Source organism: Solidesulfovibrio fructosivorans JJ], from assembly GCF_000179555.1.
In the GTDB taxonomy this organism is placed as follows: domain Bacteria; phylum Desulfobacterota; class Desulfovibrionia; order Desulfovibrionales; family Desulfovibrionaceae; genus Solidesulfovibrio; species Solidesulfovibrio fructosivorans.
On record NZ_AECZ01000017.1, the window covers coordinates 57,288 to 103,809 of the forward strand.

Sequence of the window (46,522 nt, forward strand, 5' to 3'; positions counted from 1 at the left end):
GCCGCCGCACGCCGCAAAGGCGCAAGCGCGCGGCGGCGGGCCTTGTGCGCCGCCCTGGCCAAGGCGACCCGGCCGCCCAAGGAGTGCCGGGAGTGGCCACGGCTTCGCGACGGGACGGATACCGAAGCCGGCGCCGCCTTTCTGGCGCGGGCCATGGACGACGCGGCCCATGGGTCTTACTGGCGCGGCAAGGCCTTCGATTTCGCCCTGGCCCGGGGGCTGCCGGATCTGGCCCGGCGCGTGGCCGACGCCCTGGCCGCCGATCCGGCCTTGGCCCCGGTCGGCGCGCGCCTGGCCGTGGAGGCCGCCTTTGCCTGGGACGGCCCGGCGGCGGGGCTTGCCGCCTTGTCCGCCTGCGACCGGGGGCTTTTCCCCCGCTTTTACGCCCTGGCCCTGGCCCAGGGACTGGCCGAGACCGGCCGGACCGGCGAGGCGACGGCCGTGCTGGCCGATTTGTGGCGGGCCGAAAACTGGCATCCCGGGCTGACGCTTCGCCTGCACACCCTGCTTTTTCCCCCGGCCCCGGCCGATCTCGACGCCATGCCCGGCCGGCTGTTCGTCTTCCTCTACACCTGGAACCGGGCCGGCCTGCTCGCGCGAACGCTTGAAAGCCTGGCCGCGAGCCACCTCGGCCCGGCCCGGGTGGTGGTTCTCGACAACGGCGGCACGGACGATACCCAAAGCGTCTGCCGGGCGGCGGCGGTGAAATTCGCCCCGGACCGGTTCGCCGCCATCCGCCTGCCCGTCAACATCGGCGCGCCGGCCGCCCGCAACTGGCTGGCCGCCACGGCCCGGCTGGAGCGGGACGATCTGGCCGCCTACGTGGACGACGACGTGAGCCTGCCCGCCGACTGGCTGGCGCGCCTCGCCGGGGCGCTCCGCGACGATGCGCAAGCCGACGTGGCCGGCGCGCGCGTGGTCGCGGCCGCGCCCGGGGCGGCGGCGGGCGTGCAGGCGGCCGACGTGCGCCTTTTGCCGCCGGATGCCGCCAACACGGTGCGGCCCCTGGTCAATTACGGCCCGGGCCCGGATTTCGGGCTTTGCGCCGCGCACCGGCCCTGCCCGTCCGTTTCCGGCTGCTGCCATCTGCTGCGGGGCTCGGCCCTCGGCGACGGCGCGCCCTTCGACATCCGTTTTTCCCCGAGCCAGTTCGACGACCTGGCCCGCGACCTGGGCGGGTTTCTGGCCGGCCGCCGGGCCGTGTACGCCGGCGACCTGGCCGTGGCCCACCACCAGCATGCCGGGCCGGGGCAGGCCCGCACCCGGGCCGCCGTGGGCCAGCTTCGCGGGGCGCGCACCAAGCTCGACGGCCTGTTCGCCGCTTCGGACATGGCGGTCGCCGCCGCCCGCGACGCGAATACGGCCTGGGCGGAACTCGAAACGAAATGGCGGGAAGCGCGGGAGGCGACGGGATGCGCGCTCAGTCGAGCAGGTAGCGGCGCGGATTGACCGGCGTGTCGTCCACGCGCACCTCGTAGTGCAGGTGCGCCCCGGTGGTGCGGCCGGAATTGCCGGAGAGCCCGATGCGCTGGCCGCGCTTGACCTGCTCCCCGGGCTTGACCTCGGCTTTCTGCATATGGGCGTAGATCGTCTCCAGGCCGAAGTCGTGGCTGATGACGATGCGCAGGCCGTAGCCGTGCATATAGCCGGCCTCGGTGACGCGCCCCGCCCCGGCGGCGTAGACGGGGCTGCCGATGGGCACCTTGATGTCCACCCCGTTGTGGAAATCCCCGCCCCGACCGAAGGGCGACTGCCGGCGGCCGAAGCCCGAGGTGATGTAGCCCCGGGCCGGCCACAGGGACGGCTTGGCCAGAAATTCCAGCTTGCGCTCGCCAAGCAGCCGGGCCAGATCCTGCTGCAACGCCTCCTCCACGGCCATGCGGTTGCCGAGCGCCGCCAGAAAATCGAACAGCCGCCGTCCCAGGTCGTCGCCAAGGGCCGAGCCCGGCAACCGCGCCGGCGTGTCCGGCGCGCCCATGCCGAGCCCCTCCGGGACCTCGACCATGACGCCGAGCTTGGCGTCAAACGAGCGTATCCGCGCCGCCTCGTCGCCCAACCGGCGCACCCGGTCACGCAGCCGCAAGGCCTCGGCCTTCTGGCCGGCCAGCCGTTCCAGGGCGGCCCGGCGTCTGGCGGCCAGGTCGGCATAGTCCGCCTGATAGCGCCACAACACGACCATCCCGGCCGCCAGGACCGCCACGGCGGACACGGAGACGAGGAACATCCAGCGCCGGTAGGTGAAAAGCCGCCTTACGCCGTTGTGGTCGTGGACGAAAATATCGAGTTTGCGTTCCAGCATGAGCCGTGACGCAGCCGCCCCGCCCGCCCCGGCACAGCGGGCGGGGCATGGTGTTCCGGTCAACCGGAAGCCGGGGGCTGGCTGCAACTGCTAAAAGAAAAGCAGGCTGAAAAGATCGCTGAAGTCGAAGGTTCCGGAATAGGTCTGCCCGCCGACGAGGGCCGAGCCCGAACCCGAGAGGGCTCCGCCGGTCCCGAAGGTGAGGTCCCAGTTGACCGTGGTCGTGTCCGCGGTCAGCGTGCCGGAGGTGGTGGCGCTGGTCGAGCCGTCCGAAGAATAAGACCCGGAAGTCCCCGGAAAGTCCCATGTGAACGACGTGGCCATGGCCGGCGCGGGAAGCAGGCACAAGGCCGCCAAAAGGATCACAACCGCCAGGCGTTTCATGACGCCCTCCTTGTTGTTTCGTCCCGGTCCGCCCGGGAACGCCCCAAGACCGCCCCCGCCTCCATCGCGCACGACTGTATACGACGGGTCGTATGGGCTTTTCCTCTCTTCTTGGCTATAAGAAGCCGTGCGGCACTGTCAACCGCTCCCCGGCATTTGGCGGCGCGGGCGCGGATGCGATTTACACGACGCCATGCCTGGGCTATCGTTGCGTAATTGTCCCCTTGACGGCTCTTCGCTGCTTGACGGAAACATCCCACCCCGGGAGCGCCCCATGGCCCAATCCGAGATCCTGCTCGAAGCCGGCACCAATGAGCTCGAGATCATCGAGTTTTTCATCGACGAGGGGGCCGAACGCGGGTTGTCATCGTTCGGCATCAACGTGGCCAAGGTGCTGGAGGTCATCGAAAGCCCGGGACTTTCCCCCCTGCCCGGCGCGCCCCATCCCTGCTTCATGGGCACCATCGCCCTGCGGGAGATGGCCCTGCCGGTCCTCGACCTGGCCGTGTGGCTGGACATCCCGCGCGCGCCCCGCAAAAACGAAATCATCCTGGTCACGCGCTTCAACGAACGCACGACAGGATTTCTGGCTTCGGGCGTCACCCACATCCACCGGGTCCACTGGCGCGACGTGGAACCGCCCCATCCGGCCCTGGCCAAGCTCGCCGGCAACTGCATCACCGGGCTCACCCGCCTGGAGGATCGCTTCATCCAGTTGCTGGACCTGGAAAAAATCATCCTCGAACTCGACGACAGCCTGGGCGACGGCGCGGACATGCCGGCCCCATCCGAAAAACGGCTGCGGGCCCTGGTGGTGGAAGACTCGGGCATGATGCGCCACATGATAAAGGGCCGGCTGGAAGCGGCCAATTTCGAGGTGGTTCAGGCCGGCGACGGCCAGCAGGCCCTGGACCTTTTGCGCGGAGAGGACGGCGGACGCTTCGACATCGTCGTTTCCGACATCGAAATGCCGCGGATGGACGGGTATACGCTCACCCGAAACATCAAGGAAGATTCGGGACTTCGCGCGACGCCGGTGGTGCTTTTCTCTTCGCTTATCACCGAGGAACTGCGCCACAAGGGCGCTTCCGTCGGCGCCGACGGCCAGATCGCCAAGCCGCAGTTCGGCGAACTGGCCGGGCTGGCCCTGTCCCTGATCGCGGCCCGGTCCGGACGCTCTCCAAACTGACGCGCGCCGTGCAACCGGCGCGCCCGCGACACTGCAGCCACAAAAGGCGGATCGCTCCATGAAGCTTCGTCCCGAAATCCCGGAAGTCCTCTACAAACGCTCGCTCATCTCCTGGGTCTGGACCAGCAATCTCAAGCTCCAGTCCGTGCTGCTCGCCATCATCATGGTCACCGTGGCCGTGCGTGTGCTGCCCCTCGAGATGCAAAAGAAGATCATCAACCAGGCCATCGGGCTCAAGCGCCTGGATCTGCTGCTCATGTACTGCGGCTACTATCTCGCCTGCGTGGTGGCCGCTTCGGGGCTCAAATACGCCATCAACGCCCTGCAGACCTATATCGGCCAGCAGTCCCTGCTCGACCTGCGCAAAAAGCTCTACGCCCACATCCTGACCCTGCCCATGTCCTTTTTCCGCAAGGCCTCGCCGGGCATGGTCGTGTCCTCGCTCATCTCCGAAGTGGCCAATACCGGCGAGTTCGTGGGCCAGGCCATCGCCGTGCCCGTGACCAACCTGCTGACCCTGCTCGCCTTCGCCGGCTACCTCTTCTACCTGAACCCGCTTATGGCCATCATCAGCATGGCCCTTTACCCCATCGCCATCCTGGTCATCCCGGCCCTGCAACGCCGGGCCAATGCCGCCAACAAAGAGCGCGTGGACACCGGCCGCAAGCTGTCCACGCTCATAAGCGAAACCATCTCCGGCATCCACGAAATCCACGCCAACGCCAGCTTCAAGCTGGAAAGCGCCCGCTTCGGGGGCTGGGCCGAAAAGCTGTGCCGCATCCGCGTGGTCTGGAACCTCTACAAGTTCTCCATCAAGGTCTCCAACAACTTCTTCCAGAACCTCGGGCCCTTCGTGCTCTTTCTGGTCGGCGGCTACCTGGCCATAAACGGCCGCTTCGACCTCGGCGCCCTGGTGGCCTTCCTTTCGGCCAACGAAAAGCTCTACGATCCCTGGAAGGAGCTCATGGACTTCTACCAGACCTGGCAGGACGCCTCGGTCAGCTACGGCCGGATCATGGAATATTTCGAGGGCGACCCGGAATTTCTGGCCGAGCCCGACGAACCCCGTGAACCGCTGCCCCTGGACGGGTCCGTCGTGGCCAAGGACCTGGTGTTCGAGGTGCCGGGCGGCATCCAGCTCTTAAAGGGCGTGTCCCTGGACGTGAAACCCGGCGAACAGGTGGCCCTGGTCGGCTTCTCCGGCTCGGGCAAGTCCACCCTGGCCCTTTGCCTGTGCCAGATTCTCAAATACACCGCCGGCACGGCCCAGCTTTCCGGCCTGGACATCGACGCCCTGCCCAAGTCCGACATCGCCGACAACATGGGCATCGTCTCCCAACACCCGTTCATTTTCGAAGGTTCCATCAAGGACAACCTGCTCTATTCCATAAACGCCCGGCGCGAGGCCCACGGCGTCACGGGCGAGGCCGGGGTGCCCAGCCTGGACGAGATCATCGCCGTGGTGCAGCAGGTGGGGCTTTTCACCGACATCCTGCGCTTCGCCCTCAATTCGGTGTTCAAGGAAGGCAAGAAGGAGCATCTGGTCAAAAAAGTGGTCCGGATACGCGAGGCCTACCATGAAGGACACGGCGAATCCCTGGCCGATTCGGTGGAATTCTTCGATCCCACCCGCTACCTGTACTACAGCTCCGTGGCCGAGAACCTGATCTTCGGCACCCCGGCCCGCGACGACCTGGACCCGGAGCGGCTGACCACCAACCCGTTCTTCGTGAGTTTCCTGCACGACGCGGGCCTCAAGATGCTGCTCGTGCAAACCGGCGCGGAACTGGCCACCAAGACAGTGGACATCTTGAAAGACGTGCCCTCCCCGGACGCCACCTTCTTCGAGCAGACCCCGATCACGGCCGACGAATTCGACACCTATCGCGACCTGAGCGGCCGCTTGGCCCGCCTGCGGCTGCACAAGCTGCCCCCCGATGACGAGCGCCTGCTTTTGACCCTGGCGTTGCGCTTCACCCCGGGCGTCCACTCCATCGTCGACCTTTCCCCGATCCTGGAGGGCCTGCTCCTTTCCGGCCGGGCCATGTTCGCGGAGCGCATCGAAACCGACCTGCCCGGCGCGGTGACGTTCTTCAGGCGCGAACACTACCTCTATTCCATGACGGTCATGGACAATATCCTTTTCGGCCGCATCAAGACCACCAGTCCCAAGATCCTGGACCAGATCCAGAAAACCATCGTCAGCTTGCTCATCGAAGAGGACATGCTGGAACGCGTCCTGGAAATCGGGCTGGATTTCCAGGTCGGCTCCATGGGCGACCGCCTCTCGGGCGGGCAGCGCCAAAAAGTGGCCCTGGCCCGGGCGTTTCTCAAGGAACCGCCCATGCTCATCCTGGACGAGGCCACCTCCGCGCTGGACAACGCCTCACAGACCCGCATCCAGAACCTGCTCGAAACCAAATGGAAAGGAGATTCCACGGTCATCTCCGTGGTGCACCGGCTGGATACCATCAAAAATTTCGACAAAGTGGCCGTCATGAAGGCCGGACGCATCGTCGAAACCGGCTCGTATGCGGCGCTTATGGAAAAAAAGGGGATGCTGTATGAACTCGTCCACGGAGCGTCTGGAAGGGGCTAAGGGCTGCGGCTTCAACGACTGCCTGGACATCCTGCGGGAGCTGCCCGTTTTCAACGGCGTTCCCCTTGATGTCATCAAAGTGCTGGCCTACCTTTCCGGCCGGGAGGAATTCGGCGCGGGCGACGCCCTGTGCGAACAGGGCGAACCGCTGGACCGCTGCTATTACCTGTTGTGCGGCGAAGTGGAGATGACCCGGCAAACCGAGGATTGCGAGGTGTCCTTTTCCAAACGCGGCAAGGAATTTTTCTTCGGCGGGCTAGGCCTTATGGGCTCGGTCAAGGCGCTCTACACGGTGCGGGCCGCGGCCGACACCCAATGCCTGGTGCTCACCCGGGAAAAATTCCTCAAAACCGCCGAACGCTTCCCGGATATCCTGCCAAAAATCCTCGGCAACGTGGTGGACCACGTGTTCCGCTGGGAAGAAGCCTTCCTGAAAGCCCACGCCGCGGAATGCGCCCAAAAAGGCGAGATGGGACTGAGTCTATTTTAGGAAGCGAAAAGACGAACCGGGGGGAAACTTTTTTAAAAAAAGTTTCCCCCCGGCCCCCCCTTCAAAAAATTTTAATGGTTACTCCATGGCATCCTTAGCCTGCCTGTAATCGTTAAAAGTTTTGGGGAGGGGAGAGCGCGAGAGGGGGACCCTTTTTCCAAAAAGGGTCCCCCTCTCGCACTGTCTTCCGCCCTTCCTACGCAATCGGATGCAGGCAGTCGTGGCCGTGGGCCTGGCAGAGTTCGTCCTTGTCCTTGAGCGTGCCGGCCAGGAAGGCCGTCGCGGCGTCGCGCACCGGCCCGGAGGCCCCGCGCACCACGGTCAGGCCGGCGTGGCGCAGCTTGTCCGCCGCGCCCTGACCCATGTTGCCGGCGATAAGCGCGCCGACGCCCATGGCAACCAGCATTTCCACCAGATTGGACCGACAGCCGCACTGTGCCGGCGGCTCGAAGGTCTCTTCGGACAATATGCCGTTGACGTCGCCCACGGTCAGCACCGTGAAATAGCCGCAATGGCCGAAATGCTCGTCCACCTGCCCGTCGCGGGAAGGAATGGCGATTTTCCGCATAGGCTGGGTACTCCTTGTGCCGGCGGACCGGCCAAAGGCGAAGGGACGGCCGCCGGATTATCGCGCGAGGTACTTGGATAAGTCTTTTTCCCGGGGAGGCAAGCTCAGCCCAGGTCCGGGCCGGCCGGGCAGTAGGCGGCGAACGGTCCCATTTCCTTGAGGGCGGCAAGGGTCTCGGCGGCGCTTTTGTGCACCACGCCCCGGATGCCGAGCGTCCCGGCCACTTCCACGAAAAGCGCCCGGTCGTCGATATAGACCGCCTCCTCGGGCGCTGTCTGGGCGATGTCCAGGGCGATGCGGAAGATGTCCGCGTCGGGCTTGCGAAAATGCACGAAGCACGAGGACACGAAGGCGTCGATGAAGCAGCCGAGGCCGAAAGTCCGGATGCGGTGTTCGTTCAATTCCCGGCCTTCGTTGTTGACCGTGACGATCTTGATGCCGTGGGCGGCCTTGAGTTCCCGCAACGCGTCCAGCATGTCGGGCAGGGGCTCGGAACGGCTGAACATGAAGTCCTTGAAGGCTTCCCGACGAAACGGCCGGGGCGCGTAGAAGACCGTGCGGTCGAGATACTCGTCGAGGCTGAGCTTGCCTTCCTCGAAGGCGTCGAAAGTCAGGTGGTGGCGCTCGTCGACCTCGTCGCAATCCAGATCGAAGGTCCGGCAGGCGAGCTTTCGTGCGGCCCGGTCCCAGCCGTTGGTGAGCATCACGCCGCCGACATCGCAAAAAAGCGTGGTGATGGGGTGCGTCACGGCAATGCCTCCTGCCGGCGCGGCCGGCGGTTGGGGATACTGTGTTTATAGACCCGCTTTCCGGGGTCGGCGTCAAGCCGGGTTGCGGGCCTGTCGCCGGCGGCGGGGGATAAGCCCGGTCGAACGCACCGGGGCGGTGCGCCAGTCGCAGGTGATGGCCAGCATGCGCAGGCTAAACGTGATGGCGATGGTGCACAGGGCGGCGACAAGCGGCGGCAGGCCCAGGCTCCGGAGCAGAAACGGGTAGCTCAGACAGCCGATCAGGGCGGCCAGGGCATAGAACTGGCCGGGCCTGAAGACCAGCGGTTCCTTGCGGGTCAGGACGTCGCGCAACAGTCCCCCGCCGCAGGCGTTGATGGTGCCGACCAGCACGGCCGGGGCAAAGGCCAGACCGAAGGCCAGGGACTTGTCCATGCCGACCACGGCGTAGGCCCCCAGCGCGGCGGCGTCGACCACGGCCACCAGCCGCTCCGACAGCACGGCGCGGCGGCCGAAAATCAGGCAGGCGGCGGCGCCGCCGGCCACGGCGAAAAGATAGGACTGGTTGCTGATGACGGCCGGGGCCCCGGACTGGAGGAAAATCCCGTCGCGCATGAGCGCTCCGCCAAGGCCGGTGGCCAGGGACAGGCCGAGCAGGCCGACCAGGTCGAATCTGCGGCGGATGGCCTCGATGGCCCCGGTTGCGGACATGAGAAAAACGGCGAAAAGGTCCAAGGCGAGAGGCAGTTCAAAGCCATGTTGCATGACGACCGACCTCGTGTGCGATGTCCCCGCCCCGGGCGGTTCCCCGAGGCGAGGGGCGGTACATAGGGCCGGGCCTTTGCCGCGTCAAGAGGTTTCGCGACGCCCGGGCCGGACCAGGACCAGCAGATGCGGTCCAATACGCGGCAAAAGCACGACAAACACGCCAAAATATAAAAACGTGAACAGATAATGCACCTGGCCGCCGGTCAGGTGGCCGGGCAAAAACGCCCAGACCGCGTCCGGCACGGCCGGGGCCAGAAACTGGCCGATGAAAAGCCCGAAGAGCAAAAGCGCGCCCCGCACGTCCAGGCGCAACCCGGAAAGCAGGCCCACGGCCAGAAGCGACTGGGCGGCGGTGAGCATGATTTCATGCAATTGCAAGGCGTCGAGGGGAATGGGCGCGGCGAACGAGCCCGCCGACACGCCGTAGACGCCCGGGATCATGCCCACAAGCAGGGTCCACTGGTTGAGCTTGGAGGAAACAAGGCTCCCAAGCGCCAAGGAGGCCCGGCCGCGCATGGCGAACATGATGGCGACGATGAATTCCGGCGCTTCCGAGGCGATGGGGGCCAGCCACTGCACCAGCAGGAATTCGCTGACGCCGAGGATGCGCCCCGTGGCCACCAACCCTTCGCTGAAGCGCTCGGCATTGGCCACGATGATCCCGGCGGCGAAAAGAAAAAGCAGCGCCGTGACGAACCGCCGCTTGCCGGACGGCAGCCGCGCGATGTGGGCGGCCACGCCTTCGAGATCGGGCTCCTCGGCCTCCCGGCGGCCGGCCAGCAGGATGTAGACGACGTAGAGCCCGACCAGGACCGCGCCGTCGACCCAGGTCAGGCTGCCGGAAAGGGGAATGGTGATGGCATAGGCCGTGGCCAGGCCCAGAAACACCACCTCCAGGCGGCGGTCGGACTCGAGCACCACGGGCTTTCTCGTGCGCCACCAGACGATGCCGGCCACGGCCGTCCAGGCCACGCCGATAAGCAGCCGGTTGGCCCCGGTCATGTTGGCGATGGCGAAATGGGCGTAGTCGGACTCCGGATGCTGCCCGGCCATCCAGGTGAAATACATGTCCACGGCGTATTCCGGCAAAACGGCGATAAGGGCCACCACCGCCAGGGCCAGGGCCTGGGGGATGTCGTGCTGGGCCACGTCGCAGGCCCACAGGAGCAGGAAGGACGCGCCGAGGATGGCCGCGCCGGCCACAAGGGCAGCGGTCTGGGGCGAAAGATGCACCCCGGCGAGCGAGGCGGCCAGTCCGGGCAGGCAGGCGATCAGGGCGAGATACAAGGGGATCAGCGCTTTCATGACGTCTCCTCGGGTTGGCGCGGCCGAAAAAAAAAGACCTTGGCACGCGCATGCATGCCAAAGGTCTCGCCGATCGGCACCGAGGGACCGACGACAGGGCCAGGCGGCGCGAACGCCGCAGTGATGTTGACCCTGCCCGAAACAGCTACTCCCCTTTGGGTTTTCCCAAGATAAAGGCGTTACGCCTGGCTGTCAATCGCGGGGGAATCCTCTTCATCTATATCTTTAAGCATTTCAATCATCTGTTCGGAAAAAAGATACAGCGCGTCCACGGCAAAGGCGTATTCGGGCACTTCCTCGCGCCACAGCACCATGAGATCCTTGACCTTGTCCCGGGCGGCCAGCACCTCGCCTTCGGTTTCGGCGTTGTTGATCTCGGCCAAAACCTCCAAATATTCGTCGCTCATAAAAGCCGTCACCAGCCCACGGCCCACGCGTTCCTTGTCGATGCCGTCCCAGACTCCCGCCGCCATTTCCTTTCTCCTTGCCAAATCGCTTGCACAATTTTTCTTTGGTCGGCCGGCCGTGGGGTCTGGCGGCCGCGCGCGGCGCATATTCGAAGAATACGCCTTCGCGTCCGCCAGACCCCACGGCCGGCCCAGGACACACATGCCATACGCGGGAACAATTCCCCCGCCTCGAAACAAAATTATGGATTCCGCCGGCTGCGCATCGGGTTTGAAAGGTGTCCCCGTTTCCGACCGTAGTATGCGACATCCTCTGTCGCAACGCCCCCCGTTAAGAGTTTTTTTGGAGGGTGGGGGTCCGGGGGCGGGGACCTTTTTTTGCAAAAAAAGGTCCCCGCCCCCGGCTCCTTGCTCCCCGCTCCCCTTACATCCTATCCAGGGGGACGTTGGCGTACACTTCGTCGAAGTCGTCGTCGAGCTGGTCCACGAGGCCGGCCGGGTCGAATTCCTTGCCGCAGGCGTGGCAGGTCAGCATGATGCGCAGGCAGCTGCGTTCGTAGGTGAGATGTTTGCCGCAGTTGGGGCAGGTCACCTTGGCCTCGGTGGGGGAAAAGCGGACGCGGGAAAAAGCCATGGGTACAACTCCTTTAGACCATGTTGGCGCCGCTTAGGATCACGACCAGACGTTTGAAGACGTCGAGGTCGAAGGCGCCGCCCATCTCATCGCGCATGAGGCGCAGAGCCTGGAACGGCTGCATGGCGTCGGCATAGGGCCGTTTGGTGGTCAGCGCGTCGTAGACGTCGGCCACGGCCAGGGCCCGCACGTAGGGCGGGATCAGCTCGCCGGACAGGCCGCCGGGGTAGCCGGCGCCGTCCATGCGCTCGTGGTGCATGAGGATGCAGTGGGCGGCCGTCTGGGTCAGCGGCACGTCCTGGCACAGGGCCAGGCCCTTGGCCGGGTGGGTATTGATGACGGCGCGTTCCTCGGGGGTCAGGGGGCCGGGCTTGGACAGGATTTCCCCGGGGATGTGGGTCTTGCCGATATCGTGCAGAAGCGCCCCGATGCCGGCCTGGACCTGGGTGTATTCGTCGGCCTTCATGCTTTGCAGGATGGCGGTGGAGAAAACGAACACCTGCACGTTGTGGGTATGCACGGTGTAGTCGTGGGAGGCCAGATCGGCGATGCGCTTGAGCGATTCGTCGATGGCGAGAAATTTCAGGCTCTTCTCGACCAGATTGGCGATGCGGGAGAACTCGCGCTTGCCGATTCCCTTGGGCAGGCGCGTCTCGAAGACCTCGCGCACCACGGCCTCGGCGGCGGTATAGAGGACCTTGGCCCGCTCCTCCACGGGGATGACGGCATCGGCCAGGATCTGGGGCAGGTGCTTTTCGACGTAGCGCTCGTAATCGGGCTTCTGCTCGGCCCGGACATAGACTTCCGTCACGCCCGCGTCGTGGAGCTTCTGGCGATGGCGCGGGGTGAACTGCTCGTTTTCCGCCGCGTACAGGACGTAGTTGCCGGCCTGCTTGATGTAGACGCGAAATCTTCCCAGGGCCTTGGGAAAGATCATCAGGGGAGAAACGGAAAAGTAGAAGTCTTCCCGCGAGTTCATTATGGCCTTGCCTTGCATGCTCCCGCCTCCTGTGATGCGACGCCCGGCCGTTTGGCCGGTTGGATTCCCGCTGTGGCCGGCGGCGGATCAGGCCGCCGGCGCGTCGGCCGTGGTGACGGGATGCTCGGGATAGCGCCGGGTCAGGGCCGGCCGCCGGTCCGGGAGACGCATGGCTTCCAGGTAGAAGTCAAAGGCGTCGAGAGCCAGGCACAGGCCGAAATCTTCCTCGGGCACAATGGCTGTTTCGCCGAAAAAAATGGCCGCGCTCGGCGAGGTGCGCAGGAATTTGGGGATGGCGGCGAAGGCGTTGGGCACTCCCTGGAGCAGGTTGGCCAAATACATGGCGCACAGCTTGTCCTCGGGGGCGTGGTTCATGCCGGCCTTGCCCATGGCCACGATGGAGACGACTTCCGGGTCGGCCTCCAGGATGGCCTGGGCCGTGGCGGCGATGTTGGGAAACGAGCAGGTCAGGACCCGGTCGGCGCTTTCCATGGCCGCGAAAAGTCCCCGGGTGCCGGCGGACGTGGCGTGGACCAGGGTCTTGCCGGCCAGGGGCGCGTCCTTGACCTCGCTTGGCGAGTTGCCGAAATCGAAGCCCTCGAGCTTGAGGCAATTGCGTTCGCCGGCGAGCAGGTAATCCGGATGGGCGGCACGCAAGGCCCGGGCGTCCTCCACCGTATCCACGGGCAACATCCGTTCGACTCCGGCGGCAAAGGCATAACAGGCCACGGAACAGGCGCGGAAAACATCGATGACCACGGCCGTCCCCGTGGCTTGCTGCGCGCCCGAAAGCAACTCCAACATCTTGATGCGCACGACAATACCCTCCCGGCAGAGGGGAATAACAGTGCGGCGCGCGTTTGAAAAGCGCATGACGCGCCGTCTTGCCACCCGGATACCGAACCCGTATATTCATTCAAACGCCACTACGACCCGGAGCCGCCAGCCATGGCCGCAGATCCTGACTTTTCGCCGCCCCTTTTGCCCGTCATCCCGGAGTACACCTCCTGGACAGGCAACGTCCGGGAATCGGCGACGCGGGACGCGGCGGCGGCCGACGCCTCCTTTGCCGGCCGTCACGGCCCCATCAGCGCGGCCGAGCCCCCGGCCGAGGCCGGTCCTTCTTCCCCGGAGGAATCCCGGGGAGGACTCGCCGACGAAACGGCCTGATCCCGGCTTCCCGCACAACCGCCTTACAAGGAGGGCCCCTGGCATGGCCCACTGCGACTGGAACGAAAGCCGCCGGCACGTGCTGTCCCAAGCCCGGCGGATTGTCATCAAGGTGGGCAGCGCGGTGCTGGCCCGCCCCGGCGGCGGCCTGGACGCGGCCGTGGTCGCCTCCCTGGCCGCCCAGATCGCCGCCCTGGCCAACGCCGGCCGCAAGGTGCTGCTGGTCTCCAGCGGCGCGGTGGCCGCCGGCCGCGAGGTCCTCGGCCGGCACTACGACCCCGCCTCCCTGGCCCACCGGCAGGCCGCTTCGGCCATCGGCCAAAGCCGGCTCATGCACGCCTACGACCAGGAGTTCGCCCGCCACGGCCGCATCGCCGCCCAGGTGCTGCTGACCCGAGACGACCTGGACAACCGCGAACGCTACCTCAACCTGCGCAACACCCTGGCCACGCTTTTCGATCTCGAGGCCGTGCCCGTGGTCAACGAAAACGACCCGGTGGCCATCTCGGAACTGGTCTACGGCGACAACGACTGCCTGGGCGGACTGCTCGTCGGCACCATCGGGGCGGAACTGTTCGTCAACCTGACCTCGGCCCGGGGCGTGTACGCCCAAAACCCCGACGAGCACCCCGAGGCCAGGCCCATGTCCGTCATCGAGGACATCGCCGGGCTCGACCTGGACGCCCTGTGCGGGGCCAAGACCGCGCTCGGCACCGGAGGCATGCATTCCAAGCTGTTGGCCGCCCGTCGCGTGGCCCAGCTCGGCGTGCCGACCATGATCCTGGCCGGGCGCGAGCCCGATGCCCTCACCCGGGCCTTTGCCGGCGAGGAAAACGGCACCTACGTGCCGGCCGGCTGCAAGCCCATCCCCAGGCGCAAGTTCTGGTTGGCCTACCACCACGAGCCCCAAGGCACCCTCATCGTGGACGACGGCGCGGTGCGGGCGCTTCGCGACAAGGGCAAAAGCCTGCTGCCGGCCGGCATCGTGGATGTGGTCGGCGACTTCACCGTGGGGTCCATGGTGCGCATCGCCAGCGTCGAGGACGAATCCATCGGCGTCGGGCTCACCAACTACGGCGCGGCCGACCTGCGCAAAATCATGGGGCTCAAAAGCTCGCGCCTGGAGCAGGTGCTCGGCGAGGCCTCCTACACCGAGGCCGTGCACCGCGACAACATGCTCATCGACGCGGCTATTTAAAGAATCGGGAGGGGCGTCGCCCCTCCCGACCCCTCACCGGCAGGGGCGCTGCCCCTGCACCCTGCCGGGGGGAATAATTCCCCCCGGGCCCCCTTTGAAGGGGGTGAGGAATGACGCAGAAGGCACGGCAAGAGCCGGAAGGAAAGGTGGCAAGATGGACAAGGAAGCCAAGTGCCGGAACTGGGACGTGTTCGAGGACGACGGGATGTGCTGCGTGTGCGGCCAGAAAGCCGTTTTCGCGCCGATAAAACCCGGGCACAGCCTGCGCGAGACGCGCTGCTCCTCCTGCCGGTCCAGCCGGCGCACCCGCGATCTGGTCCGGGTGCTGGCGCGGCTCTCCGCCGGTCCGAAGGCCAGGCTCCTGCCCGAAGCCCTTGACGCCATGCGGGACTGGCGCGTGTTCGAGGCCCAGGCCGCCGGCCCCCTGCACGAACGCCTGCGTTGCCTGCCGGGATACGTCTGCTCGGAATACGTGCCCGAACTGACCGCGCCCGGCTCCCGCACCCAGGAGGGGCTGCGCTGCGAAGACCTGGAACGCCTGAGCTTTCCCGACGCGTCCTTCGACCTGGTCGTCACCCAGGACATCTTCGAACACGTGACCGATCCCTGGCGCGCCTTCGACGAAGTCTGGCGCGTGCTGGCCCCGGGCGGACGGCACGTCTTCACCGTGCCCATACACGAAGGCCACTGTACGACGCCGCGCGTACGTTTCGAAAACGGAACGCGCCACGACCTGCTGCCTCCGGTGCATCACGGCGATCCCGTGCGCCACGGCGGTTCGCTGGTCATCACCGATTACGGCGACGACCTGCCCGCCCTGCTCGACAAACGCGGCCAGCCCACCGACGTCGCGGTGCACGTGGCCTTCTACAAGCCGTCCGAGATGCCGGGCATCATCGAAGGCGACATCCACGCCCTCTACGAGGCTGCCTACAAGGCCGGCGAAAAAGCCGGCTTCCTGCGCTACAACTCCGTCGTCTTCGTCACGCACAAGCCGGGGGGAAAAAAGCAGACCGGGGGGAAACCTTTCTGAAGAAAGGTTTCCCCCCGGACCCCCTTTCCAAAGACTTTCAACGGTGACAGGCTGCTAGCGATAACATACTATTACCGTTAAAAGTTTTGGGAAAGGGAGAGCGCGAGAGGGGGACCCTTTTTTCAAAAAGGGTCCCCCTCTCGCATCCTCTTCCCAGCTCCGTCTTCAATTTTGGCCAAGATGTCGCTTATGCCCCCGGCCGGCGTTTCCGTACTCCACAGCCATCAGGCAAAGCCCGCCGGCCGGCGCCGTTCGCGGCGCGTGCCTTCTTTGCCCCAACGTCAATACGGAGCGGATATCCTCGGGCGCAGCTTTCCCGCGCCCGACCTCGACCAGCGCGCCCATAAGGTTGCGCACCATCTGCTTGAGGAACCCTTCGGCATGAAACCGCCAGACCATCTCGTCGGAATTCGCTTGCGGCAGCCTGCTGACGCCGTGCACCAGCCGGGTCGAGGTCTTGACCGAGGAGCCGGCATTCTGGAAGGCGGCGAAATCGTGATACCCGGCGAAAAGCGCGGCGCAGGCATCCATGGCCGCGACGTCGAGTGGCGAAAAGCGGCCCACGTCCCAGACGTACGGCCGTCGCCAGGGTAGAATCGAGCCCGGCCGGGTCCAGAGCGTATATTGGTAGATTTTGCCCGAAGCGTCGAACCGGGCATGGAAATCGGGCGGAACCACGGCCGCGTCCACCACCGAGACGTCGTCCGGCAGCAAGGCGTTGAGCGCCCGTTGCCAGGGCAGCCCGGCCCGCGCCTCCGGCACGTCGACATGGGCCACCTGGGCCACGGCATGCACCCCGGCGTCGGTGCGCCCCGCCCCGTGCACCCGCGCCGCTTCGCCGCAAAGCCGCGCCAGCGCCTCCTCGAGACAGCCCTGGACCGTGCGCCCCATGCCCGGAGCCTGCAACTGCCACCCGGCGAATCGCGTGCCGTCGTAGGCGACCGTCAACCGCACTCGCGTCATCAGACAAACTTTATGAGAAGAGGGTGCGAGAGGGGAAACCCTTTAAAAAGGGCAGTAGCCCCTCTCGCGCTCTCCCCCTCCTAAATTTTTTATGGTGATGGGTGGTACGCAATTACACACTATCATTATTAAAAATCTTTGGGAGGGGGGTCCGGGGGGAACCCTTTCGTAAGACAAGGGTTCCCCCCGACTTCTTTACGATGCGTTGTCGCTCGGGGGCAGTTGCAGCCGGGTCAGCATTTCCGTCAGGCCGGCCGCCTTCTTGGCTTCCATGTTGTTGAGGATGTCGCCGGCCTGCCGCCCGCGCATGCCCGCCAAAATTCTGACTGCGATGTTGTTGTCCAGGGTCTCCAGCACCTTGGCCGCCTGCTTGGCGTTCATGTTGGAATAGACATCGATGAGGTGCTTGAGCTTCTGGTCTTTGACGCCCTTGGCCTCCTGCAACATCTTCTTGATGTTGTTCTCCATATTCTTGAGCTTGGCCACCCGGGCGTCGAGGTCGGCCTGCAACTGGTTGAGCGCCTGCTCACGCTGGTCCAGTTCGTCCTGGCGTTTGAGCAACGCCTGGGCATCGGGGGTCGTGGCGGCGGGTTTGGCCGGCGCGGCGGCCGGCTGCTGGGCCGGAGCCTGCTGGGCCAGGGCGACGCCCGGTCCGGGCAGGGCAAAGCGCACGGCCGATGTGTCGGCGGACGGCGCGGCCACGCTGGCGACACGCGCCGGCGGATCGGGCAGCATCAGGTCGAGGCCCATGAAGACCAGCACGCCGAGCTTGACGGCCGCGATCATGAGGAAAACGCTCAGCACCTTGGTGGCCCGGGGCGCGATGCGGCCGCTTATGCGCTCGCAAAAAAGCAGCAGGCGTGACGAGGCGTCAGAGCGTCGGCGGCTGGTAGCGAACCGAAGCCATTTCGTCGTTTTCCTTTTGCTCGGCGATGTTTTCTTCGATGGCATGGCGTGTGGCCTTATTCGTTTTAAGTTTGTCCAGCAGTTTTCGATCCTTGGAACAGTCGACGGCTTTTTGGCGGGCCTGTTCCCTGGCTTCGGCAAGCTCGGCCAACCGCGCCCTGGCCATGGCGATATCGGCCATGAGACGTTTGCGATAGGCCTGCCACAGCCAGATATCCCCGGCCGACGGGTTCTGCTTCTGGGCCATGGAGGCTTCGCGGGCGGCCAGCTCGTTTATGAGCCGGTTCACTTCGCGCTCCCCCGCCTGATGGGCGGCAATGGCCTTGCCAAGCTCCATCCTGGCCCGCTCCTCGAACTGGGTGCGGATGTCCAGGATGCGTTCGAGATTGAATCGAAAGGGCTTGGCCATGGGTTCCCGTCAATACGGCGCGAACGCCGGTTTTCCGTCACTTCTTTTGGCCAGCAAGCAATTCCCGGGCCACGCGAAACCGGCCTTACAGGGAGAGCGACAGGCCGAGAAGCAGGCCGTAAAGCAGCTCGATCTTACCGGTATCGCGTAAAACCTGCAGCAACTCCTTGCCCGCCTTGCCGGAAAGCACCGCGCGCACCGGCCGCGCGAGCAGCGGCAGGATGAAAAAAACCAGCCCGGTCCAGGGGTGGCGCGGCAGCATGCACGCCACCATGAGTAAAGCGATGCCGACGAGCGTCATGTAAAAGGCCCGGCTTTTGGCGTCGCCCAGGCGAACGGTCAGGGTGTACTTCCCGCTTTTGGCGTCGCTTTCGATATCGCGCAGGTTGTTGGTGACCAAAAGCGCGCAGGCCAGCGCGCCGATGCCGATGGCCGCCCACAACGCCGTAAAAGAGAGGCGGTCCGCCTGGGTGTAGGTCGTGCCCAACACGGCCACGAGCCCGAAGAAAATAAAGACGAACACCTCGCCATAGCCGCGATACCCGTAGGGACGCTTTCCGCCGGTATAGAACCAGGCCGCCGGGATGCAGGCCGCCCCAACGACAAGGAGCCACCAATGGCCGCAAAGCGCCAAAAGCCAGACGCCGGCCGCAAGCGCCACGGCAAAGGACAGGCACGTCGCGGCCAACACCGCCCCGGGACTCGCCGCCTTGGAACCGGTCAAGCGAAACGGCCCGATGCGCTCGTCATCGGTGCCGCGAACCCCGTCGGAATAGTCGTTGGCATAGTTGACCCCGACCTGCAACGCCAAGGCCACGACCAGAGCCAGAAGCGCCCGAAACGCATGCGCCCCATCCAAGGCCGCCGCCGCGCCCGTCCCGGCCGCAACCGGAGCCAGGGCCGCGGGCAACGTCTGCGGCCGCGCGCCGGTCAGCCACTGCGAGAATGTCGCCATTGATGAAACCCTTTAGGAGAGGGAAGAGGATGCGAGAGGGGAAACCCTTTAAAAAGGGCAGTAGCCCCTCTCGCGCTCTCCCCTTCCTAAATTTTTTATGGTGATGGGTGGCACGCAATTACACACTATCATTATTAAAAGTCTTTGGGAGGGGGGTCCGGGGGGAACCCTTTCGTAAGACAAGGGTTCCCCCCGGCTACACCACCCCACCCAGAAACGCCGCCAGTTCGCAGCCGACGATGGCCGCGCCCAGAAAATCGCCGTTGACGCCGCCCTGTTTGCGGGCCAGCCGGGCCAGCCGCCAGAGGACAAGGCCGCACAGCGCGCATATGGCCGCCAGGGGCAGCGGCCCGGCCCAGATAAGGCCGAGCAGGAGCGTCATGGCCAGGGCAAAGGCGGTATTGCGCGCCGTGGCCCCGGGCAGACACAAGGCCCCGAGTCCCGGCCGCGCCAGATCGCGGCAGACGCGCATGAGCGCCACCGCTCCGGCCCGACCGACGGTCGGGGCCAGGGCCAGCACCCAGACGCGCCCGGAAGAGAGCAGTTCCGCGCCGAGGCAGGTCTGGCCGAGGATGGCCACCACCAGCGCCATGCCGCCGAACGCGCCGATGCGGCTGTCTTTCATGATGGTGAAAAAACGGTCTCCAGTGGCCAGCGAGCCCCAGGCGTCGGCCACGTCGGCGAATCCGTCCAGATGCAGCCCGCGCGTGAGCATCAGATTGGCCACGGCATAGGCAAAGCCTCCGGCCAGCGGATGGCCGCCGAAAAGCCCGAGCCATAGCGGCACGGCCATGACTAGCCCGAGCGTGGCCCCGACCAACGGAAAAAGCGGCACGCAGGCCGCCATGTCGGGATTGGAAATCGCCGGGCCAAGCCGGGTGAGAAAACCGAGTGCCGCCAGATAATTGCGAAAAAAAGCCAATTACGTCTCCATCGGCCAGTCGAGGATTACGGGATCGCCGCCCCTAAGCTCCAGCCGCGCCGCCGCCGAAGCCCCGGCCATGGCCAGCTCCAGGTAGCCCTGGCTGCCGGCCAGGATGCCGACCGCGCCCGGGGCGATGTCATTGTAGGTCCTGACCGGCGCAAGCGGCGCGGCCACCGGCGCGACAACCGCCGCCTTAGCCGGCGGCGGGTCGAACCGGGCGACGGGCAGGCCCAGCACGACATTGCCGAACCGATCCACGGACAGCGCCCGGCAGCGTAGCGTCGCGCCCTCGCGCACCGGGGCCAGCCCCTCCAGCCGGACCGGATCGGGGCCCGACCAGACGGCGGCCACGTCCCGCGCCTCCTCGCCCATGGCCAGCCTCGCGGCCAGGGGCGCGAACACGTCGCGGCCGTGAAAGGTGGCGCTTCGCGGCGCATGGCGCGGCGTGGCGTCAAAGAAACGGCAACCGGTTTCGGACTCGAACGCCAGCGTGAGGAGGCCATTGTCCGGCGCAAGCAGGAAGTGGCTGCCCGCCTGGACCAAAAGCACCCGCCGATCCGTGCCCACGCCCGGGTCCACCACGGCGCACACTACCGCGCCCGGCGGCAGCCAGGGCAGGGTCGCGGCCAGAAAAAATCCGGCCTGCAACACATCCTGGGGCGCGACGTCATGGCTCACGTCCAGAAGCGGCACTCCCGGCGCGGCCGACATGAGCACCGACCGCATTTGCCCCACATACGGGTCCACCAGACCGAAATCCGTCAGCAAGGCGATCAACGGCGCTTGGTGCATGGCTGTGTCCGTGCCTCCGGCGGCCAGGGGGAAACTTTTTGGAAAAAGTTTCCCCCTGGACCCCTTTCAAAAACTTTCAAAGGGGCTGCGTTTGGACAGCGTTCTTCCAGCCATCCGACCAACCGCTAGCCAATGCCCTCCGGCCCGGCCAAAGCCGGATCGGAGGTCCGGGGAGCGGGGGCTCCGCCCCCGCCCGTTACGCGTCGTCCTCGTCGGTGGAGTCGACGCCGGGGCGGTCCTGCTTGCGGTCGAGGGTAATGGAGAAAGCGACGGAATAGAAGTGGTGAAAGAAGTCGACGTATTCGACGTAGACGTCGCTTGGCACGGTGAGCATGGCCGGAGAGTAGTTGATGATGCCTTTGACGCCGGCTTCGATGAGGAAGTTGGCGGCGCGCTGGGCCCGGTTGACGGGCGTGGTGATCAGGCCGATTTCGATGCCCAGTTCCTTGACGGCGTCCTTGAGGCGTCTGGTGCACACGACTTCGAGGCCCGAGACTTCCTCGCCGATCTTGAAGGGGTCGCAGTCGAAGGCGCCGACGATATCGAAACCGCGAAATTTGAAGTCCTGGTGGCGCAGCAGCGCCTTGCCCAGGTTGCCCACGCCGACGAGCGCGCATTTCCAGACGCGGTCGACGCCGAGGGAGTGCTTGATGGAGTAGATAAGGTCCTGGACGTGGTAGCCGACGCCCCGGACGCCAAACTCGCCAAAGTAGGCGAGGTCCTTGCGAATCTGGGAAGGATTGACGCTGCACGCGCGAGCGAGCAGTTCGGAAGAGACGACCTGGGAGCCTTCGCGCTTGAGTGTTTCCAGCACTTGCACGTACATGGCCAGGCGCTTGATAGTGGCCTTTGGGATGTGTTCGCTTTTCAAGGCGGCATCCTTCGGTGCGTGCCGTGGCTGAGAGACTTGGTTGGAAAAAAAAAGGAGGCCGGGGCTCCCGGCCTCCCTTTCAAGACATTCTACTTAGCCGGTGATGACCTGCGCAAACGGGTGAGCGAAGAGCAGGATCAGGCAGACGACCAGGGCGTAAATGGCCAGGGATTCGATGAAGGCCAGGCCGAGGATCAGGGTAACGGTGATCTTACCACCGGCCTCGGGGTTGCGGGCGGTGCCTTCGCAAGCGGCCTTGAGGCCCAGGCCCTGACCAAGACCGCAGCCGGCGGCGGCGATGCCCATGCCGATGGCGGTGGCCCAGGAGATGGTGCCGATGGCGCCCATGGCGGCGGCGTCAGCGGCGAAAGCGGCGGTGGCCACGGTCAACAGGGCGGCGGTCGAGAAGATGGTCATGAAAGCCTTACGCATGTCGATCCTCCTGAGAACAGGTGTTAATGTTACGGTCCTAAGGACCATTTCCCCCGATTCTAGTGAGCGTGTTCCAGCGAGCCCTTGAGGTAGATCATGGCCAGCATGAAGAACACGAAAGCCTGGATGCAGTCGGCCAGCGAGAACAGGAAGTACATGGGGAAGGTGCCGACCACGGGCGCCAGGGCGAAAAGCAGCACCAGGACGATTTCCTCACCGCGGATGTTGCCGAAAAGACGGAGCGTGAGCGAGAGCGGCCGGGCCAGGTGCGAGATGATTTCGATGGGCAGCATCAGCGGCACCAGCCACCAGAACGGGCCCATGAAGTGCTTGATGTAGCCGGCGCCCCACATGCGGATGCCCCAGAAGTTGTAGTAGATGAACACCGTGATGGCCATGGCGGCGTTGGTGTTGACGTTGTTGGTCGGGGAGTCGAAGCCCGGGACCAGGCCGATCAGGTTGCAGGTGATGATGAAGATGAAAAGGGCGCACAGGAACGGGAAAATCTTGCGGCCTTTCTCGCCGATGTTTTCGACGACAAAGGATTCGAGGCCGCCGACCACGACTTCGAAAAAGTTCTGGATGCCGCTCGGCACCATGTTGAGCTTACGGGTGGCCAGCATGCCCAGGGCGATGAGCAGGACCATGACAAACCAGGCGTAGATGACGTTCGAATCGATAACCTGGGCGTGGAAGACATCGTTGAGCTTATAGAGCCCAACACCCTTCGCGGCCTCTTCGACGAGCAGAACCGGATGCGGCAACCCACCAGCCATGTCCTATGCCTCCTTTCCCGTAAGCGTTTGGCGCGTCCTGGAGCCGGCGTAGCGCCAAGCGCCCCAGACGAGGAAGTTAACCACCACCGTGGTTATGCCGGCCAGAAGCGGCAGCGGCATAGCCCCGAACCAGACAATGCAGGCGAAAAGCGCCGCGCCGGAGATGGCCAGTCGCAGATAAAACCGGACCAGCACGGCCAACACGGCTTCGCGCTTGTTCCCATATCCCGTGATCCGCTGGCCGAACCGGGCCAGGGAACAGAAATTGAGCGAAATGATGACGGTCCCGGCGGCCAGGGACCATGCGGCGACGGAAATGCCGGACAGCGGCAGGCAGACGAGAAGAACCAGGGCGGTGAGAACGATCTGGTTGCGGACAAGCTCGCGCACCTCGGGATGCACGTACCCCCGGCGCAGCAGCCACCGATCCAGCCGGTCCCTAAGATTTTTTACCATCACCTTCTTGCCCCCGCCCTTTCCCGCCGTCTTGCTCTTCCTGGCCGTCCGCGACGTTCTGCGCGTCGGCCTTCTGGATCTTTCTCACTTCCTGCATGACGTTCCTGAAACCGGCGATGATGCCGAAGATCAAGAATGCCAGCAGGAGCCACGGCTTGGTGCCCAGCCATTTATCCAGCCACCAGCCGATGAATAGCCCGACAAAGGTCGCGGAGACCAGATTGAGTCCGACCACCGACGCCGACGCGATGGACTCGCGAACACCCTTGTCTTTGATCAATCTGCCGAACACCAAAAACCCTCCCGGTAAGCCAGCCAGGACGAGCGGGCGCTCGTGCACAAGTTCACAAGTCGAGAGGACCTAGCATGGCCCCCCGGGAAAAGTCAACGGGGGCACCCCACTTTCACCCTCCCCGAAACGCGTTGTCCCGCGCCAATCGACGGGGCACCGTATCCCCACCGCCGGGCGCGGGCAAGACCGTTTTACGCTCCGCCCCGATTTCGCGGCGTTTTGTTCATGACACCGGCATGGTTTTTCGCTATCAATAGGGATAGTCGGAATCTCGTTTCCGCCAAGGAGGAAAACCATGAAGCGTTTTCTGTTCGTATCGCTTGTCCTGGCCCTGACGCTGGCCGCCGCCAGCATGGCCATGGCCCAGTCCACGCTGTATTGCGTCAAACCCAACGGCGCGGCCGTGGCCGCCATCACCATGCCCCCCGGCGACACGCACGACCCGAGCGTGGTCTGCAACGCGGTGGTGCCCCAGTGCTACCTGACCTGCACCGCCGTGCTCCAGACCCAGATGGGCGGCGCGGCGGCGAATGTGCCGACCATTCCCGTCACCCGGCAGATGCTCCAGAACCTCGGCAACCCGGCCCCCGAAACCCCGGCCATGTGCGCCCAGCAGTACCAGCGGTGCGTGGCCAAGTGTCGCGGCGACCGGGCCTGCATCAGCTACTGCCAGTCCGTGCGTTCCGGCTGCGGCACCGGCAACCGCCGGGGCTGGTAGCGCCGGCGCGTTCTTTTTTCCGCTTTCCCGCCGGAGGGCCAGGCCCTCCGGCGGTTTTTTTGCGCCTTGCGCGCCGTTTCGCTCCCTGCCCTACGCCTTCTCCCGCGCCTCCAGCGCGTCCAGCACCTCGCGCAGGTGGTCGATGTGAAATTGCAGATGGTAGCTCCCAAGGCCCGCGATCAGCGCGCCGAGGGTCGGGTATTCGCCCAGGGGCGACTGCTTGAGCTGGGGGATGCGCGCCTTGCGGCCGAGCTCCTCCTCGGACAGGCCTTCCACGAAAGCGGCCATGGCCTCGTATTCCTGCTGGATGGCGTCGCAAAGCGCCCCGGCGTCCATGGCCTCGCGCTCTTCGGACAGATAGGTCTTTTCCACGCCGATATTGAGGGTGGGCGTGTCCGCGTCCAAAAATGCCTGGAAAAGCGGCAGGTAGCCCCCGTCCGCGCCCAGGATGTGAGACAGAATCTCCCGGGGGCACCAACGCCCCTCGGGCGCGCGCGAAAGCGTCCCCGCGTCGATGCCCCGGCCGATCGCGGCCAGGGCGTCGAGCTTTTGCCGGATCTCCCCGGCCACCGTGCTTCCCGTTGTCGTCGCCATACGCATGACCTCCTTTCCGTAACGATGGAACAGGATGGAATCTCGACCACGATACGCCACCTTGCGCGTTTCGGGCAAGCCGCCCCGCGTCGCGCCGGCCGAGGCTTATTTGCGAAACATCCGGGGCCGCCCGCCCGCGCCGCCGAGCTGGGTGGTCAGGCGGACATCCTTGCTGCGCCGGTCGGCGGGCTGGTCGCGGCGGGTGACAAGCCCCATGCGCTCCAGGCCGTCGAGCACGCGCACCACGGTCGGGCCCTCGACGCCGATGCATTCGGCGATGTCCTTTTGGGCATGACCCCGCCGTTATTGGAAAGGTAACAACCGCCGCCAGCCAAAATCGGTTGACGTATGGAAAACCTTAAAATATAGTATTTCTGAATAAAAAAAGAATCAGACGGTTAGACGGGGAAAGCAGCGGGAGCGTGCGCAATGAACAATAAGGACGAGATGCACAAACTGCTCAATATCGAGATTCTGGAAACCGCGAAACAGCATTACTCCGAACTCAGGCAAACATGGTCGCTCCTGGATAAAAAAGCCGAGAGTTCCATCACCGTGGCTGGTATTTTTCTGGCAGCCATTTTTGCATTCATGAAGGAATTCAGCCACGAGATCGGTTGGTTTGAAAAACTCACCATAGTCTGGATAGTGATCTTTTTAATGTCTACGATTGCACTCGCTCTCGCGGCTTTATGGGGGAGAAGATCCTACATATCACCCCCTTCGGAAAGCATTAGAAAGCATGTCAATAGCCTATTGAAAACAAAAGATGCAAGCCAAGACAATGATTTTATATCACTATCCATATCTTCACTGAACTACTTCTCTACAGATTGGGACAAAGTCAGCGACGATCTTTTCAAAAAAATCAATATCAAAGGAAGATATGTCTTAATATCACAAATAGCGCTATTGACATCCCTAATTCTTGTATCATTTACAATGATTATTAAAATTTGTATTTCATAGAAACCTTACCCATAGAGGTCCCCATGCCACAGTGTATCTATGAAGAAGACGGCATACGCTGCCCCTTCAAGACATCGGCTAACGGCATCTATTGCAACGCCCACCTGCTATTGATGGATAAACATAGGGAGCAAGAGATGGCGCAAGAGACAGGAATCTTCCGTCATCCGGTAACTGTCGCCGTATGGGGCACAAAACCAAATCTGGGCAATGCGGTTGGACGGAATCTGACCGTACGCATCCAGACCAATACGTATGACGCGGTGATTGCCCGGGAAACCGGCTCCGCGAAATTGGTCAGCCGGTCAAGCTGCATGCCCGCCCCAGGGAAAAAGTAGCCCGCCCGCGTCCCACATCGACGCCGCGCCGTAAGCCGAGCTTCAGGCGCGCATGTGCGCTTTCGTCCCATGCGGCGACGCGAACAGCCGCCCTACCCCGCCGCGCGGGCCGGGGTGCGGATGCACTGGGTCAGCGCCAGCGACAGCACGCCGAGGCCAATGCCGATGAAAAACGGGATCCGATAGTCGAACATCCACAGCAGCCCGCCGAGCACCGGCATGAGCACGGCCGCGATGTGGTTGATGGTGAAGCCCATGGCCATGCCCGAGGCGATGTCCTCGGGGGCGGCGATCTTCTGGTAGTAGGTGCGCACGCCGACGTTGAAGTTGAAGAGCAGAAAATCGAGCACGTACATGCAGCCGGCAACGAGTGGGGACTCGGTGTAGGCGTAGGTGAGAAACACCAGGATCATGCCGGCGTACTCGATGGAAAGCAGCTGGCGCTCGCCGAAACGGTTGATGGCCCGGCCGATCATGGGGTTGAGGAAATAGTTGATGACGTTGTTGACGACGAAGAGAACGGTGATGGACTGGACGGTGAAATCGAATTTCTTGACCAGCAGGAACACGGCGAACACCATGAAGATCTGCCGCCGCGAGCCTTCGAGAAAGGTGAGCATGTAGTAGAGCCAGTATTTCCGGCGCAGGTACATCTTCTTTTTCTGGGGCGGGCCGGCCGGGGTGCAGTCCTTGCGCGACAGCCCCCACAATCCGGCCAGGATGACGCAGACTCCGGCCACGGCGAAAATTTCGGTGTAGCCCATGGCGTCGGCCAGGAAATAGATGGCCACGCCGACCACGATGTTGCCGAGCGCCCCCAGGGACCGGATGCGCGAGAGCACCACCGGGGCCTCGAGGGTGTTGAAATGCTGGAGGGTGAGCGACTGGTTGAGCGGCTCGAAGGCGTGAAAGCCTGCGGACCAGATGAGCGTGGTGAGGCTCAGGCCCCAGAGGTTGGGGAAAAGGCCGGTCAGGGCGATGCCGACGCCGAGCACGACGATGGACAGGGCGGCGGCGCGCAGCTCGCAGAAAACGAGCAGCGCGTAGACGACGAGCATGGACAGAAAGCCCGGCACCTCGCGGATGGACTGGACAAGGCCGATCTGGTCGGCCCCGAGGTGGGCCGTTTCCACGGCGAAGTTGTTGATCAGCGTGCGCCAGGCCTGCAGCCCCGAGGTCGAGGCCACGGTCATGACGAGGAGAAAAAGCAGGATGTCCGCCCGCCCGCTGGCGCGAAGGGCCGTGCGGGTGAGCGCGTGTTCCGGCCGGGCCGGATCGTCGCGTGATTTCACGGGATGATGCTCGGTTTGTGGGCATCGAGCCACAGTTGCAGGACGAGCAGTGTCCAAAGTTTCTTGCGGTGGTCGGCCGCGCCGGTGGCGTGCTCGGCCACAAGGCGCGACACCTCCCTGGGGTTGAATATCCCCTGCTCGCGCAGGTGCTTTTCGCCAAGGAGCATATCCACCTGGGGCCGCAGCTGGCCGCGCAGCCAGGAGGCGACCGGGATGAGAAAACCCCGCTTGCCCCGGCCCAGGATTTCCTTGGGCAAAAGGCCGGCCACGGCTTTCTTGAGCAGGTATTTCCGCTTGGTTCCCCGCAGCTTGTAGCGCGAAGGCAGGCGGCAGACGAACTCGGCCACGTCACGGTCGAGAAAGGGCGCGCGCGCCTCCAGGGAATGCATCATGGAGCAGCGGTCCACCTTCACCAGGATGTAGTCGAGCATGTACTGGCGGGCGAAGGCGTAGCCGACCCGGGCCAGCGGGTCCTTGGCCGGATAGGCGTCGAAAAGGGCCTTGGTCGGCGCGAAAAGAGCCGCCGGGTCGAGCAGGCCGGCCGGCGGGTCGCGCCACAGGTTCGCCTGGGCCTCGGCGCTGAAGGCCGAAAGCCAGGTCTGGACGCGCAGCCACTGGGGCGCCCTGGCCCCGGCCAGAAAGGTGTCGGCCACGAAGCGCGGGTTCACGTAGCCGGCCGATTGCGGCAGCAGTCTGGTGAGCGGCTCGATGAGGCGCTTGCGGGCGAAAGACGGCAGCCGGTCGTAGGCCGCGGCCAGGTTGAAGGCCGGGAAATACTCGTAGCCGTAGAAAAGCTCGTCCGGGCCGTCGCCGCCAAGGGCGACCGTCACGTTTTCGCGGGTCACCTGGGAGAGCAAGTAGGTGGGCACGATGGACGGGTCGGCCATGGGTTCGTCGAAGCGCGCGACGATCTCGGGCAAAAGCGAACCGCAGGCGTCGGCTGACAGGATGCGTTCGTGGTGGTCGGTGGCGAAACGCGAGGCCACAAGCCGGGCGTAGCGCGACTCGTCGTAGGAAGCCTCGGTGAAGCCGATGCTGAAGGTCTTGATGCGCGAGACCATGCCGGCGGTCAGCGCCGCCACGGTGGAGGAATCCACCCCGCCGGAGAGAAACACCCCGAGCGGCACGTCGGCCACCAGCCGGCGCTTGACGGCCTGGGCCAGAAGCAGGCGCAGTTCGGCGCACAGGTCCTCTTCCGAGGCCTTGGGCTCGGGCCCGGGCAGGGGCATGTCCCAGTAGGAATCGGTCGTCAGCTTGCCGTCCCTAAAAAGCAGATAATGGCCGGGCTTCAGCTTGAAGACGTCCTTGTAGATGGTCTCCGGGGTCGGGACGTACTCGTAGGCGGCAAAGCGCAAAAGCGCCGCGACCGGCGTCTCCAGGCGCAGGAAGGGCAGTTTGGCCAGGGCGGAAAGCTCCGAGCCGAAGGCCAGGATGCCGTTTTGCAGAGTATAATAGAAGGGCTTTTTGCCGAAGCGGTCCCGAGCGGCGAAAAGCGTGCGGCTGGCCTTGTCCCAAAGGGCGAAGGCGAACATGCCCTCCAGGGCGTCCAGACCGGCCGGGCCGTCCAGCAGCCAGGCGGCCAGGATGACCTCGGTGTCGCTTTGGGTGCGAAAGTGGAAGCCGCGACCGGCGTAACGGGCTTTCAGTTCCCGGTAGTTGTAGATCTCGCCGTTGAAGGTGACCACCGCCCGGCCGTCCGCGTCCTCCATGGGCTGGGAGCCGGCGGCCAGGTCGATGATGGAAAGCCGTCTGTGCCCCAGGGCGCACGGACCTTCGAGCAAAAGCCCTTCCCCGTCCGGGCCGCGATGGGCCAGAGCCCCGGTGGCCGCGGACAGCCAGGACAGCCGTTCGGCTTCTGACGGCTCGCCGCCCCCGCCCGGCCAGACGAAACCGGCGATGCCGCACATGGCTCAGTCCCGTCCGTTTCCGGTCGTCCTGGCGAAAAAGTCCAGCACGGACCGGGTATTGGTTTCAGGGTCGAACATGGCGGCCACCCGCTTCCTGCCGGCTTCGGCCATGGCCACGGCGCGGTCGCGGTCGGCGGCCAGGGCCATTATGGCGTCGGCCAACGCCCCGGGGTCGCGCTGCCCCACGAGCCGGCCGGTCACGCCGTCCTCCACCACTTCCGGGATGCCGCACACGTCTGTCGCCACCACGGGCAGCTGGTGGGCCAGGGCCTCCATGATGACGTTGGGGATGCCGTCGCGGTCGCCCGAGGGGTGCACCACGCTCGGCATGACGAAGATATCGCTTGCGGCATAAAGCTCGCCCATGCGGTCGTGGCTGACGAAGCCGGGCAGAAAGACCCGGGCCCGCAGGCCGTGGATGCGCACCCGGCGGCGGATGACGGCCGTGGGCAAGGGCAGGCCCGCGCCGACCAGGGTCAGCTGGAAGGGAAAGCCCCGCCGGGACAGCACGGCGCAGGCGTCGATGAGGACCTCGAAGCCCTTGGTGCGGCAAAAGCGTCCCACGGCCAGCAGCCGGTACGGCGGCTCCATGTGGACCGGGGACACGGATTTCCCGCCCAGGGTCAGGCTGTTGTAAATCTGGCTGATCTTGCCGGCCGCCTCCGGGAGGATGGAGGCGAGGTAGGGGATGTTGGCCTTGTTGTTGGTGAGGATGGCGCGGGCGGCGCGCATCTTCTCGGCCAAGGCCCCGTCCTGGGGATAGATGTCCCCGGCCCGGGCGGAGAAGGAAAAGGGAATGCCGGAAAGCCTCGAGGCCACCCAGGCGGCCGTGGCCGGGCCGTTGGCCCAGCCGGCGTGGATGCGCTCGATGCCGGCCTCCAGAAACATCCGGGCCAGGCTGAAGCCGGCGCACATGGCCCAGACGTTCTCGCCGGCCACCTCCAAGCAACTCCAGCGCCGCCAGGGAATGCCGGCAAGGATGCGGGCGGTTTCAACGGGACGCCTGACGGCCCACCAGGCCATATCGGTCAGGATGCGCGGCACGGCGCGAAGGCCCAGCCGCGTGACGCTCGGGGAGACCCGGCGCATGTCGGACGACAGGTGCTTGGCCGCCTCGCCGTAAAGGGCGTAGACGGAAAACGGCATGCCGGCTGCCTTGGCGTTTTCCACCTCCCGGAAGATGAACGTCTCGGAGGGCAGCGGATACCACAGCAGGATATAGGCGGTCTTGGGAAGGCTCAATAGTATTGCTCGCCGGATGCGGGGCTTGGCGTTTCGGGATGCAGGCGGCTTTGTAGTCCAGGGAGCGGTGGCCTGTAAAGTCGGACCCTTTCTCCGGCCAAAGGCTTGCGCCGCAGCCGTGATGCGGCTAAGCATACCCTTGGGGCCTGCCGCGTATCGCGAGCCCACCGGCGGTAGGGACAAGGCAGCGTTTTTTCTCGGCATAAACGGGCAAACGGCTTTTCGAGGTCGCCATGGCGCAAACCAACATCCTCCTGGAATCGGGCACCAACGAGCTCGAGATCATCGAATTCTACATCGATGAAGCCCCCGAACCCGGGGTCAAGCCATACCGGGCCTACTACGGCGTCAACGTGGCCAAGGTACTGGAGATCATCCGCCTGCCCAAGGTCACGGGCATGCCGCAGACCCCGCATCCGTGCGTGATCGGCACGTTCAACCTGCGCTCCCGGGTCATTCCGCTCATCGACCTCAGCATGTGGCTCGGCAAGCCCATGGCCCGCGACGAGAACACCAAGGTCATCGTTTCGGAGTTCAACAAGGTCATCAACGCCTTCATGGTCTCCGGGGTCACGCGCATCCACCGCCTCAGCTGGTCCGAGGTGGAACCGCCCTCGGGCTACGTCTCCACCTTCGCGGCCAACAATTTCACCGGCGTGGTGAAATTCGACGACCATATCGTGCTGCTGCTCGACATGGAGCAGATCATCTGGGACCTAAATCCCGCCCTGGCCATGAAGACCGAACGGCAAAAGGCCGAAGCATCGATCCCGGAGCCCGAGCGCTCCGCCTACAAGACCCTGGTCGTGGACGACTCCAACTCCATCCGGCGGCTGATCGCCACCTATCTGGAGAAGGACGGTTTTGAGGTCATCCAGGACATCAACGGGCAGAACGCCTGGAACAGGCTGATGGGTTGGAAGGCCGAAGACGCCAAGGGCACGCCGCTTACCAGCAACGTCAACCTTGTCGTCACGGACATCGAGATGCCGTCCATGGACGGCCATACCCTGTGCAAGCAGATCAAGGACGACCCGGTGCTCAAGCAGCTGCCGGTGGTGCTTTTTTCGTCGCTTATCAACGACCAGCTCTACCACAAGGGGCTTTCGGTCGGGGCCGACGACCAGGTGACCAAGCCCGAGGTCGGAACCCTGGCGGAGCGGGCGCGCAAGCTCATCGAAGAGCGCCGTTAGGGCCGCCCCAGGCGGCAAAGGCGGCGCGTAGCGCCAGTTACAACCCGACGTTTCTTCGAAGCGCGCCGCCGGCCGGGCATCCGTCCGGAAACCTCCTGCGGCCGTGCGGCGTCGCCGCCGCTTTTTCAAGCAAACGCCATGGGGAAGCCGCTTCCGTTCCCCCATCATAAGAGGATTCCCGGGAACGCGTCCCGCGCCGAGGCGCCGCTGCCGCTTCGAAGCCGCCCGGGCGCAACCATGGAGAGGAAGGCGTATCCATGCGGATGTTGCTCGTTGTCCGCGAATGTCGGGCCAGGGAACGGTTTGTCGCGGCGCTGTCGGCGCTTGGAGCCGAATGCGACGTGGCGGCCAGCGCGCGGGAGCTGCTTACGGCCATGCGCCATTGCCGGTACAACGGGGTGCTCTTCGACGTGCCGACCATTGTCCGGACCAAGGATTTCGACAGAAAGCTGCTCCATGCCCTGGCCGAAGTGTATCCGTCGGTGCGCCTGCGGCACGATCCGGCCACGGATGCGATTTTCGCCCTGGGCAGCGAATGCGGCCCCGGCTCCCGGGACGGGTTGTCGGTCTTCGTCGCCGCCTGCCGGGATTTCCTACCCCGGGGACTGCGCCGGGGGGAACGCGTGGACGCGGCCCTGCCGGCGGTGCTGTGGCGCGTCCCGCCCCGCCCCGGATGCGACGGGACGGGCGGCGAAAAAACCTGCACCACCAACATTTCCTCACTGGGCTGTTTCGTATTTTCGACCGCGCCCTGGGCCGTGGGCGATTCCGTCTGGGTGGAGTTCCCGGACATCGCGCGCGAGGCTGTACGAGCGAAAGTGGCCTGGCACGAGCCTTGGGGCTGCCGCCGGGCGATCCCCGGGGTGGGGCTGACTTTTCTGGAAATACCGGCGGCGCTTGGCGAGGAGCTTGTGCGACTGGGCTGCGATCCAACGGATTTCGAGGTTGCCTCGCCGCCGAAACGGCCTTAGGAAGTTTTTCGCGGAGGGATGGCCGAGCGGTTTAAGGCGGTGGTCTTGAAAACCACTGGCGGGGTGACCCGTCCGGGGGTTCGAATCCCTCTCCCTCCGCCAAGTCAGTACCAGCCAAGCAGGTAGCTACCTCAAAAAAAGAGGTCGCACCCTGCGACCCCAAAAAAGAAACTGCGACTTTCGCTGACAGGGTGATCGGTTGGGCCTCGGCAACCGGATCATAGGCGGCCTGCTTCTTCGGAGGTGGGCCGCTTTTCCATTTTCTTCCACGGAATTTTCCGCGTTTTTCCGCCGCGAACAATAGCCGAGAATATACTACCCGTAAAAACAGTTTGTTACAAAATGAAGCGACGCCAATTTTTCCACGCGGAAACAGAAAAATAACACAAACTTATTTTATATCAGTATGTTGGCCAGTTTCCATTTTTCCACAAAAAACGCGCTTTTTGTGCCCGCGAGGAGGTGCGGGGCAGTTCTCCCGCAAGGCAGTCATTCGTTGTGTGGAGAATCGTATCTATTCTTCCGAAGGAGGGAGTCCCTTTTTTCTCTCAGACTCCAATTTCTTGATACTCTTTTCCGGTGTCGGAAGATTCTCGGGCATCGTCCCGCCAAGTTCTTCTATTGTCTGGCGGACTTTTTCTCCAACAGCCCTATGTGTTTTGTTCGCAGCAATTTTCCCTTTAACCTTATCCCTCCGTAATTTTTCTTCTGCTTGAGTTGCTCTAAAAAGGTTAGCGGCCAATTCAGTGCTTCCCATATGGTCAAGTATTTTTTGATTCTTTTTAAGGCCTTTTCGTGCATGAATGTCTTTTGCACCAAGGCCGCCATATAGGCCTCTATATCCGTGATCCTGAAAAATAGCATAATCGAGTGGTGTTTGTACCCCAGCCTTCTTTGCCTCTGCGACGAGAGCTTTATTGTGAACGGCTATGTCCCCACGAAGTACTAGCCGTCGCTCGTCTTCAGATAGGCTTTCAAAAGATTTACCATCTCCAATTTCTTGCCGTCTTGTCTGAATAGCAAAATATGTTTGTCCTAAAGCGATAACGGGCTTTGTTGGGTCACCGTTTTGCACGATCAAATAACAAGCATACCTAGACAATTTGAAGTCTTGAACTTCTCTGGTGGCTCCTGATCCAAGTTTGACCATTGTGGTGACTTCACCGAAATGGTCCCCCGAATCTTGGCCAGAATTTTCGCACGCAATCTTCGCTTTTTCAATTACTTGAAAAAAATTACGCAGATCTTGATATTGCAATACTGGTCCGAGCTCCCTTGCGAGCCAGTATTCATTTCCCCCGTTATCTGCATGCCTAATATCCTCAAATGTTTCATGATGTGTACGCTCGATCTCATCTGGGCTCATTCGTCACTCCCCCCTCGAATGTGGGTATTCGAAAAGTATGCGGTCGGTTATGCCAACCTTGCGATGGCATGGCAACGGCAATCAGACCAGCAACCGAGGCCCGTAGCGCCCCGTTTTCGCCTCCTGGCAGCATGTCAGGAAAGGGCCATGGGCCGGGCTTCCGTCGCCCCCGCGGGCGGAAACAACCTCATCGACGGGGAGCGGACAGGGAATGCCCGGCAGGAGGGAGAAGGCCTTCCCCTTGCTGTGGAGACTCCGGGGCCTCGACTGGACGGACCGCTAGCCACGATGATAGGCAAAGGGGGAACAGGGGGACAAGCGACCGGATAACTTTCCGGATAACTGAAAATTTCCGAACACAATTTTTCCCTTGGAATCAACATCTTATGACTTCAATGTAAAGTCCTCTCCCTCATCCCTTGTGGGACTTTCCTCCTACCTGCTTGCCGCCTCGATCCTGTCCGCCACATGGCGGGCAAAGGGGATGGAGCAGGTAAAGGCCGGCGACACGGCGTTTAAGACATGCAGTGAGCGGGCGTCGCCCTCGATGACGAAATCCATGACCAGCTTGCGCCTTGCCGCGTCCACGAGCTGGGCCCGGATGCCCGGCCGGCCCCATTTGCGGTAATCCGAAACCCGCACGCCCGTGGCCAGCTCCCCGGCCAGCCCGACGATATAGGGCCGGAACTGCTTGCGCAGCTCCTCGGCCGCCAACCGGCGAAAATCGAAATCCGCCCCGGCGAAAAGCGACAGCTCGCGCCCCACTATCTCCCGGCACTCGCCAAAATCGAAATTGGACAACCAGCCGTACTGCTCCCGCCAGAAACAGGGGATGGCCGTGGGGCCGATTTTCACCTTGCCGTCCACGGTCAGCGTGAAATGCACGCCCAAAAAAGGATTGGCCAGGTTGGGCACGGGGTAGATGTGGGTGGCCAGCGGCGGCGCATCCGGCGCGGCATAGAGGTAAAGCCCCTTGAAGGGCAGCAGGTGGTAGTTTCGGGAAAAGCCGAAATCCTTGGCGATGGTGTCGGCATGCAGCCCGGCGGCGTTGACGACATAGCCGGGGGCATAGGTGGCCGCGCTCGTGCGCACGTCGCAGCCGGAGCGTCCCAGGTAGCGCACGCCGGTTTCGATGGCCACCCCGGCCTCGCGCGCGGCGGCGGCCATGGCCCGAAGCACTTGCAAGGGGTCGATGGACGCCGTGGTCGGGGAAAAAAGCGCCGCCCCGCAGGTTTTGACCCGCGGCTCGATGGCCCGGGCCTCCCTGGAAGTGATGCGCGAAAGTTCCACCCCGTTTTGTTTGCCGCGCGCCAGCAGCGTGTCCAGGACCGGCACCTCGGCCTCGTTTTTGGCCACCACCAGCTTGCCGCAGGATCGTACCGGCAAGCCCCGCTCGGCGCAAAAGGCCTTGAGCGCCGCGTTGCCTTCCCGGGTGAACCGGGCCTTGAGGCTGTCGGCGGTATAATAGAAGCCGGCATGGATGACGCCGCTGTTGCGGCCGCTGGCATGGGCGCCGATGTCCGGCTCTTTTTCGAGGACCGTGACGGAAGCGCCGGGATGGCGCGCCGCCAGCTCGCGGGCGATGGAGATGCCGACGACGCCGGCGCCGATAACCAGGAAATCGGGGGTGGTGGAAGAAGGCATCATGCGAGGAACTCCGGGTGCGGAACAAAAAAAGGGCCCACGTCCTTGACCAACGGAGGCGAAAGACGGCCATGCGCCGGCGCGACGCGGCGCGACACCGCCTGCCTGTTGGCCCAAACGGGAGACCGCGTCAAGGCGCGTCCGGGCGTGCGGCCGAACGAGCGGAAACGGCGCGGCGCGGACGGTTGCCGCTAGGGGAAAAACGCACTATTGATCGCTATGATCATGCCCAAACCAAGCCAGGAATGCGAACTGCCGGGCAGAGCCCAAACCCTCTGCCCGGATGGACCGGAAGCGAAAACGGCGAACGGCGTCGCCTGGTCGGAGCACCGGGCCGCGCTGGCCGCCTGCCTCGACGGACTGGCCGTCACCGACCGCGACGGAGTTCCCTGCCCCCCGGACGAAGGCTTTCGCCGTTGGCTGGAAGCGGCGACCGCCGCGCGCCATGCCGGCGGCTGCGTTTTTCTCGTCGGCAACGGGGCCAGCGCCTCCATGGCCAGCCACTTCGCCACGGATCTGGCCAAAAACGGCTGCGTGCGCACCCAGGTCTTCACAGACCTTTCCCTGGTCACCGCCCTTGGCAACGACATCCGCTTCGAGGAGATCTACGCCGAGCCGTTGCGCTGGTACATGCGGCCCGGCGACATCCTGGTGGCCATCAGCAGTTCCGGCAATTCGCCCAATATCGTACGCGCCGTGGACGCCGCCCGGGAACTTGGCGGCTTCGTGGCCACGCTTTCGGGCTTTTCCCCGGGAAACGCCATCCGGCGGCGCGGCGACCTCAATTTCTACATCCCCGCCCCGACCTACGGCCTGGCCGAGACCGGGCACGCCTCCATCCTGCATCACTGGATGGACCTCATGGAATGCTGCCGCAAGCGTGAGGCGTCCGGGTAGCATGGCCGGCACGTTTGCGCCCGGCGCGCGAAAACGCTTTCCCAGGATGCGCCGGCGTCGTATGATGCCGCTTTCCGAATCCCCGCGCGGCGGCGATGACGCCACGCGGCGCGCTGTGTTTGGGAGGACCGGCCATGCCTGAGATATCGCTCGATTCCCGCATGGACCTCTTAAACGAATGCATCAATATAGGCCTTGGCCGCGCCGCCGAGGCATTAAACCGCATGTGCGACAGCCACGTGAAGCTCTCGGCCCCGGAAATCCGCATCATGAGCCGGCCAAGCCTCACCGCCGCCACCGCCGACCGTTGCCCGGCCATCTGCGAAGGCGTGTTCCTGCCGTTTTTCGGGTCCATGCGCGGCATGACCGCCCTGGCCTTCGCCCATGCCGACGCCGCCGCCCTGGTGACCGGGCTGACCGAAGCCATGGGCATCCCCGACCCTTCGCCGCAAATGCGCGAGGACACGCTCCGCGAAGTGGGCAACGTGGTGCTCGTCGGCGTGCTCGGGGCCATGGGCGCCATGCTCGGGCTGCACGTGAGCTACCAGCCCCTGTCCACGGCCAACAACCTGGGGCCGCTTCTGGCCGTGGCCGACGCGCTGTGCTCCGTGACCCTCTATGTGCGCGCCCATTTCGCCCTGGCCCGCTACCTGGCCACGGGCGACATCCTGGTGGTCATGGCCCAGGACGGCTTCGACGCCCTGACCACCGCCCTGGACGCAAAGATCCGGGAACAACTCGGGTAGGAGCGCCCTGTCATGCGCGTCGTCCTCATCTCCCCTTATCCCGACATCACCGCCTTCGGCGTGCGGGCCATCTCGTCGTTTTTGCGCCAAAACGGCGTGGCCACCCGGCTGGTGTTTCTGCCCGATCCCCTGGGCGACGCCCTGACCGACCAACCCGAGCGCTACCCGGCCCGCATCCTCGACGCCCTGGCCGATTTGTGCCGCGACGCCGACCTCGTCGGCATCTCCCTGATGACCAATTACATGGACAACGCCGTCCAGATCACCCGGTCCCTGCGCGCCCGCCTGATGGTCCCCGTCCTTTGGGGCGGGGTGCATCCCACCATCCGGCCCAGGGAATGCCTGGACACGGCGGACATGGTGTGCGTGGGCGACGGCGAGGAAGCCATTCTCGACGTCTGCCTAGCCCTTGAAACCGGCGGCCCGGTGACCGGCATCGCCAACATCTGGTCCAAGGGCCCGGACGGCGTCGTGGCCGAAAACCCGGTGCGGCCGCTGACCACCGATCTCGACGCCCTGCCCCCGCCGGACTGGTCCCACGAGGAGCATTATATCTGGGACGACCGGGCCGGCGGCATCGTGGCGCTCACCCCGGCCATCACCGAACGGTTCCTGGCCGGCGGCACGGTCTCGAAGATGCTCGGCCGGGTGGGCTACCAGACCATGACCGGCCGGGGCTGTCCCCACCGCTGCGCCTACTGCGTCAACGACGCCATCAAGTCCCTTTACGGAGCCAAGGGCTACCTGCGCTGGCGAAGCGTTTCCCACGTCATGGACGAGCTGGCCGAAGCCCGGCGCATCATGCCCTTCATCGGCTACGTCTGGATTTCCGACGACGCCTTTTTCGCCCGGCCCCTCGAGGAGATCCGGGATTTTTGCAAAGCCTGGAAGGAACGCGTCGCCCTGCCGTTCACCTGCCTCGGCAGCCCGGCCACCATCACCCGGGAAAAGATGGACGCCCTGGTCGACGCCGGCATGATCTACCTGCAAATGGGCGTGCAGACGGGTTCGCCGCGCATCCAGGAGCTTTTCAACCGCAAGGCCATGGGCAACGACAAGATGCTCGCCGCCATGCGCATCATCAACAGCTACAAGGACAGGCTCCTTCCCCCGAGCTACGACTTCATCCTGGACACGCCCTACGAGACCGTAAAGGACCGGCTGGATTCCATCCGGTTCATCGCCCGCATCCCCAAGCCCTTCCGGCTCCAGCCCTTTTCCCTGGTGCTCTACCCCGGCACCAAGCTCGCCGCCATGGCCGTGGCCGACGGCTACCTCACCGACGAGCGCAGTCAGGTCTACACCAAGAGCTACACCATGCGCCGGCCGGACTACGGCAATTTCCTGATCCTTCTGGCCAAGGGCGGCCGGTTTCCCTCCGGGCTGCTGGCCTTTTGCGCCCGGGACGGCGTGGCAAAAGTGTTCGGGTCCAAGCTTTTCAGGCCTTTTTGGGAGCTGGCCTTTGCCGTGGCCGGACCGGCCAAGCGGCTGGTCAAAAGACTGCTGGGGCGGCGGTGAGGGTCCTGCTCGTCCAGTCCTGGCTCGGCGGCGACGGCCCGCCGGTCTATCCGGTGGGGCTGGCCTGTCTGGCGGCGAGCCTGCCCGGCCATGCCGTGGCATGCTTCGACCCCAACGTGGCCGCCGAGCCCATGGCCGAACTGGCCGCGAAGGTGCGCGCATTCGCGCCGGACGTGGTCGGGGTATCGCTTCGCAACATCGACTCCACCAACACCCGGGTCAACGTCTCCTACCTGCCGCCCTTCGGGGCGGTGCTGGAGACGGTGCGCCGCGATTTCTCCGGCCCCCTCGTGGTCGGCGGCTCGGGCTTTTCCATGTTCGCCGCGCGCATCATGGAAACCCACCCGGCCATCGACTACGGCGTGTACCTGGAGGGCGAGCTTTCCTTCGCCGCCCTCATCGACGCCCTGGCCGCCGGGGAGCAAGGCGATCCCGCCGCCGTGCCCTCGGTCTATGTCCGCGATGCGGACGGCGCGGCGCGACTGACCTCCCCGGCGGCCCCGGGCGGGAAAGTCGACCTGGCCGGCCTGCCGGAGCCGGATTTTTCCGTGCTGCCGCTTGCCCCCTACGCCGCCGTGCCCTGGGGGGTGGGCGTCGAGACCAAGCGGGGCTGCGCCCTGTCCTGCCTCTACTGCCCCTACGGTTTTTTAAACGGCCGGGCCTACCGCAAGAAAGACCCCAAGCGCGTGGCCGAGTCGCTCTACCGCCTGGAGCACGAGCAGGGGCTTTCGCGCTTCACCTTTCTCGACTCGGTCTTCAACGTGCCGGCCGAGCACGCCAAAAATGTGATGCGGGCCATGATCGCGCGCGGAGTGGGGCTTTCCTGGTCGGCCTGGTTCACCGAGCGAGGGCTTGACCGCGAGTTTCTGGAACTGGCCCGCGACGCCGGCTGCGACACGGTCATCTTCTCCCCCGACGCCTACGGCGAGAGCGCGCTCAAAAAACTGGGCAAGGCCGTGACCGTGGCCGAGATCAACGCCGCCTACGGGCTCGTGCGCGACATGGGCTGCTTCGAGGTGAGCTACAACTTCTTCAAGAACCCGCCCGGCCAGACGCTTTTCGCGGCGGCCGGCATGCTGGCCTTCCTGTTTCGGGCCAAACGGCAAATGGGCCGGCGGGCGCACTTCGAGATCAACACCCTGCGCGTGGAGCCCCACACCGCCCTGGCCGAGTTGGCCGCGCGCGAAGGGCTCATCGAGCCCGGAGCCGACCTGCTGGCCCCGGTCACCTACAGCCAGCAAAAAACGCTCTACCTGGACAAATTCTTCAATCTCCTGCTGCGGGCCGCGGGAAAGTAGGCATGAAGGTTTCGGAAAGCCTGGGCCGCGATCTGCTGCGCCTTGTCGTCTGGTACCCGCTGCGCCTGGTGGTCGAGCGCTTGCCGCCCCGGACGGGGGTTGCCCTGCTGGCCCGCCTCGGCCGCCTCCATGCCGCCCTGGCGGGGAGGCGCGGCGGCCGGGCGGACAGGCTCAGGCGGGCCGCCGCCACGGTCGCGCCGACACTCGACGCGGCCGCAAGAGAAGCCCAGATGGTCGCCGCCTACGAGACGCACTACGTCAACCAGCTGTCCATCTTCGTCTTTCCCCGGCTGACCCGGGACAACCGGCCCTCGGTGCTCGCCATCGAGGGACGCGAGCATCTCGACACGGCGCTTTGCGCCGGACGGGGCGTGGTGCTGCCTATCGGCCATTTCGGCCCGACCCAGCTGCCGCTTACGGCGCTCGGGCTGTGCGGCTATCCCATGCTCCAGATCGGTTTTTTAAGCGACGCCGGGCTGTCGTTTATCGGCCGCCATGTGGCCTTCCGCCTGCGCCGCATCTACGAAGGCCGCATTCCGGCCGCCATCGTGCCGCCCGGCTCGGGCACCCGCCGGGCCCTGGAGCACCTGCGCGCCGGCGGCGTGGTCATGACCACGGCCGACGACGGCCCCGGGCAGCTCCCCTTCGGCCGGCACGCTGACTTCGATTTTCCGGGCGGCCGCATAAGCGCCCCCCTCGGACCGGCCAAACTGGCCCTGGCCACGGGCGCGGCCCTGTGCCCGGCGTTTCTCGGCCCGGGACAGGACGCTCCTTTCCGCCTCACCATCGAAGCGCCCTTGGAAGTTCCGGCCGTTTCGGATAAAAACGCGGCCGGTCGCGCCATGACCAAGGATTTTCTGGACCGCTATGCCGCCCGGGTCGCTGCCATGCCCGGCTGGTGGCACGGCCTGGAGGATCATGTGTTTTCCCTGGCGCAGCAACACGCACGGGACTGAGCCTCGCCCGCCAAGGAACCGCTATGGATGAACAACTGACCGTGTCCGTGGTCATCCCCGCCCACAACGAAGAGGGCAACATCCGGGACACGGTGGCGGGTTTGCGCCGGGTGCTGACGCGGGAAGCCATTCCCTACGAGCTGGTGCTGGTCAACGACAACAGCACCGACGGCACGGAGGGCGTTCTCGAAGCCCTGGCCGCGCAGGACGCCCACGTGACCATCGTGCGGCGCTCGCCGCCGCGCGGCTTCGGCCGGGCCGTGCGGGCCGGGCTGGAACAAGCCGGCGGGGACGTCATCGTCATCTGCATGGCCGACCAGTCCGACAACCCCGAGGACGTGGCCCGCTACTACCGCAAGATCGGGGAAGGCTACGACTGCGTCTACGGCTCGCGTTTCATCCGGGGCTCGCGCTGCTCGAATTACCCGAGGGTGAAGCTTGTGGCCAACAGGCTCGTCAACCACATGCTCCAGCTCCTTTTCTGGACGCGCTTCAACGACCTGACCAATTCCTTCAAGGCCTACCGTTCCGCCGTGATCCGCGACATCTGGCCGCTTAAAGCCTGCCATTTCAACATCACCATCGAGCTTTCGCTAAACGCCCTCATCCGCGACTACGCCATCGCCCAGGTCCCCATTTCCTGGCAGGGCCGCACCTGGGGCAACTCCAACCTGCATTTGAGCGAAATGGGCCGGCGCTATTTGAGCACCATGTTGCGGGCCTGGTTCGAAAAAAACCTCATCCTCGACGACCTGCTCGAGGAAAAGGTGGCCTGCCGGGCCAGGACCGCCGCCATGCGCGCGTCGCTGGAATCGCGGGTGGAAAAGCTGGAGCGTCGCCTGACGGAAGTCGAGGAGGAGAAAAACGGCGCGAAGGGAGAACCCCTTTCATAGGGGACAGCCCCTCGCGCGCCTTTGCCGGCGTTCACTTGGAAACGGGCTCCGTCATGCCGCTTCTCACGCCTTCGCTTGCCTTCACGCCGCGATCCTCCTACATTTTCGGAACATGGCGCATCTTGCAGGAGGCAGTTCCATGATCCTTATCACCGGCGCGGCCGGTTTCATCGGCTCCAATCTGGCCGCCGGCCTAAACGACCGGGGCCTGACCGACCTCGTCTTGTGCGATCGCCTGCGCCACGGCGAAAAATGGAAGAACATCAGGGCCCGGGAGTTCGACGACCTGATCGCGCCCGAGGCGTTGCCGGCCTGGCTTGCCGACCGGCGGGAGCGGCTTCGGGCCGTGTTCCACATGGGGGCCATCTCCGCGACCACCGTCACCGACGGCGACGCCGTGGCCCGGGAAAACCTGCGTTTTTCCATCGACCTCCTCGACTGGTGCGCCGCGGCCGGCGTGCCCTTCATCTACGCCTCTTCGGCCGCCACCTACGGCGACGGCTCCCAGGGCTTCGACGACCGCTTCACCCCCGAGGCGTTGGCCGAACTGACGCCGCTTAATCTCTACGCCTTCAGCAAGCATGCCTTCGACCGCATCGTCTGCCGCCGCAGGGTCGACGGCGGGCCCCTGCCGCCCCAGTGCGTCGGGCTCAAATTCTTCAACGTCTTCGGCCCCAACGAGTTCCACAAGGGCTCCATGCAAAGCGTGTTGACCAAGCTGTGGCCGACTATCGCCGGCGGCGGCACGGTCAAGCTCTTCAAGTCCCACCACCCGGACTACCCCGACGGCGGCCAGAAGCGCGACTTCGTCTCCGTGCGCGACGCCGAGCGGGTCATGCTCTGGCTGCTCGACCATCCCGAGGTCAGCGGGCTTTTCAACGTGGGCACGGGCACGGCCCGGACATTCAAGGATTTCATCAGCGCCGGATTCGCCGCCGCCGGACGCGCGCCGGCCATCGAATACGTGGACATGCCGCCGGAGATCCGCGACAAGTATCAGTATTTCACCGAGGCCCGCCTGGATCGGCTGCGCGCCGCCGGCTACGCCGAACCCATGACGCGCCTCGAAGAGGCCGTGACCGACTACGTCAGGGGCTATCTCTCCCGGGAAAACCCCTACCGCTAGTGGCGCGCTTCGGGAAAAACAGGTACGGTTTCGCGGATTGAAAAAGAAATCCGGACTGTTGCGCAACGACCGGACCTCGAGGGAATGACCACCGGCACACGAGCCGCAAACCGGAGACCGTAATGCTGGAAAGCCCCGACACGTATGCCCTCGCCGACCGTATCGCCCTGTGCGACAGCCTGGCGGACGCCCGGGTGCTGGTGGTCGGCGACCTCATGCTGGACCGCTTCGTGCGCGGCCGCGTCAGCCGCATCTCGCCCGAAGCCCCCATCCCCATCCTGGCCATCGAGGACGAGGCCGCCATGCCCGGCGGCGCCGGCAACGTGGCGCGAAACCTGCGCGCGCTGGACGTGCATGTCTCCTGCGCCGGGGTGGTCGGCGACGACCCGGCCGGCCGGGAACTGGAGGGGCTGCTGACCGATCTGACCGGCGGCAAGGCGCGGCTTGTGCCCGAACCCGGCCGGCGCACCGCGGTCAAGACGCGCTACGTGTCCGGTTCGCACCATCTGCTGCGCACCGATTTCGAAACCGTGGCCCCGGTGACGGCCGCAAGCGAAAAGGCGCTCGCCCAGGCGGTGATGGACCTCCTGCCCGGGGCGGCGGCCGTTGTGGTGTCGGATTACGGCAAGGGCGGCGTGACGCCGGGGCTGCTGGCCACGCTCATTGCCGAGGCCGCCCGGCGCGAAATCCCGGTTGTGGTCGACCCCAAGGGGCTGGATTTCGCCCGGTACCGGGGGGCCAGCGTCATCACCCCCAACCGGGCGGAACTGGCGGCCGCGACCCGCGTGACGCTCCAAAACGACGCCCAGTACGCCCGCGTCGCCCGGACGCTCATCCTGACCCACGGCTTCGGCGCGGTCTGCGTCACCCGCAGCGAGGAGGGCTTAAGCCTCTACCCCGCCCACGGGCCGGCCACCCACATCCGGGCCGCCGGCCGGGAGGTCTACGACGTCTCGGGCGCGGGGGACACCGTGGCCGCCATCCTGGCCGCCGGAATCGCCGTGGGCGCGCCCCTCGGGCTGGCCGCCGCCCTGGCCAACATCGGCGCCGGCATCGTGGTCGGCAAGGTGGGCACGGCCGTGGCCCATCCCGACGAGCTTCGCCTGGCCGTGCTGCGCCAATCCGGCGAGGACGCCGGCCAAAAGGAACTTTCCCGCGAACGCGCGGCCGAGATGGCCGACCTGTGGCGGCGGCTGGGCCTTACCGTGGGCTTCACCAACGGCTGCTTCGACCTGCTCCATCCCGGCCATGCCGCCATGCTCGACGGCGCGCGCCGGGAATGCGACCGGCTCATCGTGGGGCTCAATTCCGACGCGTCGGTGCGCCGGCTCAAGGGCCCCACCCGCCCCGTCCAGGACGAGGCGGCCCGGGCGCGCATGCTGGCCTCGCTGGCCTCGGTGGACGCGGTGGTCATTTTCGACGAGGACACGCCGCTCGAACTCATCAAGGCCGTGCGGCCGGACATGCTGGCCAAGGGCGGGGATTATACCCTTGAAACCGTGGTCGGGGCCGATGTCGTCACGGGCTACGGCGGTCGGGTGGTGCTCGTGCCCCTGACCCCGGACCGCAGCACCACCGGCCTTATCCGCCGCATCTCGGACTCCTCCCGAAACGACCCCGGCTAGGCGGTCGCCCGAACAACCCCAAGCCCGGAGAACGCCCGGGACACGGCTTTTCACGGATGCCCCATGCCCACACTGACGCTTTTCTCCCCCACCCCGCCGGACCTGTCCGCTTTCGGCGTCAGGAGCCTGCAAGCCAGTCTCAAGGCCGCCGGCCACACCGTGCGCCTCGTCCTTTTTCCGGGAAGCATCGGCCTGCTCCAGGAGGACGGCTCCTTCGTCTACCGCTACCCGGACCATATCGTGGACGCGGCCCTTGAACTGGCCGCCGGGTCGGACCTGGTCGGGGTATCGTTTTTCACCAACTACTTCGACCGGGCCGCGCAGCTCACCACAGCCGTGAAGGATCGCCTGGGGCTGCCGGTCATCTGGGGCGGCATCCACGCCACCATCCGGCCCGAAGAGGCCCTCGGCCACGCGGATTTCGTCTGTCGCGGCGAAGGCGAAACCGCCCTGGACGAACTGCTCGGGGCCTTGGCTTCGGGCCGGGCCGCCGACGCCATCCCCGGGGTGTGGACCCGGCGGGACGGGCGCATCGTAGACAACGGCCTGCGCCCGCTCATTGCCGACCTCGATGCGCTGCCCTTTTTCGATTTCACGGGCGTTGACCAGTATGTACACGCGCCCGAGGCCGACCGCATCATACCCCTTTCCGCCGACGTCCTGGCCCATGCCCTGCCCCGGGTGCCCTATCGGCACGGCCGGCTCCTTTGCGTCTACCGCACCATGACCGACCGGGGCTGCCCGCACGGCTGCGCCTATTGCAACGTGCCCACGGTCAAAACGCTTTTTGCCGGCGGCGGCACGCCCTATTTCCGCAACAGAAGCGTGGACCACGTCATGGCCGAACTGCGGGAGATCACGGCCCGCTACCCTTTCATCGAGGGCATCCAGCTTTTCGACGACACCTTTTTCTCCCGCCGCATGGACTGGCTGGCGGCCTTTGCCGCCTCCTACAAAAAGGACATCGGGCTGCCCCTTTTCTGCCAGGCTTCGCCCACGACCCTGTCCGCGGACAAACTCGACCTGCTCATCGACGCCGGGTTGTGCTATGTGGAAATGGGCATCCAGTCGGGCAGCCCCAAGATCAAACGACTCTTTCGCCGGTCCGAATCCGAGGACACGGTCCTGGCCGGGGCGCGGCTGCTCCATGAACGGCGGGGCAAGCTGCTGACGCCGGACTACCACGTCATCATCGACTCGCCCTGGGAGACCGAGGAGGACCTGCTTGAGACGGTGCGGCTCCTGGCCAAGCTCCCCAAACCGTTCGGCCTGGCCATCGCCAGCCTGGTCTATTTCCCGGAAACCGAGCTGTACCGGCTGGCCAAGGCCGAGGGACGCATCCACAACGAGGAAACGGAAATCTACCGCCGGCCGTTCTACATCCCCCCCCGGCGCAACTACCCGTCGTTTCTGCTCTATCTGCTCACCTTCCAGCATATCCCGGGCTGGGTGTACGCGGCGCTGCTCTCGCCTGGCCTGACGGCCTTTTTCTCCAGACACAACCCGACCTGGCTCTACAAACTCGCCTATGTGGCCGGCGAAGGTCTGCGGCTTGCGGCCAAGGGCCTCGCGGCGCTTGCCGGCGGCGACATCGCCCGCATCACCGGCTATTTCAAACGCCTCGTCCTGCACGATCCCGTGGTCGCCGGCAGGAAGGGGTAAATTTTGGGGGGGAGATGTGGAAGAAGTGCGAGAGGGGGA

At 64.9% G+C, this 46,522-nt stretch carries 48 protein-coding genes, 1 tRNA gene and 1 pseudogene (1 of these 50 running past the window's edge); 22 read left to right on the forward strand and 28 right to left on the reverse strand.

Annotated features, from left to right (window positions below):
• Window positions 1-1,449: the 3' portion of a glycosyltransferase family 2 protein gene (locus DESFRDRAFT_RS12780; protein WP_005994512.1), read on the forward strand. Its footprint begins 228 nt before the window's first position; 1,449 of the gene's 1,677 nt are visible here — the last part of the coding sequence; the start codon falls outside the window, past its left edge; its stop codon occupies window positions 1,447-1,449.
• On the opposite strand, the gene DESFRDRAFT_RS12785 is transcribed toward DESFRDRAFT_RS12780, so the two are convergent.
• Window positions 1,421-2,299 carry a M23 family metallopeptidase gene (locus tag DESFRDRAFT_RS12785; RefSeq protein ID WP_005994514.1) on the reverse strand — a complete coding sequence of 293 codons (879 nt, stop codon included), beginning with the start codon at window positions 2,297-2,299 and terminating at the stop codon, window positions 1,421-1,423. The two genes, DESFRDRAFT_RS12780 and DESFRDRAFT_RS12785, sit on opposite strands and share 29 nt — an antisense overlap.
• Window positions 2,300-2,389: 90 nt before the next feature.
• Window positions 2,390-2,683: a hypothetical protein gene (locus DESFRDRAFT_RS12790; protein WP_005994516.1), complete on the reverse strand. Its 294-nt coding sequence runs from the start codon at window positions 2,681-2,683 to the stop codon at window positions 2,390-2,392.
• A 274-nt stretch (window positions 2,684-2,957) separates the two neighbouring features.
• Between DESFRDRAFT_RS12790 and DESFRDRAFT_RS12795 the strand changes: the two genes are divergently transcribed.
• From DESFRDRAFT_RS12795 to DESFRDRAFT_RS12805, 3 genes are read left to right on the forward strand one after another with little or no spacing between them, the layout of a single operon-like run.
• The gene (locus DESFRDRAFT_RS12795) at window positions 2,958-3,872 is read left to right on the forward strand and encodes a chemotaxis protein CheV (protein WP_005994518.1); all 915 of its coding nucleotides are present in this window, start codon (window positions 2,958-2,960) and stop codon (window positions 3,870-3,872) included.
• 58 nt (window positions 3,873-3,930) lie between these two features.
• Entirely contained in the window at window positions 3,931-6,471 is a 2,541-nt protein-coding gene (locus DESFRDRAFT_RS12800) for an ABC transporter ATP-binding protein/permease (RefSeq protein ID WP_005994520.1), read from the forward strand.
• Window positions 6,437-6,961 (forward strand): cyclic nucleotide-binding domain-containing protein, encoded by a 525-nt coding sequence (locus DESFRDRAFT_RS12805; RefSeq protein WP_005994521.1) that lies wholly within the window; start codon window positions 6,437-6,439, stop codon window positions 6,959-6,961. Before DESFRDRAFT_RS12800 ends, DESFRDRAFT_RS12805 begins: the two co-directional genes overlap by 35 nt.
• 196 nt (window positions 6,962-7,157) lie before the next feature.
• Here the strand turns inward: DESFRDRAFT_RS12805 and DESFRDRAFT_RS12810 are convergent, their stop codons facing one another.
• The 8 genes from DESFRDRAFT_RS12810 to DESFRDRAFT_RS12845 all read right to left on the reverse strand — a co-directional run bounded on the left by DESFRDRAFT_RS12810 (window position 7,158) and on the right by DESFRDRAFT_RS12845 (window position 13,166).
• Window positions 7,158-7,529 (reverse strand): NifB/NifX family molybdenum-iron cluster-binding protein, encoded by a 372-nt coding sequence (locus tag DESFRDRAFT_RS12810; protein WP_005994523.1) that lies wholly within the window; start codon window positions 7,527-7,529, stop codon window positions 7,158-7,160.
• Between the two features lie 104 nt (window positions 7,530-7,633).
• Window positions 7,634-8,278 carry an HAD family hydrolase gene (locus DESFRDRAFT_RS12815; RefSeq protein WP_005994525.1) on the reverse strand — a complete coding sequence of 215 codons (645 nt, stop codon included), beginning with the start codon at window positions 8,276-8,278 and terminating at the stop codon, window positions 7,634-7,636.
• Window positions 8,279-8,350: 72 nt separating this feature from the next.
• Window positions 8,351-9,022 carry a trimeric intracellular cation channel family protein gene (locus DESFRDRAFT_RS12820; protein WP_005994527.1) on the reverse strand — a complete coding sequence of 224 codons (672 nt, stop codon included), beginning with the start codon at window positions 9,020-9,022 and terminating at the stop codon, window positions 8,351-8,353.
• A gap of 84 nt (window positions 9,023-9,106) precedes the next feature.
• Window positions 9,107-10,330 carry a sodium:calcium antiporter gene (locus DESFRDRAFT_RS12825; protein WP_005994529.1) on the reverse strand — a complete coding sequence of 408 codons (1,224 nt, stop codon included), beginning with the start codon at window positions 10,328-10,330 and terminating at the stop codon, window positions 9,107-9,109.
• A gap of 179 nt (window positions 10,331-10,509) precedes the next feature.
• Window positions 10,510-10,803, reverse strand: a complete 294-nt coding sequence (locus tag DESFRDRAFT_RS12830; protein ID WP_005994530.1) for a hypothetical protein — start codon at window positions 10,801-10,803, stop codon at window positions 10,510-10,512.
• 358 nt (window positions 10,804-11,161) lie between these two features.
• Window positions 11,162-11,371 carry a dual CXXC motif small (seleno)protein gene (locus DESFRDRAFT_RS12835; RefSeq protein ID WP_005994532.1) on the reverse strand — a complete coding sequence of 70 codons (210 nt, stop codon included), beginning with the start codon at window positions 11,369-11,371 and terminating at the stop codon, window positions 11,162-11,164.
• A gap of 13 nt (window positions 11,372-11,384) precedes the next feature.
• Window positions 11,385-12,368 (reverse strand): HD-GYP domain-containing protein, encoded by a 984-nt coding sequence (locus DESFRDRAFT_RS12840; RefSeq protein WP_005994534.1) that lies wholly within the window; start codon window positions 12,366-12,368, stop codon window positions 11,385-11,387.
• 69 nt (window positions 12,369-12,437) lie between these two features.
• A complete protein-coding gene (locus DESFRDRAFT_RS12845; protein WP_005994536.1) occupies window positions 12,438-13,166 on the reverse strand; it encodes a 2-phosphosulfolactate phosphatase in 729 nt (242 codons plus the stop codon).
• Window positions 13,167-13,298: 132 nt separating this feature from the next.
• Between DESFRDRAFT_RS12845 and DESFRDRAFT_RS12850 the strand changes: the two genes are divergently transcribed.
• From DESFRDRAFT_RS12850 to DESFRDRAFT_RS12860, 3 genes are all read left to right on the forward strand, one after another.
• Window positions 13,299-13,520 carry a hypothetical protein gene (locus DESFRDRAFT_RS12850; RefSeq protein WP_005994538.1) on the forward strand — a complete coding sequence of 74 codons (222 nt, stop codon included), beginning with the start codon at window positions 13,299-13,301 and terminating at the stop codon, window positions 13,518-13,520.
• Window positions 13,521-13,563: 43 nt separating this feature from the next.
• Window positions 13,564-14,718: a glutamate 5-kinase gene (gene proB, locus DESFRDRAFT_RS12855; RefSeq protein WP_005994540.1), complete on the forward strand. Its 1,155-nt coding sequence runs from the start codon at window positions 13,564-13,566 to the stop codon at window positions 14,716-14,718.
• 154 nt (window positions 14,719-14,872) lie between these two features.
• Complete coding sequence (locus tag DESFRDRAFT_RS12860) at window positions 14,873-15,751, forward strand: class I SAM-dependent methyltransferase (RefSeq protein ID WP_005994542.1); 879 nt, start codon at window positions 14,873-14,875, stop codon at window positions 15,749-15,751.
• A 165-nt stretch (window positions 15,752-15,916) separates the two neighbouring features.
• Here DESFRDRAFT_RS12860 and truA read toward each other — a convergent pair whose 3' ends face one another.
• The 11 genes and pseudogenes from truA to DESFRDRAFT_RS12915 all read right to left on the reverse strand — a co-directional run bounded on the left by truA (window position 15,917) and on the right by DESFRDRAFT_RS12915 (window position 23,528).
• Entirely contained in the window at window positions 15,917-16,714 is a 798-nt protein-coding gene (gene truA, locus DESFRDRAFT_RS12865) for a tRNA pseudouridine(38-40) synthase TruA (protein WP_005994544.1), read from the reverse strand.
• Between the two features lie 195 nt (window positions 16,715-16,909).
• Window positions 16,910-17,665, reverse strand: a complete 756-nt coding sequence (locus DESFRDRAFT_RS12870) for a MotE family protein (RefSeq protein ID WP_233489610.1) — start codon at window positions 17,663-17,665, stop codon at window positions 16,910-16,912.
• Complete coding sequence (gene fliJ, locus DESFRDRAFT_RS12875) at window positions 17,586-18,029, reverse strand: flagellar export protein FliJ (RefSeq protein ID WP_005994546.1); 444 nt, start codon at window positions 18,027-18,029, stop codon at window positions 17,586-17,588. Before fliJ ends, DESFRDRAFT_RS12870 begins: the two co-directional genes overlap by 80 nt.
• An 85-nt stretch (window positions 18,030-18,114) precedes the next feature.
• Window positions 18,115-18,984 carry a 1,4-dihydroxy-2-naphthoate polyprenyltransferase gene (locus tag DESFRDRAFT_RS12880; RefSeq protein WP_005994547.1) on the reverse strand — a complete coding sequence of 290 codons (870 nt, stop codon included), beginning with the start codon at window positions 18,982-18,984 and terminating at the stop codon, window positions 18,115-18,117.
• Window positions 18,985-19,180: 196 nt separating this feature from the next.
• Entirely contained in the window at window positions 19,181-19,906 is a 726-nt protein-coding gene (locus DESFRDRAFT_RS12885; protein ID WP_005994548.1) for an adenosylcobinamide-GDP ribazoletransferase, read from the reverse strand.
• Window positions 19,907-20,701 (reverse strand): SAM hydrolase/SAM-dependent halogenase family protein, encoded by a 795-nt coding sequence (locus DESFRDRAFT_RS12890; RefSeq protein WP_005994549.1) that lies wholly within the window; start codon window positions 20,699-20,701, stop codon window positions 19,907-19,909.
• 196 nt (window positions 20,702-20,897) lie between these two features.
• A pseudogene (locus DESFRDRAFT_RS12895) lies at window positions 20,898-21,578 on the reverse strand (redox-sensing transcriptional repressor Rex); the annotation flags it as partial.
• A gap of 87 nt (window positions 21,579-21,665) precedes the next feature.
• Complete coding sequence (locus DESFRDRAFT_RS12900) at window positions 21,666-22,004, reverse strand: ATP synthase subunit c family protein (RefSeq protein ID WP_005994551.1); 339 nt, start codon at window positions 22,002-22,004, stop codon at window positions 21,666-21,668.
• A 59-nt stretch (window positions 22,005-22,063) separates the two neighbouring features.
• Window positions 22,064-22,780: a F0F1 ATP synthase subunit A gene (atpB, locus tag DESFRDRAFT_RS12905; RefSeq protein ID WP_005994552.1), complete on the reverse strand. Its 717-nt coding sequence runs from the start codon at window positions 22,778-22,780 to the stop codon at window positions 22,064-22,066.
• 3 nt (window positions 22,781-22,783) lie between these two features.
• A complete protein-coding gene (locus DESFRDRAFT_RS12910) occupies window positions 22,784-23,236 on the reverse strand; it encodes an ATP synthase subunit I (RefSeq protein WP_005994553.1) in 453 nt (150 codons plus the stop codon).
• Window positions 23,220-23,528, reverse strand: a complete 309-nt coding sequence (locus DESFRDRAFT_RS12915; protein ID WP_005994554.1) for an AtpZ/AtpI family protein — start codon at window positions 23,526-23,528, stop codon at window positions 23,220-23,222. The genes DESFRDRAFT_RS12910 and DESFRDRAFT_RS12915 overlap by 17 nt, the downstream gene beginning before the upstream one ends.
• Window positions 23,529-23,823: 295 nt before the next feature.
• On the opposite strand from DESFRDRAFT_RS12915, the gene DESFRDRAFT_RS12920 reads away from it, so the two are divergent.
• The gene (locus tag DESFRDRAFT_RS12920) at window positions 23,824-24,246 is read left to right on the forward strand and encodes a hypothetical protein (protein ID WP_005994555.1); all 423 of its coding nucleotides are present in this window, start codon (window positions 23,824-23,826) and stop codon (window positions 24,244-24,246) included.
• Window positions 24,247-24,336: 90 nt separating this feature from the next.
• On the opposite strand, the gene DESFRDRAFT_RS12925 is transcribed toward DESFRDRAFT_RS12920, so the two are convergent.
• The gene (locus tag DESFRDRAFT_RS12925) at window positions 24,337-24,840 is read right to left on the reverse strand and encodes a hypothetical protein (protein ID WP_005994557.1); all 504 of its coding nucleotides are present in this window, start codon (window positions 24,838-24,840) and stop codon (window positions 24,337-24,339) included.
• A 105-nt stretch (window positions 24,841-24,945) separates the two neighbouring features.
• Window positions 24,946-25,086 carry a MarR family transcriptional regulator gene (locus tag DESFRDRAFT_RS21470; RefSeq protein WP_005994560.1) on the reverse strand — a complete coding sequence of 47 codons (141 nt, stop codon included), beginning with the start codon at window positions 25,084-25,086 and terminating at the stop codon, window positions 24,946-24,948.
• Window positions 25,087-25,269: 183 nt separating this feature from the next.
• On the opposite strand from DESFRDRAFT_RS21470, the gene DESFRDRAFT_RS12935 reads away from it, so the two are divergent.
• Both DESFRDRAFT_RS12935 and DESFRDRAFT_RS22285 read left to right on the forward strand, forming a co-directional pair.
• Window positions 25,270-25,809, forward strand: coding sequence for a hypothetical protein (locus DESFRDRAFT_RS12935; RefSeq protein ID WP_005994562.1), 540 nt, complete (start codon window positions 25,270-25,272; stop codon window positions 25,807-25,809).
• Window positions 25,810-25,832: 23 nt separating this feature from the next.
• Window positions 25,833-26,147: a hypothetical protein gene (locus DESFRDRAFT_RS22285; RefSeq protein ID WP_005994564.1), complete on the forward strand. Its 315-nt coding sequence runs from the start codon at window positions 25,833-25,835 to the stop codon at window positions 26,145-26,147.
• Window positions 26,148-26,239: 92 nt separating this feature from the next.
• Here DESFRDRAFT_RS22285 and DESFRDRAFT_RS12940 read toward each other — a convergent pair whose 3' ends face one another.
• The 3 genes from DESFRDRAFT_RS12940 to DESFRDRAFT_RS12950 are packed head-to-tail and all read right to left on the reverse strand — an operon-like array spanning window position 26,240 to window position 30,588.
• On the reverse strand, window positions 26,240-27,439 hold the full coding sequence (locus DESFRDRAFT_RS12940) for an MFS transporter (protein WP_005994565.1): 1,200 nt from the start codon (window positions 27,437-27,439) through the stop codon (window positions 26,240-26,242).
• Window positions 27,436-29,346 carry an asparagine synthase (glutamine-hydrolyzing) gene (gene asnB, locus DESFRDRAFT_RS12945; protein WP_005994566.1) on the reverse strand — a complete coding sequence of 637 codons (1,911 nt, stop codon included), beginning with the start codon at window positions 29,344-29,346 and terminating at the stop codon, window positions 27,436-27,438. The genes DESFRDRAFT_RS12940 and asnB overlap by 4 nt, the downstream gene beginning before the upstream one ends.
• 3 nt (window positions 29,347-29,349) lie before the next feature.
• Complete coding sequence (locus DESFRDRAFT_RS12950) at window positions 29,350-30,588, reverse strand: glycosyltransferase family 4 protein (protein ID WP_005994567.1); 1,239 nt, start codon at window positions 30,586-30,588, stop codon at window positions 29,350-29,352.
• Window positions 30,589-30,821: 233 nt separating this feature from the next.
• Between DESFRDRAFT_RS12950 and DESFRDRAFT_RS12955 the strand changes: the two genes are divergently transcribed.
• The 3 genes from DESFRDRAFT_RS12955 to DESFRDRAFT_RS12965 all read left to right on the forward strand — a co-directional run bounded on the left by DESFRDRAFT_RS12955 (window position 30,822) and on the right by DESFRDRAFT_RS12965 (window position 32,854).
• Entirely contained in the window at window positions 30,822-31,781 is a 960-nt protein-coding gene (locus DESFRDRAFT_RS12955; protein ID WP_005994568.1) for a chemotaxis protein, read from the forward strand.
• Between the two features lie 257 nt (window positions 31,782-32,038).
• Window positions 32,039-32,752, forward strand: coding sequence for a PilZ domain-containing protein (locus tag DESFRDRAFT_RS12960; protein ID WP_005994569.1), 714 nt, complete (start codon window positions 32,039-32,041; stop codon window positions 32,750-32,752).
• A gap of 12 nt (window positions 32,753-32,764) precedes the next feature.
• Window positions 32,765-32,854, forward strand: a tRNA-Ser gene (locus DESFRDRAFT_RS12965).
• 412 nt (window positions 32,855-33,266) lie between these two features.
• Here DESFRDRAFT_RS12965 and dinD read toward each other — a convergent pair.
• Both dinD and lhgO read right to left on the reverse strand, forming a co-directional pair.
• Window positions 33,267-34,118, reverse strand: a complete 852-nt coding sequence (dinD, locus tag DESFRDRAFT_RS21475) for a DNA damage-inducible protein D (protein ID WP_005994570.1) — start codon at window positions 34,116-34,118, stop codon at window positions 33,267-33,269.
• 435 nt (window positions 34,119-34,553) lie between these two features.
• Window positions 34,554-35,765: an L-2-hydroxyglutarate oxidase gene (gene lhgO / locus DESFRDRAFT_RS12975; protein ID WP_005994571.1), complete on the reverse strand. Its 1,212-nt coding sequence runs from the start codon at window positions 35,763-35,765 to the stop codon at window positions 34,554-34,556.
• Between the two features lie 216 nt (window positions 35,766-35,981).
• Here lhgO and DESFRDRAFT_RS12980 point away from each other — a divergent pair, with 216 nt between their 5' ends.
• The 9 genes from DESFRDRAFT_RS12980 (at window position 35,982) to DESFRDRAFT_RS13020 (ending at window position 46,483) form a co-directional block, all read left to right on the forward strand.
• On the forward strand, window positions 35,982-36,659 hold the full coding sequence (locus DESFRDRAFT_RS12980) for an SIS domain-containing protein (protein ID WP_005994572.1): 678 nt from the start codon (window positions 35,982-35,984) through the stop codon (window positions 36,657-36,659).
• 134 nt (window positions 36,660-36,793) lie between these two features.
• Window positions 36,794-37,405: a hypothetical protein gene (locus DESFRDRAFT_RS12985; RefSeq protein WP_005994573.1), complete on the forward strand. Its 612-nt coding sequence runs from the start codon at window positions 36,794-36,796 to the stop codon at window positions 37,403-37,405.
• A gap of 12 nt (window positions 37,406-37,417) precedes the next feature.
• Window positions 37,418-38,923, forward strand: a complete 1,506-nt coding sequence (locus DESFRDRAFT_RS12990) for a B12-binding domain-containing radical SAM protein (protein WP_005994574.1) — start codon at window positions 37,418-37,420, stop codon at window positions 38,921-38,923.
• Entirely contained in the window at window positions 38,920-40,221 is a 1,302-nt protein-coding gene (locus DESFRDRAFT_RS12995) for a B12-binding domain-containing radical SAM protein (protein WP_005994575.1), read from the forward strand. Before DESFRDRAFT_RS12990 ends, DESFRDRAFT_RS12995 begins: the two co-directional genes overlap by 4 nt.
• A gap of 2 nt (window positions 40,222-40,223) precedes the next feature.
• The gene (locus DESFRDRAFT_RS13000) at window positions 40,224-41,177 is read left to right on the forward strand and encodes a lysophospholipid acyltransferase family protein (RefSeq protein WP_005994576.1); all 954 of its coding nucleotides are present in this window, start codon (window positions 40,224-40,226) and stop codon (window positions 41,175-41,177) included.
• Between the two features lie 23 nt (window positions 41,178-41,200).
• Window positions 41,201-42,070, forward strand: a complete 870-nt coding sequence (locus tag DESFRDRAFT_RS13005; protein ID WP_005994577.1) for a glycosyltransferase family 2 protein — start codon at window positions 41,201-41,203, stop codon at window positions 42,068-42,070.
• 139 nt (window positions 42,071-42,209) lie between these two features.
• Entirely contained in the window at window positions 42,210-43,196 is a 987-nt protein-coding gene (gene rfaD, locus DESFRDRAFT_RS13010; RefSeq protein ID WP_005994578.1) for an ADP-glyceromanno-heptose 6-epimerase, read from the forward strand.
• A gap of 122 nt (window positions 43,197-43,318) precedes the next feature.
• Window positions 43,319-44,821 (forward strand): D-glycero-beta-D-manno-heptose-7-phosphate kinase, encoded by a 1,503-nt coding sequence (gene rfaE1 / locus DESFRDRAFT_RS13015; protein WP_005994579.1) that lies wholly within the window; start codon window positions 43,319-43,321, stop codon window positions 44,819-44,821.
• A 63-nt stretch (window positions 44,822-44,884) separates the two neighbouring features.
• Entirely contained in the window at window positions 44,885-46,483 is a 1,599-nt protein-coding gene (locus DESFRDRAFT_RS13020) for a B12-binding domain-containing radical SAM protein (RefSeq protein WP_005994581.1), read from the forward strand.
• Window positions 46,484-46,522: the final 39 nt, after the last annotated feature.

Coding starts and splice junctions, on each gene's coding strand:
- DESFRDRAFT_RS12860 (WP_005994542.1), top strand. CDS start 14,873: ATGGACAAGGAAGCCAAGTGCCGGAACTGGGACGTGTTCGAGGACGAC.
- truA (WP_005994544.1), bottom strand. CDS start 16,714: ATGACGCGAGTGCGGTTGACGGTCGCCTACGACGGCACGCGATTCGCC.
- DESFRDRAFT_RS12960 (WP_005994569.1), top strand. CDS start 32,039: ATGCGGATGTTGCTCGTTGTCCGCGAATGTCGGGCCAGGGAACGGTTT.
- DESFRDRAFT_RS12785 (WP_005994514.1), bottom strand. CDS start 2,299: ATGCTGGAACGCAAACTCGATATTTTCGTCCACGACCACAACGGCGTA.
- DESFRDRAFT_RS12835 (WP_005994532.1), bottom strand. CDS start 11,371: ATGGCTTTTTCCCGCGTCCGCTTTTCCCCCACCGAGGCCAAGGTGACC.
- DESFRDRAFT_RS12850 (WP_005994538.1), top strand. CDS start 13,299: ATGGCCGCAGATCCTGACTTTTCGCCGCCCCTTTTGCCCGTCATCCCG.
- proB (WP_005994540.1), top strand. CDS start 13,564: ATGGCCCACTGCGACTGGAACGAAAGCCGCCGGCACGTGCTGTCCCAA.
- DESFRDRAFT_RS13005 (WP_005994577.1), top strand. CDS start 41,201: ATGGATGAACAACTGACCGTGTCCGTGGTCATCCCCGCCCACAACGAA.
- DESFRDRAFT_RS12810 (WP_005994523.1), bottom strand. CDS start 7,529: ATGCGGAAAATCGCCATTCCTTCCCGCGACGGGCAGGTGGACGAGCAT.
- asnB (WP_005994566.1), bottom strand. CDS start 29,346: ATGTGCGGCATCGCCGGTTTCGTCTGGCCGGGCGGGGGCGGCGAGCCG.
- DESFRDRAFT_RS22285 (WP_005994564.1), top strand. CDS start 25,833: ATGCCACAGTGTATCTATGAAGAAGACGGCATACGCTGCCCCTTCAAG.
- DESFRDRAFT_RS12955 (WP_005994568.1), top strand. CDS start 30,822: ATGGCGCAAACCAACATCCTCCTGGAATCGGGCACCAACGAGCTCGAG.
- DESFRDRAFT_RS12900 (WP_005994551.1), bottom strand. CDS start 22,004: ATGCGTAAGGCTTTCATGACCATCTTCTCGACCGCCGCCCTGTTGACC.
- dinD (WP_005994570.1), bottom strand. CDS start 34,118: ATGAGCCCAGATGAGATCGAGCGTACACATCATGAAACATTTGAGGAT.
- DESFRDRAFT_RS12890 (WP_005994549.1), bottom strand. CDS start 20,701: ATGCACCAAGCGCCGTTGATCGCCTTGCTGACGGATTTCGGTCTGGTG.
- DESFRDRAFT_RS13000 (WP_005994576.1), top strand. CDS start 40,224: ATGAAGGTTTCGGAAAGCCTGGGCCGCGATCTGCTGCGCCTTGTCGTC.
- DESFRDRAFT_RS13020 (WP_005994581.1), top strand. CDS start 44,885: ATGCCCACACTGACGCTTTTCTCCCCCACCCCGCCGGACCTGTCCGCT.
- DESFRDRAFT_RS12985 (WP_005994573.1), top strand. CDS start 36,794: ATGCCTGAGATATCGCTCGATTCCCGCATGGACCTCTTAAACGAATGC.
- DESFRDRAFT_RS12910 (WP_005994553.1), bottom strand. CDS start 23,236: ATGGTAAAAAATCTTAGGGACCGGCTGGATCGGTGGCTGCTGCGCCGG.
- DESFRDRAFT_RS12800 (WP_005994520.1), top strand. CDS start 3,931: ATGAAGCTTCGTCCCGAAATCCCGGAAGTCCTCTACAAACGCTCGCTC.
- DESFRDRAFT_RS12805 (WP_005994521.1), top strand. CDS start 6,437: ATGAACTCGTCCACGGAGCGTCTGGAAGGGGCTAAGGGCTGCGGCTTC.
- DESFRDRAFT_RS12920 (WP_005994555.1), top strand. CDS start 23,824: ATGAAGCGTTTTCTGTTCGTATCGCTTGTCCTGGCCCTGACGCTGGCC.
- DESFRDRAFT_RS12870 (WP_233489610.1), bottom strand. CDS start 17,665: ATGCCATCGAAGAAAACATCGCCGAGCAAAAGGAAAACGACGAAATGG.
- rfaE1 (WP_005994579.1), top strand. CDS start 43,319: ATGCTGGAAAGCCCCGACACGTATGCCCTCGCCGACCGTATCGCCCTG.
- DESFRDRAFT_RS12925 (WP_005994557.1), bottom strand. CDS start 24,840: ATGGCGACGACAACGGGAAGCACGGTGGCCGGGGAGATCCGGCAAAAG.
- rfaD (WP_005994578.1), top strand. CDS start 42,210: ATGATCCTTATCACCGGCGCGGCCGGTTTCATCGGCTCCAATCTGGCC.
- DESFRDRAFT_RS12830 (WP_005994530.1), bottom strand. CDS start 10,803: ATGGCGGCGGGAGTCTGGGACGGCATCGACAAGGAACGCGTGGGCCGT.
- DESFRDRAFT_RS12825 (WP_005994529.1), bottom strand. CDS start 10,330: ATGAAAGCGCTGATCCCCTTGTATCTCGCCCTGATCGCCTGCCTGCCC.
- DESFRDRAFT_RS12795 (WP_005994518.1), top strand. CDS start 2,958: ATGGCCCAATCCGAGATCCTGCTCGAAGCCGGCACCAATGAGCTCGAG.
- atpB (WP_005994552.1), bottom strand. CDS start 22,780: ATGGCTGGTGGGTTGCCGCATCCGGTTCTGCTCGTCGAAGAGGCCGCG.
- lhgO (WP_005994571.1), bottom strand. CDS start 35,765: ATGATGCCTTCTTCCACCACCCCCGATTTCCTGGTTATCGGCGCCGGC.
- DESFRDRAFT_RS12840 (WP_005994534.1), bottom strand. CDS start 12,368: ATGCAAGGCAAGGCCATAATGAACTCGCGGGAAGACTTCTACTTTTCC.
- DESFRDRAFT_RS12790 (WP_005994516.1), bottom strand. CDS start 2,683: ATGAAACGCCTGGCGGTTGTGATCCTTTTGGCGGCCTTGTGCCTGCTT.
- DESFRDRAFT_RS12880 (WP_005994547.1), bottom strand. CDS start 18,984: ATGGCGACATTCTCGCAGTGGCTGACCGGCGCGCGGCCGCAGACGTTG.
- DESFRDRAFT_RS12990 (WP_005994574.1), top strand. CDS start 37,418: ATGCGCGTCGTCCTCATCTCCCCTTATCCCGACATCACCGCCTTCGGC.
- DESFRDRAFT_RS12935 (WP_005994562.1), top strand. CDS start 25,270: ATGAACAATAAGGACGAGATGCACAAACTGCTCAATATCGAGATTCTG.
- fliJ (WP_005994546.1), bottom strand. CDS start 18,029: ATGGCCAAGCCCTTTCGATTCAATCTCGAACGCATCCTGGACATCCGC.
- DESFRDRAFT_RS12980 (WP_005994572.1), top strand. CDS start 35,982: ATGATCATGCCCAAACCAAGCCAGGAATGCGAACTGCCGGGCAGAGCC.
- DESFRDRAFT_RS12820 (WP_005994527.1), bottom strand. CDS start 9,022: ATGCAACATGGCTTTGAACTGCCTCTCGCCTTGGACCTTTTCGCCGTT.